The sequence below is a fragment of the Flintibacter faecis genome (genome assembly GCF_014287875.1).
Lineage (GTDB): Bacteria > Bacillota > Clostridia > Oscillospirales > Oscillospiraceae > Lawsonibacter > Lawsonibacter faecis_A.
The window spans coordinates 115344-172127 of sequence record NZ_JACOPN010000007.1 but is presented as its reverse complement, the minus strand read 5'-3'; the positions used below and the strand labels follow the sequence as shown (position 1 = coordinate 172127).

General features: G+C 61.1%; 53 protein-coding genes, 1 pseudogene and 1 other annotated feature (2 of these 55 running past the window's edge). Of the genes and pseudogenes, 34 read left to right on the top strand and 20 right to left on the bottom strand.

Annotated features, from left to right (window positions below; genetic code table 11):
• From H8S55_RS10915 to H8S55_RS10905, 3 genes are all read left to right on the top strand, one after another.
• Positions 1-84: the 3' end of a BCCT family transporter gene (locus H8S55_RS10915; RefSeq protein WP_186878996.1), read on the top strand. 1500 nt of this gene lie to the left of the window's left edge; only the last 84 of its 1584 coding nucleotides appear in the window; its start codon lies off the left edge, out of view; the stop codon is at positions 82-84.
• An 87-nt stretch (positions 85-171) separates the two neighbouring features.
• Positions 172-1707: an HAL/PAL/TAL family ammonia-lyase gene (locus H8S55_RS10910; RefSeq protein WP_366467863.1), complete on the top strand. Its 1536-nt coding sequence runs from the start codon at positions 172-174 to the stop codon at positions 1705-1707.
• Between the two features lies 1 nt (position 1708).
• The gene (locus tag H8S55_RS10905) at positions 1709-1954 is read left to right on the top strand and encodes a hypothetical protein (protein ID WP_147563869.1); all 246 of its coding nucleotides are present in this window, start codon (positions 1709-1711) and stop codon (positions 1952-1954) included.
• Between the two features lie 68 nt (positions 1955-2022).
• On the opposite strand, the gene H8S55_RS10900 is transcribed toward H8S55_RS10905, so the two are convergent.
• On the bottom strand, positions 2023-2355 hold the full coding sequence (locus tag H8S55_RS10900) for an arsenate reductase family protein (protein ID WP_147563868.1): 333 nt from the start codon (positions 2353-2355) through the stop codon (positions 2023-2025).
• A 112-nt stretch (positions 2356-2467) separates the two neighbouring features.
• Here H8S55_RS10900 and H8S55_RS10895 point away from each other — a divergent pair, with 112 nt between their 5' ends.
• The gene (locus H8S55_RS10895) at positions 2468-3361 is read left to right on the top strand and encodes a hypothetical protein (protein WP_186878995.1); all 894 of its coding nucleotides are present in this window, start codon (positions 2468-2470) and stop codon (positions 3359-3361) included.
• 198 nt (positions 3362-3559) lie between these two features.
• Here the strand turns inward: H8S55_RS10895 and H8S55_RS10890 are convergent, their stop codons facing one another.
• From H8S55_RS10890 to H8S55_RS10870, 5 genes are all read right to left on the bottom strand, one after another.
• A complete protein-coding gene (locus H8S55_RS10890; protein ID WP_186878994.1) occupies positions 3560-4183 on the bottom strand; it encodes a hypothetical protein in 624 nt (207 codons plus the stop codon).
• A 787-nt stretch (positions 4184-4970) separates the two neighbouring features.
• Positions 4971-5846, bottom strand: coding sequence for a hypothetical protein (locus H8S55_RS10885; protein WP_186878993.1), 876 nt, complete (start codon positions 5844-5846; stop codon positions 4971-4973).
• Between the two features lie 51 nt (positions 5847-5897).
• Entirely contained in the window at positions 5898-6191 is a 294-nt protein-coding gene (locus H8S55_RS10880) for a hypothetical protein (protein ID WP_186878992.1), read from the bottom strand.
• Positions 6192-6355: 164 nt separating this feature from the next.
• Positions 6356-6817, bottom strand: coding sequence for a hypothetical protein (locus H8S55_RS10875; protein WP_186878991.1), 462 nt, complete (start codon positions 6815-6817; stop codon positions 6356-6358).
• Between the two features lie 21 nt (positions 6818-6838).
• On the bottom strand, positions 6839-7315 hold the full coding sequence (locus H8S55_RS10870; RefSeq protein WP_186878990.1) for a helix-turn-helix transcriptional regulator: 477 nt from the start codon (positions 7313-7315) through the stop codon (positions 6839-6841).
• A gap of 685 nt (positions 7316-8000) precedes the next feature.
• On the opposite strand from H8S55_RS10870, the gene H8S55_RS10865 reads away from it, so the two are divergent.
• Positions 8001-9659, top strand: coding sequence for a ribonuclease J (locus tag H8S55_RS10865; protein ID WP_186878989.1), 1659 nt, complete (start codon positions 8001-8003; stop codon positions 9657-9659).
• Between the two features lie 455 nt (positions 9660-10114).
• Here H8S55_RS10865 and H8S55_RS10860 read toward each other — a convergent pair whose 3' ends face one another.
• On the bottom strand, positions 10115-11050 hold the full coding sequence (locus tag H8S55_RS10860; protein ID WP_186878988.1) for a LysR family transcriptional regulator: 936 nt from the start codon (positions 11048-11050) through the stop codon (positions 10115-10117).
• Positions 11051-11317: 267 nt separating this feature from the next.
• Between H8S55_RS10860 and H8S55_RS10855 the strand changes: the two genes are divergently transcribed.
• A complete protein-coding gene (locus H8S55_RS10855; protein ID WP_186878987.1) occupies positions 11318-12265 on the top strand; it encodes a D-2-hydroxyacid dehydrogenase in 948 nt (315 codons plus the stop codon).
• 142 nt (positions 12266-12407) lie between these two features.
• Here the strand turns inward: H8S55_RS10855 and proS are convergent, their stop codons facing one another.
• The gene (gene proS / locus H8S55_RS10850) at positions 12408-13853 is read right to left on the bottom strand and encodes a proline--tRNA ligase (RefSeq protein ID WP_186878986.1); all 1446 of its coding nucleotides are present in this window, start codon (positions 13851-13853) and stop codon (positions 12408-12410) included.
• 185 nt (positions 13854-14038) lie between these two features.
• On the opposite strand from proS, the gene H8S55_RS10845 reads away from it, so the two are divergent.
• The 11 genes from H8S55_RS10845 (at position 14039) to H8S55_RS10795 (ending at position 23415) form a co-directional block, all read left to right on the top strand.
• Complete coding sequence (locus H8S55_RS10845) at positions 14039-14554, top strand: transcription repressor NadR (RefSeq protein ID WP_186878985.1); 516 nt, start codon at positions 14039-14041, stop codon at positions 14552-14554.
• A gap of 331 nt (positions 14555-14885) precedes the next feature.
• Positions 14886-15998 carry a PTS sugar transporter subunit IIC gene (locus H8S55_RS10840; protein ID WP_186878984.1) on the top strand — a complete coding sequence of 371 codons (1113 nt, stop codon included), beginning with the start codon at positions 14886-14888 and terminating at the stop codon, positions 15996-15998.
• A gap of 779 nt (positions 15999-16777) precedes the next feature.
• Positions 16778-16942: a 50S ribosomal protein L33 gene (rpmG, locus tag H8S55_RS10835; protein ID WP_147563131.1), complete on the top strand. Its 165-nt coding sequence runs from the start codon at positions 16778-16780 to the stop codon at positions 16940-16942.
• Between the two features lie 39 nt (positions 16943-16981).
• Positions 16982-17269 carry a preprotein translocase subunit SecE gene (gene secE, locus H8S55_RS10830; RefSeq protein ID WP_186878983.1) on the top strand — a complete coding sequence of 96 codons (288 nt, stop codon included), beginning with the start codon at positions 16982-16984 and terminating at the stop codon, positions 17267-17269.
• Between the two features lie 4 nt (positions 17270-17273).
• Positions 17274-17798, top strand: a complete 525-nt coding sequence (gene nusG / locus H8S55_RS10825) for a transcription termination/antitermination protein NusG (RefSeq protein WP_147563129.1) — start codon at positions 17274-17276, stop codon at positions 17796-17798.
• A gap of 148 nt (positions 17799-17946) precedes the next feature.
• Positions 17947-18372 carry a 50S ribosomal protein L11 gene (rplK, locus tag H8S55_RS10820; protein WP_087396349.1) on the top strand — a complete coding sequence of 142 codons (426 nt, stop codon included), beginning with the start codon at positions 17947-17949 and terminating at the stop codon, positions 18370-18372.
• Positions 18373-18385: 13 nt separating this feature from the next.
• On the top strand, positions 18386-19078 hold the full coding sequence (gene rplA / locus H8S55_RS10815) for a 50S ribosomal protein L1 (RefSeq protein ID WP_147563127.1): 693 nt from the start codon (positions 18386-18388) through the stop codon (positions 19076-19078).
• A gap of 93 nt (positions 19079-19171) precedes the next feature.
• Positions 19172-19305, top strand: a sequence feature (ribosomal protein L10 leader region).
• Between the two features lie 13 nt (positions 19306-19318).
• Positions 19319-19849: a 50S ribosomal protein L10 gene (gene rplJ / locus H8S55_RS10810; RefSeq protein WP_186878982.1), complete on the top strand. Its 531-nt coding sequence runs from the start codon at positions 19319-19321 to the stop codon at positions 19847-19849.
• 75 nt (positions 19850-19924) lie between these two features.
• Positions 19925-20302 (top strand): 50S ribosomal protein L7/L12, encoded by a 378-nt coding sequence (rplL, locus tag H8S55_RS10805; RefSeq protein ID WP_147563125.1) that lies wholly within the window; start codon positions 19925-19927, stop codon positions 20300-20302.
• A 167-nt stretch (positions 20303-20469) separates the two neighbouring features.
• Positions 20470-22584: a GGDEF domain-containing protein gene (locus tag H8S55_RS10800; protein ID WP_186878981.1), complete on the top strand. Its 2115-nt coding sequence runs from the start codon at positions 20470-20472 to the stop codon at positions 22582-22584.
• 186 nt (positions 22585-22770) lie between these two features.
• On the top strand, positions 22771-23415 hold the full coding sequence (locus H8S55_RS10795; RefSeq protein ID WP_186878980.1) for a winged helix-turn-helix domain-containing protein: 645 nt from the start codon (positions 22771-22773) through the stop codon (positions 23413-23415).
• A 411-nt stretch (positions 23416-23826) separates the two neighbouring features.
• On the opposite strand, the gene pyrG is transcribed toward H8S55_RS10795, so the two are convergent.
• Together pyrG and H8S55_RS10785 are read right to left on the bottom strand one after the other, a co-directional pair.
• Positions 23827-25437, bottom strand: a complete 1611-nt coding sequence (pyrG, locus tag H8S55_RS10790; RefSeq protein ID WP_147563122.1) for a CTP synthase — start codon at positions 25435-25437, stop codon at positions 23827-23829.
• A 274-nt stretch (positions 25438-25711) separates the two neighbouring features.
• Entirely contained in the window at positions 25712-27199 is a 1488-nt protein-coding gene (locus H8S55_RS10785; protein ID WP_147563121.1) for a DUF1846 domain-containing protein, read from the bottom strand.
• A gap of 214 nt (positions 27200-27413) precedes the next feature.
• Between H8S55_RS10785 and H8S55_RS10780 the strand changes: the two genes are divergently transcribed.
• Positions 27414-28115, top strand: coding sequence for a helix-turn-helix domain-containing protein (locus H8S55_RS10780; RefSeq protein WP_186878979.1), 702 nt, complete (start codon positions 27414-27416; stop codon positions 28113-28115).
• 45 nt (positions 28116-28160) lie between these two features.
• Positions 28161-29969: a translation elongation factor 4 gene (lepA, locus tag H8S55_RS10775; RefSeq protein WP_147563119.1), complete on the top strand. Its 1809-nt coding sequence runs from the start codon at positions 28161-28163 to the stop codon at positions 29967-29969.
• A 659-nt stretch (positions 29970-30628) separates the two neighbouring features.
• On the opposite strand, the gene H8S55_RS10770 is transcribed toward lepA, so the two are convergent.
• The 3 genes from H8S55_RS10770 to H8S55_RS10760 all read right to left on the bottom strand — a co-directional run bounded on the left by H8S55_RS10770 (position 30629) and on the right by H8S55_RS10760 (position 33282).
• The gene (locus tag H8S55_RS10770; RefSeq protein WP_147563118.1) at positions 30629-30817 is read right to left on the bottom strand and encodes a putative holin-like toxin; all 189 of its coding nucleotides are present in this window, start codon (positions 30815-30817) and stop codon (positions 30629-30631) included.
• Positions 30818-30947: 130 nt separating this feature from the next.
• Positions 30948-32495, bottom strand: a complete 1548-nt coding sequence (rny, locus tag H8S55_RS10765) for a ribonuclease Y (RefSeq protein WP_186878978.1) — start codon at positions 32493-32495, stop codon at positions 30948-30950.
• Positions 32496-32799: 304 nt separating this feature from the next.
• On the bottom strand, positions 32800-33282 hold the full coding sequence (locus H8S55_RS10760; protein ID WP_147563141.1) for a deoxycytidylate deaminase: 483 nt from the start codon (positions 33280-33282) through the stop codon (positions 32800-32802).
• 216 nt (positions 33283-33498) lie between these two features.
• Here H8S55_RS10760 and H8S55_RS10755 point away from each other — a divergent pair, with 216 nt between their 5' ends.
• From H8S55_RS10755 to mnmE, 3 genes are all read left to right on the top strand, one after another.
• Positions 33499-33894, top strand: coding sequence for a hypothetical protein (locus tag H8S55_RS10755; protein ID WP_186878977.1), 396 nt, complete (start codon positions 33499-33501; stop codon positions 33892-33894).
• Between the two features lie 186 nt (positions 33895-34080).
• Complete coding sequence (locus H8S55_RS10750) at positions 34081-35472, top strand: NAD(P)/FAD-dependent oxidoreductase (protein WP_186878976.1); 1392 nt, start codon at positions 34081-34083, stop codon at positions 35470-35472.
• Between the two features lie 377 nt (positions 35473-35849).
• Entirely contained in the window at positions 35850-37235 is a 1386-nt protein-coding gene (gene mnmE / locus H8S55_RS10745; RefSeq protein WP_186878975.1) for a tRNA uridine-5-carboxymethylaminomethyl(34) synthesis GTPase MnmE, read from the top strand.
• Positions 37236-37683: 448 nt separating this feature from the next.
• Here mnmE and spoIID read toward each other — a convergent pair whose 3' ends face one another.
• From spoIID to H8S55_RS10730, 3 genes are all read right to left on the bottom strand, one after another.
• Positions 37684-38733 (bottom strand): stage II sporulation protein D, encoded by a 1050-nt coding sequence (gene spoIID / locus H8S55_RS10740; protein ID WP_186878974.1) that lies wholly within the window; start codon positions 38731-38733, stop codon positions 37684-37686.
• A gap of 51 nt (positions 38734-38784) precedes the next feature.
• Positions 38785-39219 carry a CBS domain-containing protein gene (locus tag H8S55_RS10735; RefSeq protein WP_186878973.1) on the bottom strand — a complete coding sequence of 145 codons (435 nt, stop codon included), beginning with the start codon at positions 39217-39219 and terminating at the stop codon, positions 38785-38787.
• A 73-nt stretch (positions 39220-39292) separates the two neighbouring features.
• Positions 39293-40543 (bottom strand): M16 family metallopeptidase, encoded by a 1251-nt coding sequence (locus H8S55_RS10730; protein ID WP_186878972.1) that lies wholly within the window; start codon positions 40541-40543, stop codon positions 39293-39295.
• 166 nt (positions 40544-40709) lie between these two features.
• On the opposite strand from H8S55_RS10730, the gene H8S55_RS14385 reads away from it, so the two are divergent.
• On the top strand, positions 40710-41432 hold the full coding sequence (locus tag H8S55_RS14385; RefSeq protein WP_186878971.1) for a peptidoglycan DD-metalloendopeptidase family protein: 723 nt from the start codon (positions 40710-40712) through the stop codon (positions 41430-41432).
• 84 nt (positions 41433-41516) lie between these two features.
• Positions 41517-42218 (top strand): tRNA (N6-threonylcarbamoyladenosine(37)-N6)-methyltransferase TrmO, encoded by a 702-nt coding sequence (gene tsaA, locus H8S55_RS10720; RefSeq protein WP_436233157.1) that lies wholly within the window; start codon positions 41517-41519, stop codon positions 42216-42218.
• A gap of 127 nt (positions 42219-42345) precedes the next feature.
• On the opposite strand, the gene H8S55_RS10715 is transcribed toward tsaA, so the two are convergent.
• The 3 genes and pseudogenes from H8S55_RS10715 to malQ form a co-directional block, all read right to left on the bottom strand.
• Complete coding sequence (locus H8S55_RS10715; protein ID WP_186878970.1) at positions 42346-44370, bottom strand: efflux RND transporter periplasmic adaptor subunit; 2025 nt, start codon at positions 44368-44370, stop codon at positions 42346-42348.
• 185 nt (positions 44371-44555) lie between these two features.
• Complete coding sequence (locus H8S55_RS10710; protein WP_186878969.1) at positions 44556-46820, bottom strand: glycogen/starch/alpha-glucan phosphorylase; 2265 nt, start codon at positions 46818-46820, stop codon at positions 44556-44558.
• Positions 46821-46826: 6 nt separating this feature from the next.
• Positions 46827-48353: pseudogene (malQ, locus tag H8S55_RS10705) on the bottom strand (4-alpha-glucanotransferase); the annotation flags it as partial.
• 251 nt (positions 48354-48604) lie between these two features.
• On the opposite strand from malQ, the gene H8S55_RS10700 reads away from it, so the two are divergent.
• From H8S55_RS10700 to H8S55_RS10655, 10 genes are all read left to right on the top strand, one after another.
• Positions 48605-49228: a cytidylate kinase-like family protein gene (locus tag H8S55_RS10700; RefSeq protein WP_186878967.1), complete on the top strand. Its 624-nt coding sequence runs from the start codon at positions 48605-48607 to the stop codon at positions 49226-49228.
• Positions 49221-49910 (top strand): gamma-glutamyl-gamma-aminobutyrate hydrolase family protein, encoded by a 690-nt coding sequence (locus H8S55_RS10695; protein ID WP_186878966.1) that lies wholly within the window; start codon positions 49221-49223, stop codon positions 49908-49910. The genes H8S55_RS10700 and H8S55_RS10695 overlap by 8 nt, the downstream gene beginning before the upstream one ends.
• A complete protein-coding gene (locus H8S55_RS10690) occupies positions 49894-50145 on the top strand; it encodes a DUF3791 domain-containing protein (protein ID WP_186878965.1) in 252 nt (83 codons plus the stop codon). Before H8S55_RS10695 ends, H8S55_RS10690 begins: the two co-directional genes overlap by 17 nt.
• Positions 50142-50363 (top strand): DUF3791 domain-containing protein, encoded by a 222-nt coding sequence (locus tag H8S55_RS10685; RefSeq protein WP_186878964.1) that lies wholly within the window; start codon positions 50142-50144, stop codon positions 50361-50363. Before H8S55_RS10690 ends, H8S55_RS10685 begins: the two co-directional genes overlap by 4 nt.
• A 38-nt stretch (positions 50364-50401) precedes the next feature.
• Positions 50402-51724: a M15 family metallopeptidase gene (locus tag H8S55_RS10680; protein WP_186878963.1), complete on the top strand. Its 1323-nt coding sequence runs from the start codon at positions 50402-50404 to the stop codon at positions 51722-51724.
• A 57-nt stretch (positions 51725-51781) separates the two neighbouring features.
• Entirely contained in the window at positions 51782-52993 is a 1212-nt protein-coding gene (locus H8S55_RS10675) for an ion transporter (RefSeq protein ID WP_186878962.1), read from the top strand.
• 274 nt (positions 52994-53267) lie between these two features.
• Positions 53268-53630, top strand: coding sequence for a BlaI/MecI/CopY family transcriptional regulator (locus H8S55_RS10670; protein ID WP_186878961.1), 363 nt, complete (start codon positions 53268-53270; stop codon positions 53628-53630).
• Positions 53631-53634: 4 nt separating this feature from the next.
• The gene (locus H8S55_RS10665) at positions 53635-55791 is read left to right on the top strand and encodes a M56 family metallopeptidase (protein ID WP_186878960.1); all 2157 of its coding nucleotides are present in this window, start codon (positions 53635-53637) and stop codon (positions 55789-55791) included.
• 83 nt (positions 55792-55874) lie between these two features.
• A complete protein-coding gene (locus H8S55_RS10660) occupies positions 55875-56174 on the top strand; it encodes a nucleotidyltransferase family protein (protein WP_186878959.1) in 300 nt (99 codons plus the stop codon).
• The gene (locus tag H8S55_RS10655) at positions 56167-56505 is read left to right on the top strand and encodes a HepT-like ribonuclease domain-containing protein (RefSeq protein ID WP_186878958.1); all 339 of its coding nucleotides are present in this window, start codon (positions 56167-56169) and stop codon (positions 56503-56505) included. Before H8S55_RS10660 ends, H8S55_RS10655 begins: the two co-directional genes overlap by 8 nt.
• A gap of 132 nt (positions 56506-56637) precedes the next feature.
• On the opposite strand, the gene H8S55_RS10650 is transcribed toward H8S55_RS10655, so the two are convergent.
• On the bottom strand, positions 56638-56784 hold the 3' portion of the coding sequence (locus tag H8S55_RS10650) for a hypothetical protein (protein ID WP_186878957.1). 204 nt of this gene lie beyond the right edge of the window; 147 of the gene's 351 nt are visible here — the last part of the coding sequence; its start codon lies beyond the right edge, outside the window; the stop codon is at positions 56638-56640.

Sequence of the window (56784 nt, the reverse complement as noted above, 5' to 3'; positions counted from 1 at the left end):
GTGGCTGCCGCCATCAAGGTATTCTTCCTGGACCCCGAGACCAAGAAGGATATCGTGGACAGCGTGGACCAGATCGAGCAGTAAGTTTGGAGCATTGAAGTTAAGAAGTTGCTGTGCCGCCGCCTGGGAGAATGTGCTCCCGGGCGGGGGAGCACAGTGTGGAGGTACGTTGTGAACACGGAAAAGAAAACCATCGTGCTGGGTGAGCCCGTCACCATGGAGCAGTTTATCGCTGTGTGCCGGGAGGGCGCACAGGTGGAGTTCTCCCACGACTATTGCCGGCGGGTGGACAAGTCCCGCCAGCTGGTGGAGCGCTGGGTGGACGAGGAGAAGGTGATGTACGGTGTCACCACCGGCTTTGGCGCCCTGTGTACCAAGGCCATCAGCAAGGAGGAGACGGCCAAGCTGCAGGAGAACATCATCCTGTCCCACTCCGTCTCCCTGGGCGAGCCCCTGAGCATCGAGCGGGTGCGGGGCATCATGCTGATGATCCTGCAGAACCTGGGCCAGGGCTACAGCGGCGTGCGGCTGGAGCTGCTGGAGCAGTACCGCCAGTTCCTGAACCGGGGTCTGACCCCCTGGGCCCCCGGGGACGGCAGCGTGGGCTATCTGTCCCCCGAGGCCCACATGGCCCTGGTGCTCATCGGCCGGGGCAAGGCCTATTACCAGGGCGAGCTGCTGCCCGGCGACCAGGCCCTGAAAAAGGCCGGTCTGGAGCCCATCACCCTCAGCTCGAAGGAGGGCCTGGCCCTGGTGTCCGGCACCACCTCCGCCACCGCCATGGCCGCTTTGGGCCTTTACGACTTCCAGAAGGCCGCCAAGTCCGCAGACATCGTCGGGGCCATGTCGCTGGAGGCCCTGAAGGGCGTGATGAACGCCTTTGACGCGCGGGTGATGCAGGTGCGCCCCCACGCTGACCAGGGGGACACCGCCGAGAACGTCCGCCGCATCCTGGCCGGTTCCGGCATCATCGAGAAGTACCAGGGCCACCGGGTGCAGGATGCCCTGTCCCTGCGGTGCATCCCCCAGCTCCACGGTGCGGCCAAAAAGACCTTCCGGGATGCCAAAGAGACCATCGAGATCGAGATGAACTCCTGCTGTGACAACCCCATCCTGTGGCCCGAGGAGGGCAGCCAGGACGTGATCTCTGCCTGCAACCCCGACTCCGCCTATGTGGGCATGGAGATGGATTCCGCCTGCATCGCCGCCGTCTCTCTGGCCAAGATGTCTGAGCGGCGGAACAACCGGATCATCGACGAGTCCCTGTCCGGCTACCCCAGCTTCTGCATTGCGAGCCCCGGCCTGAACTCCGGCCTGATGATCCCCCAGTATACCCAGGCGGGCCTCATCAACGAGATGCGCGGCCTGGCCACCCCCGCCACCATCGACAACACCCCCACCTGCTGCAACCAGGAGGACTATGTGGCCATGGGCTATCTGGCCTGCAAGAAGTCCGGCCCCATGGCGGAGAAGCTGGAGTATGTGCTGGCCATCGAGCTGCTGTCCGCCTATCAGGTGCAGCAGTTCGTGGACCCGGAGGTGAAGCGCAGCCCCGCCACCCAGGCCGTGCTGGACGAGATCGCCAAGCATGTGCCCGTGCTGAAGCAGGACGACTTTCTGTATCCCTATATCGTGTATCTGAAGGACTTTATCCACTCCGGCGGTCTGATCCGCACGGTGGAATCTGTGACTGGAGCGTTGAAGTAATATGAAAAAGCAAGTGGAGATCGATCTGAAGAAAATTTTTCTTACGCCCCCCAACACCCGGATGGAGAAGATCACCCTGCTGGTGATGATGGTGGTGGTGTTCGTCATGTTTTTCGGACCCATCTGCTTTTCCGAGATCCACCCGGTGAAGGCCGTTTTGCTGGCCTGTCTGCCCACCCTGTCTATCTCCTGGGGCTGGATCGTGCTGCTCCGCTCGCTGTTTCGGAAATCGGAATTCTGCAAATAAGCTAACCCCCGCCGGACACCCGGCGGGGGGTTCTCTTGCTTCCCCTGGGGGAAGGCGAATAGACTTTTTTATTTCCAACTCTCCCACACGTCCGGGCAATACCCCACCGTGGCCTGGCGGCCGTTGCGGACGATGGGGGTGCGCAGGAGGGTGGGGTCCTCCAGAATGTGCTGGACCTTCGCCTGACTGTCGGCCAGATAGCCCAGCAGGGCGGCGTCCGGGTGCCCCGGGTCCACCAGAGCGTCCAGACCCACGGCGGAGATGACGCTGGTCAGCTCCCCCCGGCTGATGCCGATCTTCTTCAAGTCGATATCCTGAACCTTCACCCGGCGCTCCTTGAAATAGCGCTGGGCTTTTTTCGTGTCAAAGCACTTTTTCACACCAAAGATCTGAATGTTCATCGTCGTCCTCCCGCACCGTCTGGTTTCCCCTATGATACCAGGTTTTTCTCCCCGGGACAAGGCGGTTTTCAGCCATACTAACGTCAGGTTATCCACAGAAGGGGGCGAACATGTGGAAAAATTGGCGCAGCTGGGTTTTGTGCTGGCCCGCCGGGGGAGAGTGGGCCTGGCCCGGACCCCGGACGGGGCGGGGGAGGATCTTGTGAGAGCCTGCGCCGGGGGCGTGGCGGCGGCGGGGGGCCGGGCGGAGCTCTTCCCCAATTTAACCAGCCCGGTGGAGGGGAGCTGGGCGGCCCGGCGGTGGGGCCTGCCCGCCCTGTTGTTTTTTGACACGGAGGGCCCGCCCCGGCTCCACCTGTTCGACCGCCTGGGGCTGCCCTTTGCCCCGGAGGCCCTGGGGCGGTTAAAGGAGGCCCTGTCCCAGCCCCCGGCGGCAGGAGCGGAGGGGGGAGCCTGGACCGTCCGCCATATTCCCGAAGGGCTGTGGGCGGGGGAGACCGCCCGGCAGCTGGCCCTGGGGCGGAGCGGCCCTCCCTGGCGGCATCGGCAGGCGGCGGTGCCCGGAGACCGGGGGGCGGACCGGGACTTGGGCCGGGTGCTCTCCGCCCTGGGCTGGCAGGTGGAGGAGCGGTGGCGGCCCGGCATTCCCGCTTTTTTCACCGCCCGGGGCGGCTTTTGCCTGCTGGCCCAGGACGAGACGGGAGCGCCCATCCCCCCGGAGCGCCTGCTGGCCCTGGTGGCCCTGATCGAGATGGAAAACGGCGGGGGGATCGTCGCCCTGCCCTCGGTCCGGGCCCCGTGGGCGGCCCCGGCAGCGCTGTGCTATGGGGGGCAGGTGCTGGCCCTGGAGCGGGACGGGGAGCGGGCCCGCCGACTGTACGCCGCCCGCCCCTGGCTGTGGTCCGCCCCCGCCGCCGCCGGCCGCATCTGCGCAAGAATGGCCGCCTCGGGGGAGAGATTGAGCACGCTGGCTGGGCTGGTACCGCAGCGGGCGGGAACAAAATGATCGGTTCCCGCCCGCTTGTTAGAACATATTTCAGACTGTCAAAAAAGCCTGTCATTGCGAGGAGGCCCAACGGGCCGACGTGGCAATCCGTTCCTAAAACTCACGAGTATCAGCACATTTCCGACTTTTGGGTTACGGATTCCCACGTCGCTTCGCTCCTCGGAATGACAGAAACGGGTTTATTGACACGCTGCATATTTACTTGGGGGATAAATACGTTACATCCCAGGAAGCGTAAAGAAACAGCCCAAATTCTGCGCAGGATACAAGGAGCGAAACCAACGGGTCCATGGTTGAAAATACGCGAAACAGCAGGCACAGCAGTAAACCAAACCAGATGACGGCTTGCCCCCAAGGGGAGATAGGCCGCTCTCCAGGCGGAGAACAGGAAGCGCGGGGAAAGCGAAGAAGCATCGCAGCAAAAAAACAGACAATGGCTATTTTCCCCACAAACAGGCCAAGCCCCCAAAGCTGATGCCACATCAGATAGAAGATATGGATGTCCAGATACCAGCTTCCGGCTAGGAATACGCCATACAGCAGAAGAAACCATGGGAACCATGACCTGCGCCGCTCAGGTGTTCCATCCGTTCCATAGGAAAAGAGAAAACGAACACCGAGCCAAGGCATGAAAATCGCAAAGGGGAACAATTCTTCTATGGCAAAACCGTAGCCGGAGGTCGAAGTTTTCCAGAGGAAAGCACATGCCTCCAGGATCAAGGAAAGGGAAAGCCAGCGATGGAGAAAGAAAAACGCGCGATGCCAACGAGAATTAGAGTTCATATCCGGTTTCACAGGTGAGAATAGATGTTTTAGCTTCATAAAAAACCGCTCTTTTTCGTTTTTACAGAAAATCATCTACTTCAATATCAGAAAGAGATAGGGACATGATACATTTCGCTTGCCCATCACTTTCAAAAGGATTACTCGTGTTGGGGTCCATGGTGCGCTTTCCATTTCACAAAGGTTACTGTGGTAAGCCCGCACACCACACAGGAGTATCAACCCTGTCATGGCTTCTATATGGGTATTTGCTGAACCCCCAGCCGGCAGCTCCCGGCCAAGACGCTCTGGGCCTAATCACTCTTTACCCTCGCCCAGACGAGCATCGAATCCTGCTGCAGCACTCAGCTGACACCGACCGCAGCTCCACAAAAACACTATACTAATCCATTCTCATACTGCCATAAATAAACGAGGAAATCAACAACATACGTAGAAAAATAACTGTATAACGGTTTACCCGTTTATATATAAACGGGTAAACCGTTATAAAATGTCTGTTTCAAAATGCAGTCTTCAGACCCAAGCGGAAAATGTTTGCATTATAAAAGTTAGCGGGAACCGCCGCTTTGACAGTTCCCGCTAACTTTGTCTTTAATCTGATTTTTCAAAATTCTATTTTGCAACAGTCCATTTTGATTTCTTAATTAAGACTTCTTCCAATTTCCTATTAAATTCACCAAATTTAGAATCAAGAGCATTCCTAACACAAAACAACTATAATACTTTGTCTCTCCATCAAATACAAAAACTGCATAGGCCAGAGCAAAAACATTAATTATTAGCAAGCTTATCCACGCCAATTTACTTACATTTTTCATCCTACTTAGGCCGGCTTCCACGCACTCACTCTTACACTTTTCATGCTCCCATAAAGTAATCTGAACATTTCCAAAGCATAATCGTTATCCCTATTTCTATACGAAGCCGGTACATAGAAAAAGTCGTCTTTATATTCTGTCTTTCCCGCAGTTTTCTCAGTAATTATATAACGATCTCCAGTGAACATAGTATATCGATTGCTGTCCTCATCATCCTGTAGTCTCCAATGGTAAGATGTCTTCTGGCAATTAAGAATAGTACCTTGGGGGATAACAAATGGACCAACCGTAGCTGTAAGACCCAATCCCCAAATAAGCCACTGAACCGCTTGGCTTGCAATTGCGCCTGGAATACTAAATATTAAAGTTACAATCCCTGCTAAAGTCGCAAGATTCTTATATTCGCCATACATATCATACTTTGCATTAGGCTCATATCTACTCATATACCCCAAATGCATCAATCGAGTTACCTCGCTTGTATAACTAATAGGAATACACCTATACTCAATTGCTCCCACATATGTGTAGTCTGGAGCCGCCAGCGTAGCACTCTCTTCTTCATAACTTGCTTTTACAGGAACAAATGTCTGCTCTGTTTTTATCTGTTTATCTTGCTCCATATGAATAGACGTTAGTTTATTCATCTGACGATCTACAAAAACTGTATCTGTTACGTTTCCATTTTCAATCTGTTTAAAGACTACATCCCCATTTTCATAGTCTTCTGCTACTAACGTAATATCTTCTGAAATCTCCAATTCAGTAACATTTTTCTCATTTGTTTTATATGTTGTGAGGTTTGTATCAACTGCAAAAGTAGGCGCTATTATAGATGTAGAAATACTAAAAAATAGTATAATGCTTATCACTCGTTTCATAATATCTGACCTCCATTCTACAATTAATCAGTTTTTTATCAAACCATTTTCTTAATAATTTACATATCCAGAAACATTGATAGTTTCAGAAGAATTGTTTTTTACTGCAAAATAATAACGCCCTCTTTGGCTTACTTTGATGGCCTTATCAAAGCTTCCTGTTGTTGTATTTAGCCCATAGAACAAACCATCTGGTGCAATCAGGCCAAAGTCAACACTTGCAGTCTGCGGAGAATATACAGCATTGATAGCTACCGTCTCTCCAATCTCTAACGGAAACTCCTTGTCTGCTTTTACCGTAGAGTTTCCTGGCACTTCCATATCGAAGTGTCCAGTCGCTCTCATAAAACTAAATGCTCTTTAATCGGGTAGTTCTGCTGCATATGTCGAAACTGTACAACAACTCACTGTCACTACAAGCATCAATAAACTCGTCACTATTTTTCTAAGTTTCAATCATGCACCTCTTTCCTAATTTGGTATTTGTGATATTTTCAAACTAAGTTGTCTTAGTAAGAAACAGTACATGAGACCTGGACAGTCGTGCTGGAATTGTTACGAATCGCAAGATAATACTTATCTGCCTTTGGAACTTTAACGGTGGCCTTAATTCGTCCGTTGCCGGAATTTATATAATAAAAGGTCCCGTCGGACGAGATAAGGCCAAAGTCAACACTGGAGCCGGTGGGGGTGTAGGTGCCGTTGAAGGTGACAGTTTCATTCGCATCTAAAGAAAACGTGGTGCTGGCCCTTTTCATGTTATTGGGAGAAATACTCCAATTGAGGCGGTTGGTGGCTCTGGCCGAATGATTGGTCCAAGCCAAAACGTCAAACTCCAAATCAGAGATTTCGGTCACACTGTTGGTCGGAATGACGATGGTGCATTCTTGAGAAAGTGCCGATGCCGGGATATTTACGCTGTTTAAAAGTAAGACGCACAACAGCGCACTGCAAAGATGTTTTAGCTTCATAAAAAACCTCTCTTTTCGTTTTTACAGAAAATCATCTACTTCAATATCAGAAAGAGAAACTTGCTCGGAATCCAAATCATACAAATCAATGGCCCTGGGTTCCCTTGCCCAAAGTACGAACAATGTTGCCGCAACAGCAATCACAACGACCAAGAGAATGGTAAGCAGATAGATCAGTATGATTGCTTTTCGTTTATTTGGATGGATTATTTTACTGCTTGTATTTGTATGTTCTAATTCCGAGGGCGCTTCTTCTTGTTTCTCGACCTCCTTTTCAGCAACCAGGGCTTGCGGCAGGTCCATGTCATCGTTTAACAGATGATCTACCGGAACCTGATACAGGCGGCTGAGCGCTTTCAGACTGTCCGTGGATGGGAGCACTGCGCCTGTCTCCCAGGTGGAGATGGCCTGGCGGGAGACATTCAGCGCTTCGGCTGCCTGGGCCTGGTTTAATTTTTGGGCTTTTCGCAGAGAGACCAATTTTTCGTTCAGTTTCATGTTTTCACCTGTTGTCACTGCTAGTTTAGCCTGAAGTCTGTGAGAAAGTAAACCACATTCAGCTGACATCTGCGCAAATATAGTTTACATCTGCCTTTTTTTAACGCTTTTTCAACAAAATGGGCCGCTTTTCAGCTTTCACTGCGCCTGCTGGTCCAACTGGATGGCCCAGGGTAGATCACCTCAAATTTACTTTGCTCCTCCTCTGTTTCGATCATTTGCAAATAAATCAGCAAGTTCATCCATCCTCCGGCGGAAAATCTGTCATTATCATATCAGACGTACAGAGAGAAGTCCAGAGATGGAATATCCTGCGTATCTCCCCACAAAGCGACCTTCTTTTCTGAAAGTCATGGTATACTTTTATCGGCGGGTGTGTTATACTGTTAGCATTGATTGACTTGGATTTATGCGCACGGGGGCGGCTGACGCGACCTTTTGCCCCCTCGGCGTTTAAATATTCCGTTTGCCAAAGCCGCGATCACAGGCGGGGACGGCGTGCGGAAAGACAGCGAAAGAGACCAGACCAAAGGGACCCCAGGGCGGCCCTCTCCCCGGCGAGGCAGGGCCGGTGAGACCGGCCGAACAGGGTCTTGCGCCGTGCCAGGAGCACGGCTGTTTTGGCATGGGCTTTTTCGAGATAACAGGAATTTACTGATATAATTTTGATAGTAAAGGAGCTATTATGGCAGAAAAACTGAAAATTATTTCCCTGGGCGGACTGAACGAGATCGGGAAGAACCTGACCGTCTATGAGTACGGCGGCGACATCATCGTGGTGGACTGCGGCATGGGCTTCCCGGATGACGATATGTATGGCATCGACGTGGTCATTCCCGACGTGAGCTATCTCATCAAGAACCAGAGCAAGATCCGGGGCATCTTCATCACCCACGGACACGAGGACCACATCGGGGCCCTGCCCTATGTGCTGCGCTCCATCAACGCCCCCATCTATGCCACCCGCATGAGCATGGGCCTGATCCGCTTGAAGCTGGAGGAGCACCGCCTGCTGTCCAAGACCAAGCTCATCACCTGCGAGGCCGGGGACGTGGTGAAGGCGGGCAAGTTCAGCGTGGAGTTCATCCATGTGAACCACTCCATCGCCGACGCAGTGGCCTTTGCCATCAAGTGCCCCGTGGGCACCTGCGTCCACACCGGCGACTTCAAGATCGACTCCACCCCCATCCAGGGAGGGATGATGGACCTGGCCCGCCTGGGCGAGCTGGGCAAGGAGGGGGTGCTGGCCCTGCTGGCCGACTCCACCAACGTGGAGCGCTCCGGCTTTACCCGCAGCGAGCGCAGCGTGGGCGCCTCCTTCGATGCCCTGTTCCGGGGCTGCCAGGAGCGCATCATCGTCACCACCTTCGCCTCCAACGTGGACCGCATCCAGCAGATCATCGACGTGGCCGCCCGCTATGGCAGAAAGGTGGCCGTCACCGGCCGGTCCATGGAGAACATCATGAAGGTGTCCACCGAGCTGGGCTATATGAATGTGCCGGACGGGGTGCTGATGGACTTGAACCACATCAAATCCCTGCCCAAGCACAAGGTGTGCATCATCACCACCGGCAGCCAGGGCGAGACCATGTCCGCCCTGACCCGCATGGCCTTTAACACCCACCGTCAGGTGGACCTGATGCCCGGGGACCGGGTGATCATCTCCGCCTCCGCCATCCCGGGCAACGAAAACGCCATTGGCAACGTGGTCAACGAGCTCTACCGCAAGGGGGCCGAGGTGATGAACGAGCGGGAGCTGGCCCTCCATGTCTCCGGCCACGCCTGCCAGGAGGAGCTGAAGATCGTCCACGCCCTGGTCAAGCCCAAGTTCTTCATCCCCGTCCACGGCGAGCAGCGGATGCTGCAGATCCACGCCCGTCTGGCCCAGGGCATGGGCATGGACCCCAACCATGTGCTGGTCAGCGACATCGGCCGGGTCATGGAGCTCACCCCCAACTCCGCCCGCCTGGCGGGCACCGTCACCGCCGGTCAGGTCTTTGTGGACGGCTACGGCGTGGGCGACGTGGGCAGCGTGGTCCTGCGGGACCGCCGCCACCTGGCCCAGGACGGCATGATCGTGGTGGTGCTGTCCATGTCCGGGGAGGACGGAGCCCTGGTCTCCGGCCCGGACATCATCACCCGGGGCTTTGTATATGTAAAGGAGTCGGAGGGCCTGATGGAGGAGCTGCGCCAGGTGGCCATGGAGGCCATCCAGAGCGTGGACACCCGCTATGCCACCGACTGGTCCGCCATCAAGAGCACCATCAAGGGCGACCTGTCCAACTACCTGTACAAAAAGACAAAACGCTCCCCCATGATCCTGCCTGTCATCATGGAGGTGTAAAACAAAAACATGGCTCTCCCGAAAAATGGGAGGGCCATGTTTTTTCTTGCTATATTTTGAATAATATGGTATAATGACCATGGCGCATGGATATGCGCTGGCGCTGCCAGTAGCGGTAGGCGGGGGCCCCTCATTCGCAATGTCCCTTGAGGAGGCCGGACTTCTTTGACAAAAGCCTCCTCTTTTCTGAGGGGAGGTGGTACATATGGTAACTTATTCGGATCTGATTTTGATCGGACAGCTCATTGTGGCCGTCTTGAATTTGTTTGTCCATATCTACAATAATAAGAAGAAGTGACCGCCCCAATAAGCCCCCAAGCTTAGCGATCACTTCTTACTTAGTGTAAGGGCTCCCGTCTACCGGCAGCGCCTTCCTCTTGTCTTTATTCTACTGTAAAAAAGAGGATTTGTCAATCCCCCGGCGTGGGCCGGGGGATGCGCTTTCCTATCCTGTCTCAATCGTTTGCCGTGGCCTGCTGGGCGATGGCGATGAAGCGCTCGCCGAAGTGGGACAGGGGGCGGTCCAGGCGATAGCCGGCGATGAGACAGCTGAAGGTGGACGGGTCGGTGAGGGGGAAGAAGTCCACTCCGGCGGAGGAGGCGGAGGCGGCGGGGATGGCCCGCAGGAACAGCTCCGGGCAGATGGTGATGCCCACCCCCGCCTGGGCCATGGCCAGAGTGGTGACGGTGTTCTCCGTCTCCAGAATCAGTTTGGGCTTGAAGTAATACCGGCTGAAATATTGGTCCACGATGCTGCGGGTGCGGTTGCCCCGCTTGATGAGCACAAAGGGCATGGACTGGAATGCTCCGATGTCCGCTCCGTTGGAAAACTGCTCCCGGACCACATCCGCCTGGGCCCCAAAGAGCTGGTTGGTGAATGCCTTCGGCACCACCATCATCAGCCGCTGCTGGGTGAGGGAGACGGTCTCCACCCCGTCGAGCATAATGGGCTGAAAGCAGATGACCAGGTCCACCCTGCCGTGGGACAGCTCGTCCTCCAACTGGTTGGAGTTGCCCTCGTACAGGGAAAAGTCCACCATGGGGAACTCCTCCCGGAAGCGGGGCAGGATGTCAGGCAGCAGAGCCAGACCACAGGTGTGGGAGATGCCCACCCGCAGCACCCCCAGATAGTGGCGGTTGATGTCCCCCACCTTGCTGAGATATTGGCTGTACAGGTCGATGATCTGGGTGGCCGTCTGCACCAGCTGGTCCCCGGCATAGGTGAGGGCCAGCTTGGGGGAGCGGGTAAACAGCTTCACGTTCAGCTCACGCTCCATGTTGCTGATGTGGCTGGACAGGGACTGCTGGGAGATGTAAAGCCGTTCGGCAGCCCGGGTGATGTTCAGCTCCTCGGCCACCATCAGAAAGTATTTCAGGTGTAAAAAATTCACGGATGCCTCCTCATCATGACAAGGGGTGAAGCCGGAAAGTCCCGCAGAGCGGGCCCGGCGGGTATGCTGGAAGGTCTGTTACCAGCATTGTATCACAATCAAAAGCCTGTGGCAACCCACGGGAAAAAGCTGGTGTTCCCAAAAGAATATCCGTGGCATAATAGAGCCATAGATCACTGCGCTGAAAGGGATGTGTTCGCCCGGACGGCGCTGCCTGCACAGAACATAGATGGATCATAATTTTTAATAAGGAAGGATGTTTTCACTATGAAGTGCCTTATCATCGATGTTGTCCACGAGGCCATTGCCCAGGAGCTGGGCAAGTACATGGAGGTCAAGGTCAGCGAGAAGCTGCCCCCCGCCAAGGACGAGCTGAAGGCCATGATCGGGGATGTGGACGTGCTGATCATGCGCGTTGACCCCATGATCGACAAGGAGGTCCTGGATGCCGCCAAGAACCTGAAGGTCATCGGCGTGTGCTCCGTGGGTCTGAACCACATCGACACCAAGTATGCCGAGGAGAAGGGCATCAAGGTGTTCAACGCCCCCGGCCTGAACGGCAACGCCGTGGCCGAGCTGACCATCTGCAAGATGCTGGAGCTGTCCCGCCACACCATCCCCGCTCACCGGGACGTGACTGTGAACCAGAAGTGGGACAAGTACGCCTTCGTGGGCCGCGAGCTGCGGGGCAAGACCCTGGGCGTGCTGGGCTTTGGCCGCATCGGCCAGCGCGTGGGCGAGATCGCCCGGGTGTTCGGCATGAAGGTCGTGGCCTATGACCCCTATCTGCCCGCCGAGATCTTCACCAAGAACGAGGCCACCTCTATGAGCATCGCCCAGGTGTGCGAGGTCGCCGACTTCGTTACCATCCACATGCCCCTGAACGACGAGACCCGCAACCTGTTCAACGCCACCTCCATCGCCGAGATGAAGCCCGACGCCGTTGTGCTGAACATGGCCCGCGGCGGCATCGTCAACGAGAAGGACATGTATGAAGCCCTGAAGGCCGGCAAGATCGGCGGCTATGCCACCGACGTGCTGGAGAACGAGGTCGCCGGCGACGGCCTGACCGAGGACTCCCGCTTCTACTCCCCCCTGTTCGACCTGGACAACTTCGTGGTCTCCCCCCACATCGGCGCTCAGACCGTGGACGCCTCCCGGGACATCGGCCAGCACATCATCGCCAAGGTGAAGGAAGCTCTGAACCTGGGCTGATGTTAGCCGAACTATCCGCATAGATCAAAATGCCCCCGCTCCCAACAGGAGCGGGGGTTTTTGCGCACAAAAAAGCTCGCCGCCCCGGTCGGGCGGCGAGCTTGCGTTTTCACTGTATTTGGCGTTGACGTGTGGGGAGGCTTTAGTACGCCACGCCCCAGTAGATCATGTGCTTGGCGGGCTTGCCGCAGCAGACGCACACATCGCCCACCTTGTCCTGCTTCAGGGGCATGCAGCGGGAGGTGACACCGGCCTGCTCCTTCATCTTCAGCTCGCAGTCCAGCTCGCCGCACCACATGGTCTTGGCAAAGCCGCCCTCGGTGTCCATGAACTGCTTCACCTCGTCCAGGGTGTGGCACACCTTGGTGTGGTCCTCCAGATTCTTCTTGGCCCGCTCGTACAGGCCGTTGTGGACGGAGTCCAGCAGCTCCTGGACGCGGGTCTCCAGCTCGTCCAGGCTGACGAAGACCTTCTCGCCGGAGTCCCGGCGGCAGATGCAGCACTGGTTCTTCTCCATGTCCTTGGGGCCGATCTCCACCCGCAGGGGCACGCCCTTCATCTCGTACTGGGCGGCCTTCCAGCCCATGGACTGGTCGCTGTCGTCCATCTGGGCCCGGACACCGGCGGCCTTCAGGCGCTCCAGCAGGGCGGCGGCGGCGTCCAGCACGCCGGGCTTGTGCATGGCCACGGGGATGACCATGGCCTGGATGGGGGCGATGCGGGGGGGCAGGACCAGACCGCTGTTGTCGCCGTGGGTCATGATGATGCCGCCGATCATGCGGGTGGACACGCCCCAGCTGGTCTGGTGGGGGTGGTGGAGCTGGTTGTCCTTGCCGGTGAAGGTGATGTCAAACGCACGGGCAAAGCCGTCGCCGAAATAGTGGCTGGTGCCGGACTGGAGGGCCTTGCGGTCGTGCATCATGCACTCCACGGTATAGGTCTCCTCGGCACCGTTGAACTTCTCCTTATCCGTCTTGCGGCCCCGGACCACGGGCATGGCCAGCACGTTCTCCAGGAAATCGGCATAGACGTTCAGCATCCGCATGGTCTCTTCCCGGGCCTCCTCGGCGGTGGCGTGCATGGTGTGGCCCTCCTGCCACAGGAATTCCCGGTGGCGCAGGAAGGGGCGGCTGGTCTTCTCCCAGCGCAGGACGGAGCACCACTGGTTATACAGCTTGGGCAGGTCCCGGTGGGAGTGGATGACGTTTTTATAGTGCTCGCAGAACAGGGTCTCACTGGTGGGACGGATGCAGTAGCGCTCCTCCAGCTTCTCGCTGCCGCCCATGGTGACCCAGGCGCACTCGGGGGCAAAGCCCTCCACATGGTCCTTCTCCTTCTGGAGCAGGGACTCGGGGATGAGCATGGGCAGATATACGTTCTCGTGCCCGGTCTCCTTGAACTTCTGGTCCAGGGCGTGCTGGATGTTCTCCCAGATGGCGTAGCCATAGGGGCGATAGATGAACATACCCTTGATGGAGGAGTAGTCGATGAGCTCTGCCTTCTTGCACACGTCGGTGTACCACTGGGCAAAGTCCACCTCCATGTCGGTGATCTGCTCCACCTGCTTCTTGTTGGAGTTCTGAGCCATAGTATTTCAGTCCTTTATAAATAAGAATCATCGAAAAAACTCGTGTCCTTTATTGTATGGAATCAGGTGGAAAAAGTCAAGCGCCTGGGGCAAGTTCGGCGGGGATTTTCCCTCTTGTTTGAAGGGGAGAGGCGTGGTATACTTCGGTCATGACATCTCATTTGACACGAAAAGGGGGAGCGCATATGGACGCGCAGGAGAGAAGGCAGGCCATCGCACGGCGGCTGGAGGGGGCCAGCGGGCCGGTGAGTGCCGCCGTTTTGGCCCGGGAGCACTCCGTCAGCCGCCAGATCATCGTGGGGGACATCGCCCTGCTGCGGGCGGGGGGGATGGACATTGCCGCCACCCCCAGGGGCTATGTGCTGCCCGCCCCCGCCGCCGGACTGGTGCGCACCCTGGCCTGCCGCCACCGGGCCGACCAGATGGAGGAGGAGCTCAACGCCATGGTGGACCAGGGCTGCACCGTGCTGGACGTGATCGTGGAGCACCCCATCTATGGCCAGCTCACCGGCCAACTGCAAATTTCCAACCGGTATGACGTGGGCCAGTTTGTCCAGCGCTGCCGCCGCCAGGAGGCCGCCCCCCTGTCCCAACTCACCGAGGGCATCCACCTCCACACCGTCGCCTGCCCCAGCCAGGAGGCCTATGACCGGGTGAAGGAGAGCTTGAGTAAGCTGGGGTTTTTGCTGGAGGAGAAGTAAACCCCTGGGGCAGCCCTCTCAGTCGCGGCTGCGCCGCGCCAGCTCTCCCACAGGGAGAGCCAAGTAGGGGCGGATGTCCCCATCCGCCCGATAGCCAAGGGCCGCTGGGGACAGCGGCCCCTACTGTCATTGCGAGAAGCGAAGCGACGCGGCAATCCGTTCCCAACGTCTCCCTTGCCTCCCCCTGTGGGGGAGGTGCCCAGTGCGCACACTGGGCGGAGAGGGCCTCGCCCCCAAAATAAAACGCTTGACAAATTTTCATAGGCGTGTAAAATGTGGTAGACATGTGTCTTGACACGTGTCTACCATGTTTTGAAATGAGTGTGTGTAAATGGAGAAGCTGAAAGCCTTTCTGAAGCGAAAAAACATTGTCATCTCCGCCAAGCGCTATGGCATCGACGCCCTGGGGGCTATGGCCCAGGGTCTGTTCTGCTCCCTGCTCATCGGGACCATCATCAACACCATTGGCACCCAGTTCCACATCCCCTTCCTGACCCAAGTGGTGGCCACCCTGGGCAGCGGGGACCACACCATCAGCTATACCGTGGGCGGCCTGGCCTCGGCCATGAGCGGCCCGGCCATGGCGGTGGCCATCGGCTATGCCCTGCAGGCCCCGCCCCTGGTGCTGTTCTCCCTGGCCACGGTGGGCTTTGCCTCCAACACCCTGGGTGGAGCGGGAGGCCCTCTGGCTGTGCTGTTCATCGCCATCATCGCCGCCGAGCTGGGCAAGGCGGTGTCTAAGGAGACCAAAGTGGACATCCTGGTCACCCCCCTGGTGACCATCTTCGCCGGTGTGGCCCTGGCGGCCTGGTGGGCCCCGGCCATCGGCAAGGCGGCCGCACAGGTGGGCGCGCTGATCCGCTGGGCCACCGAGCTGCAGCCCTTCTGGATGGGCATCATCGTCTCCGTGGTCATCGGCATTGCCCTGACCCTGCCCATCTCCTCCGCCGCCATCTGCGCCGCCCTGACCCTCACGGGCCTGGCCGGGGGTGCGGCGGTGGCCGGCTGCTGCGCCAACATGGTGGGTTTTGCGGTGCTGTCCTTTAAGGAGAACGGCTGGGGCGGCCTGGTGAGCCAGGGCATCGGCACCTCCATGCTCCAGATGCCCAACATCGTGAAGAACCCCCGCATCTGGCTGCCCGCTATCCTCACCTCCGCCATCACCGGGCCCATGGCCACCTGCCTGTTCCACCTGCAGATGAACGACCCCGCCGGCGGTGTGGCCTCCGGCATGGGCACCTGCGGCCTGGTGGGCCAGATCGGCGTGTATGCCGGCTGGGTCAACGACGTGGCCACCGGCGTGAAGGCCGCCATCACCCCCATGGACTGGGTGGGCATGGCCCTCATCTGCTTCATCCTGCCCGCCGTGCTGTGCTGGCTGTTCGGGCAGCTGTTCCGCAAGATGGGCTGGATCGGCGAGGGGGATCTGACCCTGCCGCAGTAACGGCCCTCTCCGCCCAGTGTGCGCACTGGGTACCTCCCTTTGACAAGGGAGGCTGCCCTCTCAGTCACGGCTGACGCCGTGCCAGCTCCCCCACAGGGGGAGCCAAGGCGGTCAAAAAACCTGTCATTGCGAGGAGGGGCATCGCCCCGACGTGGCAATCCGTAACCCCCGTCCCTTGGCCCCCTTGTTAAAGGGAGGCTGCTGGACGGGGTTACTGTGGGTGCATACGCCCCCGGCGGGCCGCTGAGGACAGCGGCCCCTACGGACAAGGTTCGTCAGATTCCGTAGGGGCGGATGTCCCCATCCGCCCGGAAAGCTTTGTGCGCCGACGACGGGCGGCTGATAGCCGCCCCTACAGGAGACCGGTGGAGCAGGTGTAGGGGCGGATATCATCCGCCCGGAATCCCCTGCCCCTTGGCTCCCACCCTGGGGGAGCTGGTACGGCGCAGCCGTGACTGAGAGGGCTGCCCGCAAAAAAATCAAAAAAACCCTTGACGGGCAGGGGCTTGGCGTGGTATAGTTGCTATACCTGTGAAAGGGGCTTTTTTGTTGTGCGCATTTTTACGGTGTTTGACGCATGACCCCCTCCCGCATTGGACGGACACAGGGAGGCAGATCGCCGGAGCCCACCGTATCGCGCTGACGTGATTTTTTGCGTTTGTTTCGCTGGGTCCGGCCAAAGAGCCGGACCCGGCGTTTTGCTTTTTCAGGCGGCGTTCGTGTGCGGTCCAAACGAAGCGGTTCCCCGGGACCGCCACACCAAAAGGAGGTGCCGACAAATGGCAAAGGCAGGCGCGCGCATCAAGATCACCCTTCGGTGCTCTGAGTGCAAGCAGAGAAACTACAACACCATGAAGAACAAGAAGAATACCCCCGACCGTCTTGAGCTGAACAAGTATTGCCCCTTCTGCAGAAAGCACACTGTCCACAATGAGACCAAGTAATTGCGTCTTTCAGGATGTAAGGAAAGAAGGGTAACGCAAATGGCTGAGAACGAAAAGCTGGAGCAGGCTGCCCAGGCCGGTTCCGACAAGGTGAAGAAGGACAAGAAGGCCGACAAAAAGGCCAAGCCCAGTCTGTTCGCCCGGGTCGGCAGATGGCTGAAGGATATGAAGAGCGAGCTGAAGAAGGTCCAGTGGCCCACCCGCAAGCAGACCATCAACAACACGCTGATCGTCATCGCCTGCGTCATCGTGGTCGGCGTGTTCATCTGGATCTTTGACTATATCGCCGGCAGCGCCATCGACGTGCTCCTCACTCTCCTGAGGTAACGGAATGGCTGACAATGCGAATTGGTATGTGGTCCACACCTATTCCGGCTATGAGAATACGGTGAAGGCGACCATCGAGAAGTACGTGGAAAACCGCGGGATGCAGGACCTCATCCACGAGATCAGCATTCCCCTGGAGACCGTGACCGAGATCACGGACAACGGCCCCAAGGAAGTGGAGCGCAAGGTGTTCCCCGGCTATGTGCTGGTGAAGATGGTCATGAACGACGAGACCTGGCATGTGGTGCGGAACATCCGCGGCGTCACTGGATTTTTGGGCGAGGGCAACAAGGCCATCCCCCTGTCCGAGGCCGATGTGGCCGCCCTTGGCGTGGAAAAGCGCGAGGTGGTGGTCAGCTATCAGGAGGGCGACACCGTTCGGATCACCGACGGCGCGCTGGAGTCCTTCCTGGGCACGGTGGAGGAGATCGACCTGGACCGCAGCAAGGTCCGCGTGGTGGTGTCCATGTTTGGACGCGAGACCCCCGTGGAGCTGGAGCTGGACCAGGTGGAACCCGCCAACGACTGATTTTCCCGGCAGTCCCCTTTTTAAGAGGGGACAGGCGCGGCAGCCGTAAATGCCCCGCCGAAACGTGGGAGGGACGCCGGAAACGTCCCGCCAAACTGGGCAGAGAACGCCCAACCCAACCACATTTTTTCAATGGAGGTGCTCTTTCGTGGCACAGAAAGTAACTGGATATGTAAAGCTTCAGATCCCCGCCGGCAAGGCGACTCCCGCCCCCCCTGTTGGTCCTGCCCTGGGTCAGCACGGCGTGAACATTGCCGCTTTTACCAAGGAGTTTAACGAGCGCACCAAGAACGACGTGGGCATGATCATCCCCGTCATCATCACCGTGTACGCCGACCGCTCCTTCACCTTTGTGACCAAGACCCCCCCCGCGGCCGTTCTCATCAAGAAGGCCTGCAACATCGAGTCTGGCTCTGGTGTGCCCAACAAGACCAAGGTCGCCACCATCAGCAAGGAAGATGTGCGCAAGATCGCTGAGACCAAGATGCCCGACCTGAACGCCGCCAGCGTCGAGGCCGCCATGAGCATGATCGCCGGTACTGCCCGCTCCATGGGCGTTGTCGTGGGCGAGTAAGGAGGGGTAGAGAATGTTTAGAGGCAAGAAGTATCAGGATAGCGCCAAGAAGATCGACAAGAACGCGCAGTATGATGCCAACGAGGCCATGGGCCTGGTCGTTGAGACCGCTACCGCTAAGTTCGACGAGACCGTCGAGCTGCACGTGAAGCTGGGTGTTGACTCCCGCCACGCTGACCAGCAGGTCCGCGGCGCCATCGTCCTGCCCCACGGCACCGGCAAGACCCAGCGCGTGCTGGTGTTCGCCAAGGCCGCCAAGGCCGACGAGGCCCGTGCCGCCGGCGCTGACTATGTGGGCGAGATGGACCTGGTGGAGAAGATCCAGAAGGAGAACTGGTTCGACTTCGACGTGGTCGTGGCTACCCCCGACATGATGGGCGTTGTGGGCCGTCTGGGTAAGGTCCTGGGCCCCAAGGGCCTGATGCCCTCCCCCAAGGCCGGCACCGTGACCATGGACGTGACCAAGGCCGTCCACGAGATCAAGGCCGGTAAGGTGGAGTATCGTCTGGACAAGACCAACATCATCCACTGCCCCATCGGCAAGGTGTCCTTCGGTGCCGAGAAGCTGGCTGAGAACTTTAACGCCATCATGGGCGCGATCATCAAGGCCAAGCCCTCCGCTTCCAAGGGCCAGTATGTGAGAAGCTGCACCGTGGCCGCCACCATGGGCCCCGGCATCAAGATCAACGGCGCTAAGCTGGTCTGAGCTTGACAAAGGCAGCGTTCCTGACATCAGTCGGGAGCACAAATTTGTTTCTCTCACCGGGACAGGTTTTGCTTGACAAAGCCTGTCCCGGATGATAGAATATTCTAGCGTTCAAAGACAGCAGGTGCCCCAGTCGGGCGTAATCCCTGCCGAGAGTGCATTCAACGACATAGTTTGAATGGTACTGTCCTCCTGTCTTTTGACGCGGAGGATTTTTATTTTGTTGGAGGTGAATCCAAAATGCCTAACGCAAAGGTTCTTTCCGAGAAGCAGGCCGTGGTGGCCGCGCTGACCGAGCAGCTGAAGAACGCTTCCAGCGGCGTGCTGGTGGACTATAAGGGTATCACCGTGGCCGAGGACACCGCCCTTCGTACCGAGCTGCGCCAGAACGAGGTGCAGTACGGCGTGGTGAAGAACACCCTGGTCCGTTTTGCGCTGAACAACGTGGGCCTGGAGGGTCTGGATGACGTGCTCAACGGCACCACTTCTCTGGCCACCAGCGCCGGCGATCCCATCGCCCCCATGCGTGTCGTCAATAAGTACGTCAAGCAGCTCAACGGTAAGTTTGAGATCAAGGGCGGCTTTATGGACGGCAAGGTGATCTCCCTGGAGGAGATCCAGGCTCTGGCCGAGCTGCCCTCTAAGGAGGTCCTGCAGGCTCAGGCTCTGGGCATGATGCTGGCTCCCATTACCAGCCTGGCTATCGTCCTGAAGGCCATCGCCGAGAAGAATGGCGAGCCCGCCGAGGCCGAGGCCTCCGCTGCCGAGTAAATTTTCCCGGCACACGGCGCTTAAAAAAGCGCACATTTAAATTTTAAAAAAACCAATTTTAGGAGGTATTTCACCATGGCTAGCGAGAAGATTACCGCTATGATCGAGGAAGTGAAGGCCCTGACCGTTCTGGAGCTGTCCGAGCTGGTTAAGGCTCTGGAGGAGGAGTTCGGCGTTTCCGCCGCCGCTATGGCCGCTCCCGCCGCCGGCGGCGCTGCTGCTGAGGCTGCTGAGGAGAAGACCGAGTTTGACGTTGTCCTGGCTGGCTTCGATGCCGCTGCCAAGATCAAGGTCATCAAGGCTGTCCGCGAGATCACCGGCCTGGGCCTGGCTGAGGCCAAGGGCGTGGTCGAGGGCGCTCCCAAGACCCTGAAGGAGGCCGTGTCCAAGGACGAGGCCGAGGAGATGAAGAAGAAGCTGGAAGAGGCCGGCGCCAAGGTCGAGCTGAAGTAAGCTTTTTCCCCCATATGTGCTTAAACCCCCCGAGGAAAATGCCCCGGGGGGTTTCTATATTGGGAATAATCATACAGAATAAATGAAAAACATTGCATACAGCCGAGAGAAATGCTATCATTGCCGTGCGTATGCAAAAATTCTAAGTGCGGCGGAGAACTTAAAGCATGGAACTATATGATGTGTTGGATCAGATCGACCAGGTGATCTATCTCAGTGATTTAGATACCTGCGAAGTCATATTTGTCAATCGCTGCGGGAAGAAGCAGTATGGCCCGGTGACACCCGGGGTAAAATGCTATGAATATCTGCAGGGCGTGGATGCCCCCTGTGCCTTCTGTACCAACCAGCGCCTGCGGGAGGACCCGGACCACCGCTATACCTGGCACCGGAAACTGCCGGGCATAGGTCATCTGCTGCTCCACGACAGCATCGTCACGGTGAATGGCCGCCCCTGCCGCATGGAGCTGGCGGTGAATGTGACCCGCTATGCCCACATCTTTGAGGCGGAGCTGAGTCTGGCCACAGAGCAGAAGCTGGTGGAGTGCATTGACAAGCTGGTGCTGTCTGACGACTTTGATGCCGCCATGGACCAGGTGCTGGAGATCATCCGCCAGCAGTATCAGGCGGCCCGGGCCTATGTGTTCCGCATCGACTGGGATAAGGGGACGGCCACCAACACCTATGAGGTGTGCGCCCCCGGGGTCACGTCGGAGATCCAGAATCTCCAGGCCGTGCCCCTGGAGAACATGCGGGAATGGCTGGAGGTGCTGAAGGAACGGAAGGGCAAGCTGATGACCATCCACAGCATTGAGGCCCTGAAAGATATTCCGGGCCGCCAGGAGGAGTATGCGTGTCTGTCCGCCCAGGGCATCCAGGCGGTGGCCGAGGTGCCCATCTTCTGCAAGGACAAGCTCTATGGCTTTTTGGGCGTGGACGACCCGCAGGGGGGCATGGAGTCCACCGAGCTGCTGACCCACATCGCCTATTTCATCTCTGACGAGGTACAAAAGCGGGAGTTGCACGCCCGGCTGCTGGCCAACAGCTATACCGACACCCTCACCGGTCTGCCCAACCGCCTGTCCTATGACGAGACCATCGACAGCCTGCAGGGCAGAGAACTGCCCACCGGCGTGGGCTATCTGGACATCAACGGCCTGAAATGGGTGAACGACCACCTGGGTCACGCCTATGGCAACCAGGTGATCTTAAAGGCCTGCCAGGTCATGTGCCGGTTCTTTCCCAAGAAGCAGATCTATCGGGTCAGCGGGGACGAATTTGTGATAATCTGCTCCGACATGGGCTACCGCCCCTTTTGGTCTGCCTGCCGGGCCATGGAAAAGGAACTGAAAAACAGCCAGGAGGGCCTGGCCACCTTTGGCTATGCCTGGGGGTCGGAGACAGAGGACTTAAACGAGCTGCTCCACAAAGCGGAGCAGGTGATGTATGCCCAGCGGCGAAAATACGCCATGCGGGGGGACAGCAGCCCCCGCCGCCCGGGCCGCCCGGAGTATCTGGACGGGCTGCTGCGGGAGTTCCGCCAGAGCAAGTTCGTAGTCTATCTCCAGCCCCTGTATGGGGTGGAGCAGGGGGCGGTCATCGGGGCGGAGGCCCTGGTGCGGAGGATCGGTGAGGACGGCAGTGTCTGCGCCCCCTTTGAATTTGTCCACATGATGGAGGAGGAAAACCTGATCTCCGTGGTGGACTATGAGATGCTGGAGCAGTCCTGCCGCCTGCTGAGGGACGTGGGGCAGAGGTGGCCCGGCTTTCAGCTCGCATGCAACATGTCCCGGAACACCCTGGCGGAGCTGGATTACTTAGACCGCATCGACGATATTCTGACGCGCACCGGCGTGGACCACAGCCAGCTTATCTTCGAGGTGACCGAGTCCTCCCGGGGGCTGCAGCTGGAGAGCATTGAGGACCGGCTGAACGCCCTGAAGGCCCGGGGCATCGCCGTGGCCGTGGACGACATGGGCACGGAGTGCTCCTGCCTGGAGATGCTCTATCTGCCCCAGCTGGACCTGGTCAAGATCGACCGGAGCCTGATCTCCAAAGCCGACCACGGCCCCCGGGAACAGGCGGTCATCGGCTCCCTCATCGACCTGTGCCACAAGCTGGGCCTGGGCTGTGTCGCCGAGGGCATCGAGACAAAGGAACAGGGCCAGCTGCTGAAAAGCCTGGGCTGTGACCGCCTGCAGGGCTATTACTTCGGCCGCCCCATGCCCCCCGAGGAGTTCTTCTCCCGGTTTGGGCCGGGGATGCAGGAGCACCGGATATGATCATTTTGTGATCCATATGACCCCCGCCTGTGATGGAACAGGCGGGGGTTTTCCACATTCTGCGCCGGGATCGTGGGAAGTTTTCAGAAAGTTTAGATTTTATGGTTTCGCCGTTTATCCTTTTGCATTACAATAGGGGCAGAACGAGAAAACACGGCCCTGCAAGGGGCGAGACGGTGGGATACGATGCAGAAGAAGCTGTTTTTCTTTCATACCTTTGCCCTGGTCACGGCCATGGCCATCACCCAGGCGGTGACCGGGGACTATGACCTGATTTTGCTGGATCTGATGCTGCCCGGGTGCAGCGGCTATGACGTGTGCCGGGTCATCCGGGACAAGACCGACGTGCCCATTTTGATGGTCACCGCCCGGACGGAGTCGGTGGACAAGATCCGGGGCCTGGGGCTGGGGGCGGACGACTATGTGGCCAAGCCCTTTGACCCGGCGGAGCTGGTGGCCCGGGTGAAGGCCCACCTGGCCCGGTATCAGCGCCTGACCCAGGGCGGTCAAAGGGCGGAAAACGGCCAGGTCATCCGGGTGGCCGATGTGGAGATCTATCCCCAGAGCTGGAAGGTGTATAAGGCCGGGCGGGAGCTCAAAATGCCCAACCGGGAGTTTGAGCTTTTAAAGTTCCTGGCCGAGCATCCCAACATCGTCTTTTCCAAGGACCGCTTGTTCGAGACCATCTGGGGCTTTGACTATGTGGGCGACAGCGCCACTGTCACCGTCCACGTGGGCCGCATCCGGGACAAGATCGAGGACGACCCCTCCAAGCCCCGCATCATCGAGACCGTGTGGGGCGCAGGGTATCGGCTGAATGCAAAGGGGTAAAAAATAAGCCTTCCCCTGGGGGAAGGTGCCCCAGTGCGCACACTGGGGCGGATGAGGGGAACGCCGAAGGGCAGTGAGTTCTCGCGTTAGAACGAGTAGAGCCTTCCCCCTCCCAGGGGGAAGGTGGTCCCGAAGGGACCGGATAAGGGTGGGTATCGTGGGTGCGGTGGTCATCGTGGGCGGACCTCCGTGTCCGCCCGTCGACAACGGATGCACCCACGTGGTCCCCCTCATCCGTCATGGCTGCGCCATGCCACCTTCTCCCCTGCGGGGCGAAGGCTAGACCTGTTCTGACGGGAATGCTCGGATATCGCAACCCTTCCCCTCATCCGTCACGGCTGCGCCGCGCCACCTTCCCCCAGGGGAAGGCTAAAAAAGCTCCGCCACGTCGGCGGAGCTTTTTGCTGTCTATTACTGTTCGCCGTGGTACCGCTTGGCGGCGGCGATGAAGTCCCGGAACAGGGGGTGGGCCTTGTTGGGGCGGCTCTTCAGCTCGGGGTGGAACTGGACGCCCACGAACCAGGGGTGGTCGGGCAGCTCCACGATCTCCACCAGGCGCTCGTCGGGGGAGAGGCCGGCCAGCTTCAACCCGGCCTGGGTCAGCTCCTGGCGGTAGTCGTTGTTGAACTCATAGCGGTGGCGGTGGCGCTCGGCGATCTCGTCTGCGCCATAGGCCCGATAGGTAAAGCTGTCATGGTCGGTGATGCAGCAGGGATAGGCCCCCAGGCGCATGGTGCCGCCCTTGTCCGTCACGCCCCGCTGGTCGGGCATCAGGTCGATGACCGGGTGGGTGGTGGTCTGAGACAGCTCGCTGGAGTGGGCGTCGGCCATGCCGCACACATGGCGGGCAAACTCCACCACGGCCATCTGCATCCCCAGGCAGATGCCCAGGAAGGGGACTTGATTCTCCCGGGCAAAGCGCACGGCGGAGATCTTGCCCTCGATGCCCCGGTCGCCAAAGCCGCCGGGAACCAGCACGCCGTCTGCCCCCGCCAGCAGCTGGGCGGCGTTCTCGTCGGTGACGGTCTCGGAGTCCACCCAGCGGATCTTCACCTTCTGCTGGTTTTCAATGCCGCCGTGGGTCAGGGCCTCCACCACGGAGAGATAGGCGTCGTGGAGGGCCACATACTTGCCCACCAGGGCGATCTCCACCGTGCCGGTGGGGTGCTTGGCCCGATGGACCATGGTGGCCCACTCGGTGAGGTCGGGCATGTGGCAGATGAGCCCCAGGCGGCGGACCACCACGTCGGCCAGCCCCTCCCGCTCCAGCATCAGGGGGACCTCATACAGGATGTCCGCCGTCAGGTTGGGGATGGCGTTCTCCACGGGGATGTTGCAGAAGAGGGAGATCTTCTCCAGGATGTCCCGGGGCACGGGGGAATCGCTGCGGCAGATGATCACGTCGGGCTGGATGCCCAGGGACAGCAGCTCCTTGGCCGAGTGCTGGGTGGGCTTGCTCTTCAGCTCGCCGGTGCCGGGGATGGACACGATGAGGGAGACGTGGAGGAACATCACGTTCTGGCGGCCCCGCTCGGCGGCCACCTGGCGGATGGACTCCAAAAAGGGCTGAGACTCGATGTCGCCCACGGTGCCGCCGATCTCCACGATGGCCACGTCGGTGTCGGGGGTGTCCAGGGAGTAGATGTTCCGCTTGATCTCGTTGGTGATGTGGGGGATGATCTGCACGGTGCCCCCCAGATAGTCCCCCCGGCGCTCCCGGTTGAGCACGTTCCAATAGACCTTGCCGGAGGAGACGGAGGAGTTGAAGGTCAGGTTCTCGTCGATGAACCGCTCGTAGTGGCCCAGGTCCAGGTCGGTCTCCGCCCCGTCGTCGGTGACGAACACCTCCCCGTGCTGATAGGGGCTCATGGTGCCGGGGTCCACGTTGAGATAGGGGTCCAGCTTCTGGACCTTGACCCGCAGGCCCCGCTGCTTCAGCAGACGGCCCAGGCTGGCCGCCGTAATGCCCTTGCCCAAGCCGGACACCACACCGCCGGTGACGAAAATATACTTGACTGCCATATAGATTCCTCCGTTTTAGAATTGGAATAATAAAATTAGAGACCGTATGAAAGCCTTCTCCTGGGAGAAGGTGGCGCAGCACAGCTGCGACGGATGAGGGGAACGCTGCCGATGAGCAAGCATTTTCGACGGAAGAGCGGAAAGCCCTTTGGCGTTCCCCTCATCCGCCCCCTTCGGGGGCACCTTCCCCCAGGGGAAGGCAAAACATTACCCCCCCAAAAAAGGGGAGGGGCACCCCTGGGAGAACCTTCTCCCAACGGGCGCCCCATTGCGCTTATCTGTGATAGAGTTTGTTGGTCTGATACTGGGGCTCGCAGGTGAGCTGCAGTCCCAGCTTGCGGTAGGTGATCTCGTCCGCCGGAGACAGGATGACGGAGCAGTGGGCCTGGCAGCCCTTTAAATCGGCCAGGGCCCGCAGGGCCTCGGCGGCCTTGGGCTCCGCGTTGGCGGAGGAGGCCAGGGCGATGAGCACCTCGTCGCTGTGCAGGCGGGGGTTGTTGGAGCCCAGGTATTTCACCTTCACCGTCTGGATGGGCTCGATGGCCGACTGGGCGATGAGGTGGACCCCGTGTCCCCCGGCCCCGGAGAGTTTTTTCAGGGCGTTGAGCAGGGCGGCGGCGGAGCAGCCCATCAGGTCAGAGGTCTTGCCGCACACCAGGCTGCCGTCGGGCAGTTCGATGGCCATGGCGGGCTCGCCGGTCTCCCGGGCCACCCGGTTGGCCTCGGTGACCACGGGGCGGATGTCGGCGGTAACGCCGGCCTGCTGCATGAGCAGCTCCAGCTTATAGACGGCGCTGTCGCTGCCCTTGCCCTGGCGGCGCTCGCACAGGGCGTCGTAATACCGGCGGATGATCTCCTGCCGGGCGGCCTGCTGACAGGCCTGGTCGTCCACGATGCAGTTGCCCGCCATGTTTACCCCCATGTCGGTGGGGGACTGATAGGGGCAGCGGCCCAGGATCTGCTGGAACATGGCGGACAGGACGGGGAAGACCTCCACGTCCCGGTTATAGTTCACCGTGGTCTCCCCATAGGCCTGGAGGTGGAAGGGGTCGATCATGTTCACGTCGTCCAGGTCGGCGGTGGCCGCCTCGTAGGCCAGGTTCACCGGGTGCTTCAGGGGCAGGTTCCAGATGGGGAAGGTCTCGAACTTGGCGTAGCCCGCCACCACGCCCCGCTTGTGGTCGTGGTAGAGTTGGCTCAAGCAGGTGGCCATTTTGCCGCTGCCCGGGCCGGGGGCGGTGACCACCACCAGGGGGCGGCTGGTCTCCAGATACTCGTTTTTGCCAAAGCCCTCGTCGCTGACGATCTTGGAGATGTTGTGGGGATAGCCCTCGATGGGATAGTGGCGGCAGACCTTGATGCCCAGGCCCTCCAGCCGGGCCTGGAACAGGTCGGCGGCGGGCTGGCCGGTATAGCGGGTGACCACCACGCCGCCCACCGGCAGGCCCCGGCTGCGGAAGATGTCGATGAGCCGCAGCACGTCGCTGTCATAGGTGATGCCCAGGTCGCCCCGGACCTTGTTCTTCTCGATGTCTCCGGCGTTGATGGCGATGATGATCTCCGCCTTGTCCTTCAGCTGCTCCAGCATGCGGATCTTACTGTCAGGCTCGAACCCGGGCAGCACCCGGGAGGCGTGGTAGTCGTCAAACAGCTTTCCGCCGAACTCCAGATACAGCTTTCCGCCGAACTTAGAGATGCGGTCCCGGATGTGCTGAGACTGCATTTGCAGGTACTGTTGGTTGTCAAAGCCGACTTTTGCCAAGGCGATCTCCCCCTCTTAACAAAAAACTACACAATCATCAAATATTTTACCCCGCCTGGAGAACAGCGTCAAGAGGTTTTCCGCCGGGCGGCGGCCAAAGTCCGGCGGAATTTCCGGGAAAATTTCGATGATTTTTCTGTTTTCCTCTTTACTGTTGGTAATGCTTTCAGGTATACTATACCAAGTGTATTGCAAACTTTTGAGGTGACTGCTTGTGAATGAAGAATTTTCCCGCACCCTGTCCCTGCTGCGGCAGGAGAAGGGGGTCAGTCAGCGCGCCGCCGCGGGGGTGCTGGGCATCTCCCAGGCGCTGCTGTCTCACTATGAAAACGGCATCCGGGAGCCGGGTCTGTCCTTTGTGGTAAAGGCCTGCGACTACTACGGGGTGTCCGCCGACTTTTTGCTGGGCCGCACCCTCAGCCGCCAGGGCACCACCATCGCCCCGGAGGAGCTGTATGACCTGAGCGACGAGAAGGACAACTCCGTGCGGGGGGGCGTGCTGGCCCTGCTGTCCAAAAAGCTGCTGGTGAACTCGGTGGGCGCTCTGTTCGACCTGCTGGCCAAAACGGGCAGCCGGGATGCCATCCGTACCGCCTCCAACTATCTGTCCACCGCCCTGTATGTGGTCTATCGCCACCTATATCAGGCCAACCCGGACAACAACCCGGACTTTTTCTCTGTCTCCCCCCAGCAATTCCACGCCGGTCTGGCCGATGCGGACATGAAGTGCTCCCTGGCCGAGCTGGAGGATGCCCTGGCCGCCCGGGTGAAGGAGAAGGGCCCAATGCCGTCTATGTCCAACAATGACCTGGTGAAGAGCTGCCCCACCCTCTACCCCTCCCTGCTCCAGGTGGTCCACAGCGCCGGAGAGCGGGTGGCCGCCCTGCTGCCCCCCCGACAGAGCGGCAAAAAGTAAGACCGCAAGATATGCGGAGCCTGTTTTAACTTCTGGAGGATATCTATGACCGAACGAGATAAGATCAGAAATTTCAGCATCATCGCCCACATCGACCACGGCAAGTCCACCCTGTCCGACCGGCTGATCGAGCAGTGCCACGCCGTGGAGCAGCGGCAGATGGAGTCCCAGCTGCTGGACAACATGGACCTGGAGCGGGAGCGGGGCATCACCATCAAGGCCCGGGCCGTCCGCCTGGAATATAAGGCCCAGGACGGGGAGACCTATCACCTGAACCTCATCGACACCCCGGGCCATGTGGACTTTAACTATGAGGTGTCCCGGTCCCTGGCCGCCTGCGAGGGCGCGGTGCTCATCGTGGATGCCAGCCAGGGCATCGAGGCCCAGACTCTGGCCAACACCTATCTGGCCATGGAGCACGACCTGGAGATCCTGCCTGTGCTCAACAAGATCGACCTGCCCGCCGCCGACCCCCAGCGGGTGAAGGACGAGATCGAGAACATTTTAGCCCTGCCCGCCCAGGACGCCCCAGAGATCTCCGCCAAGCAGGGCATCAACATCCCCGCCGTGCTGGAGGACATCGTGCAGAACATCCCCGCCCCGGAGGGGGACCCCAGCGCCCCATTAGAAGCCCTGATCTTCGACAGCCAGTATGACCCCTATCAGGGTGTCATCGTCTATTTCCGGGTGATGAACGGCACCATCCAAAAGGGCATGAACGTGAAGATGATGGCCTCCGGCGCTGCGTATCAGGTGCTGGACTGCGGCTATCTGCGGCCCTTGGGCATGGAGTCCTCCGGCCAGCTCACCGCTGGAGAGGTGGGCTGGTTCACCGCCTCCATCAAAAACGTGAAGGACACCCGGGTGGGCGACACCATCACCGGCGTGGAGGACCCGGCGGCCCAGCCCCTGCCCGGCTATCGCCCCGCCCAGGCCATGGTCTATTGCGGCATCTACACCGAGGACGGCAGCAAATACCCCGACCTGCGGGACGCTTTGGAGAAGCTGCAGCTGAACGACGCGTCGTTGTCCTTTGAGCCGGAGTCCTCCGTGGCCCTGGGCTTCGGCTTCCGATGCGGCTTTTTGGGGATGCTCCACATGGAGATCATCCAGGAGCGGCTGGAGCGGGAGTTTGACCTGGACCTGGTGACCACCCTGCCCTCTGTCATCTACGAGGTGACCAAGACCGACGGCGAGGTGGTTCGGGTGGACAACCCCCACAACTACCCCGACCCCGGTGCCATCTCCGAGGCACGGGAGCCCTTTGCCAAGGTGACCATCATCGCCCCGCCCGACTATGTGGGCAATATCATGCCCATGTGCCAGGACCGCCGGGGCGTGTTCAAGGACATGCAGTATCTGGACACCAACCTGGTGGAGCTGCACTACTCCATGCCCATCGGGGAGATCATCTATGACTTCTTCGATGCCCTGAAGGCCAATACCAAGGGCTATGCCAGCCTGGATTACGAGCTGGAGGGCTATCAGCCCAGCCAGCTGGTGAAGGTGGACCTGCTGCTCAACGGCGAGCAGGTGGATGCCCTGTCCTTCATCGTCCACAAGGACAAGGCCTATGCCCGGGCCCGGCGCATCTGCGAAAAGCTGAAGGAGAACATCCCCCGCCAGCTGTTCGAGGTGCCCGTCCAGGCCGCCATCGGCGGCAAGGTCATCGCCCGGGAGACGGTGAAGGCCATGCGCAAGGACGTGCTGGCCAAGTGCTATGGCGGCGACATCAGCCGAAAGAAAAAGCTGCTGGAGAAGCAGAAAGAGGGCAAGAAGAAAATGCGCTCTCTGGGGTCCGTCCAGCTGCCCACCGAGGCATTTATGGCGGTGCTCAAACTGGACGAGGAGTAACTGCATTTTCTTTTGGCCCTCTGGGGCCCCATCGCAGATGGGGCGGTGCGATAAGCACCGTAAATTCGCAGCGCAGCGGAGAATTTGCGCAGGGCGAATTCACTTCGTCCGAGCATTGAAAAAAGAGGGACCCCGCCCGGCAGGGCCGGGTGGGAGCGGCAAAAAGAAAATGCGCTCTCTGGGCTCTGTCCAGCTGCCCACCGAGGCATTCATGGCGGTGCTCAAACTGGACGAGGAGTAACTGCATTTTCTTTTGGCCCTCTGGGGCCCCATCGCAGATGGGGCGGTGCGATAAGCACCGTAAATTCGCAGCGCAGCGGAGAATTTGCGCAGGGCGAATTCACTTCGCCCGAGCATTGAAAAAAGAGGGAGCCCGCCCGGCAGGGCCGGGTGGGAGCGGCAAAAAGAAAATGCGCTCTCTGGGCTCTGTCCAGCTGCCCACCGAGGCATTTATGGCGGTGCTCAAACTGGACGAGGAGTGAGACCTATAACCCCCTCAGTCGCCTGGGGCGGCTGAGGGGGTTAGAAAAGAAGATACCCTGCCGGGGGATTGACAATTTTCCAAATCATGTTATACTGAGCACAAAGAGGGGCGCTGCCGGTAGACGGGAGTCCCCGCGATTACAAGAAGTAACCGTTAGCCGGGAAAGCTTTGGCGGTTACTTCTTTTTATTGATCTGGAGGACCAGAGAAATGATGCTGACGATCAAAATGCCGAGCTGGAACAGGTCGGAATAAGTGACCATGACATCACCCCCCTCCGATGTAGTGGAGGAGGTACAAAGAAGAGCGGCCTCCTCCCGAAGAAGGGGCCTCCCGCCTACCGTGTACTGGCAGCGCCAGCGCATACCCATGCGCCATGAGAATTATAGCATAATATGTATGGATTGGCAAGAAAATCCTTTTGGAAAAGGTGCCTTGCAAGATTAAAAAATTCCCGGATGCTGGGGAAGCATCCGGGAATCTTTTTTGTCGATATTACTTGGCGTATTCGATGGCCTTGGTCTCGCGGAGAAGGTGGACCTTGATCTGGCCGGGGTACTCCAGCTCGTCCTCGATCTTCTTGGCGATGTCCCGGGCCAGCAGGACCATCTGGTCCTCGCTGATGACCTCGGGCTTGACCATGATGCGCACCTCGCGGCCGGCCTGGATGGCGAAGGACTTCTCCACGCCGGGGAAGGAGGAGGTGATCTCCTCCAGCATCTCCAGCCGCTTGATATAGTTTTCCACGTTCTCCCGCCGGGCACCGGGACGGGCGGCGGAGATGGCATCGGCGGCCTGGACCAGGCAGGCCACGATGGTCCGGGGCTCCACATCGTTGTGGTGGGCCTGGATGGCGTGGATGATGTTCTCGCTCTCATGGTACTTCCGGGCCAGCTCCACGCCGATCTGGACGTGGGAGCCCTCCACCTCGTGGTCCACCGACTTGCCCAGGTCGTGGAGCAGGCCGGCCCGCTTGGCCTCGGCCACATTGGCACCGATCTCGGCGGCCAGCAGCCCGGCGATGTGGGAGACCTCGATGGAGTGGTTGAGCACGTTTTGGCCATAGCTGGTGCGGTAGCGCATCCGGCCCAGCAGCTTGACCAGCTCCGGGTGCAGGCCGTGGACGTTGGTCTCGAAGATGGCGCGCTCGCCCTCGGACTTGATGACGGCATCCACCTCGCGCTTGGCCTTCTCCACCATCTCCTCGATGCGGGCGGGGTGGATGCGGCCGTCCAGGATGAGCTTCTCCAGGGCCAGCCGGGCGATCTCCCGGCGGACGGGGTCGAAGCAGGAGACGGTGATGGCCTCGGGCGTGTCGTCGATGATCAGGTCCACGCCGGTAAGGGTCTCCAGGGTGCGGATGTTCCGGCCCTCACGGCCAATGATCCGGCCCTTCATCTCGTCGTTGGGCAGGGGGACCACAGACACGGTGGCCTCGGCCACATGGTCGGCGGCATAGCGCTGGATGGCCAGGGAGATGATCTCCCGGGCCTTGGTATCCGCCTCGTCCTTAAAGCGGGCCTCGATCTCTTTGATCTTCATGGCGGACTCGTGGGTCACGTCCTGCTCCAGCTGCTGGAGCAGATAGTTCTTGGCCTCGTCGGCGGTGAAACCGGAGATGCGCTCCAGCATCTCCAGCTGGTTCTGCTTGGCCTGCTCGGCCTCGGCCTGGGTACTCTCCAGCTTGGCCAGGCGGGCGGTGAGCTGCTCTTCTTTTTTCTCGATATTGTCGGTCTTGCGGTCCAGGGTCTCTTCCTTCTGCTGAAGGCGGTGCTCCTGGCGCTGCAGGTCGGCCCGGCGCTCCTTCACCTCGCGCTCGTGCTCGTTGCGGGCCTTGAGGATCTCCTCCTTTGCTTCCACCATGGCCTCGCGCTTTTTGCTCTCGGCGCTTTTATACGCCTCGTTGATGATGCGCTTGGCCTCGTCCTCTGCCGAGCCGATCTCCCGCTCGGCAGATTTCTTCCGCTGCTGGATGCCAACAGGGACCCCCACCGCCAGACCGATCACGATACCGATGATCGCTCCGATAAGATAGGGAAACATCGCGTTATTTACACCTCCAGAAAAATTTAGCTGGGGCGGACCGCCCCAGCGCCCGTGTGTGGACAACATCCCCCACGGGGCTTGTACATAAAAATGAGCCGCAAGCGACGATGCGCCCCCGCGGCCGCTGAAAAACATCCCCAGGTTTTTCATCTTTTGTCCTAATATATATTTTAAGGGCACGGGGCATTTCTGTCAAGGACAATTCCCGGGTAAAGCCGCCGCCAGAGCGGAAAAAACCGGGCAGTTTTCCCCCAAAAACCACCCGGTTCGTTCTGTATTCAAAAACAATGGCGCTGCCCGCTCAGACCTGCCGGGGCAGGGAGTCGTCCTCCTGGATCCAGTCCTCCACCTGGACCACGGAGTATTCCCGCTGGGTGTTGCGGATGACCACCCGGGCCACGCCCGCGTTGATGATGACCCGGCGGCACATGGAGCAGGAGGTGGCATCGTGGAGGAGGCTGCCGTCCTTGGCCTCCCGCCCGGCCAGATAGAGGGTGGAGCCCAGGGTGTCCCGCCGGGCGGCGGAGATGATGGCGTTCATCTCCGCGTGGACGGAGCGGCACAGCTCGTACCGCTGGCCGGAGGGGACGTTCATGGCCTCCCGGGCGCAATAGCCCAGGTCCATGCAGTTTTTTCGGCCCCGGGGCGCGCCGTTATAGCCGGTGGAGACGATCTCGTCGTTCTTGACGATGATGGCCCCATAGCACCGGCGCAGGCAGGTGGAGCGCTCCAGCACCGTTTCGGCGATGTCCAGATAGTAATTCTCTTTGTCGATGCGGTCCATTCGCTTTATCATGAAAAATACTCCTTTCCCGGAACGAATTTTTGATTGAGACCAGTATAGCCCATCTTTCTCCCAGGCGCAACGGGGAGATGGGGGTGAATTTACATTTTGTTTACGAATGTCTCCTTGACGCATTCCGGGGAACGCGCTATCATTATTCTAGTATTTCGGCAGGCGTATCTCGCCTGCCGCTCTTCACTAGAGGGGGCCCTTTTTATGATCCGAAACGCCATCCGGCGATTTATGTATGGCCGATATGGAAACGACCAGCTGAACCTGTTTTTGATCGTTTTATATCTGGCGCTCTATCTGCTCTTTGCCGCCACCCGCTTTGTGCCCCTTTACTGGCTGACGGTGGTGCTGATTCTCGCGGCCCTGTTCCGTACCCTGTCCCGGAACCTGACCCGCCGCCGGGAGGAGAACGACAGGTTTCTGTGTCTCGTCGACCCCGCCGTGCGCTGGCTGCGGCTGCACCGTACCATCCGCCGGGACAAGGAGCACCGATATTTCAAGTGCCCCAACTGCGGCCAGATGCTGCGGGTGCCCCGGGGAAAGGGCAAGATCACCGTCACTTGCCGGGGCTGCGGGGCCAGCTTTCAGGAAAACAGCTGAATTTCCGATCATTTTACAAAGAACCGCCGTGCGGCGCTTGGAAAAGCGGGGCACGGCGGCTCTTTTCTGCCTGCGGGGCTTCCTTTTTGCGGGAACTTGTGCTATGCTTAACCTGTGTTGTTGTGGGCATTCGTCCCAAACGGCGCACCGTGTTTCCAAATGAGATTTGAGGAGGAGTTCCCTTACATGAGCCCCAATTATGATGTTGTCATCCTGGGCTGCGGCGAGGCCGGTATCTTCGCCGCCTACGAGCTGACCCACCTGCACCCCGGATTGAAGGTCCTGGCCCTGGACCAGGGTCAGGATATCTATCACCGCAGCTGCCCCATTGTGGCGGGCAAGGTGAAGGAGTGCATCCACTGCCCCGTGTGCCACACCATGTGCGGCTTCGGCGGCGCGGGTGCCTTTTCCGATGGCAAGTTCAACTTTACCACCCAGTTCGGCGGCTGGCTCACCGATTTTATTGAGCCCAAGGAAGTGATGGACCTCATCGACTATGTGGACTCCATCAATGTGGCCCACGGGGCCACCACCCAGTGCTTCTCCACCGCCACCCCCGAGGCCAAGGCCCTGGAGCGCCGGGCCCTGGCATACGATCTGCACCTGCTTCAGGCCCGGTGCAAGCACCTGGGCACTGAGAACAACCTGCGCATCCTCACCAACATCTATGAGGGGCTGCGGGACAAGCTGGAGTTCCGCTTTAACACCGAGGTGACCCACATCGCCCAGGCCGACGGGGGCTATCGCCTGACCACCGCCAGCGGGGAAGAAATTTCCTGCCGCTACCTCATCGCCGCCCCCGGCCGCTCCGGTGCGGAGTGGTTCTCCAACCAGTGCAAGGAGCTGGGTCTGGAGCTGCTGAACAACCAGGTGGACATCGGCGTGCGGGTGGAGCTGCCCGCCAGCGTGTTCGAGCACATCACCGATGTGGTCTATGAGTCCAAGCTGGTCTACCGCACCAAGCAGTATGGCGACCAGGTGCGCACCTTCTGCATGAACCCCTATGGCCACGTGGTGGCCGAGAACGTGGAGGGCATCAACACGGTGAACGGCCACTCCTATGCCGACCCCGCCCTCCGCTCGGAGAATACCAACTTCGCCCTGCTGGTGAGCAACCGCTTCACCAAGCCCTTTAACGAGCCCTACCGCTACGGCAAGCATGTGGCCTCCCTGTCCAACATGCTGGCCGGGGGCGTGCTGGTCCAGCGCTTTGGCGACCTGGTGGGGGGCCGCCGCACCAACGAGCACCGGATGAGCAAGTCCTTCGTCCGGCCCACCCTCACCGCCGCCGTCCCCGGCGACCTGTCCCTGACCCTGCCCAAGCGCCAGCTGGACAACATCATCGAGATGATCTATCAGCTGGACAAGATCGCCCCGGGCACGGCTAACTACGACACCCTGCTCTACGGGGCGGAGGTGAAGTTCTACTCTGCCCGCCTGCAGCTCTCCGCCGAGCTGGAGACCGCCCTGCCCGGCTTCTTCGCCGCCGGTGACGGCGCAGGCGTCACCCGTGGCCTGGCCCAGGCCGGAGCCTCCGGCGTTCAGGCCGCCCGGGCGGTGGTCCGCCGCATGGGCTGACCGGGATAAGTCCCTTCGGCGCGCCGCCCCGTCCATCCCCGGCGGGGCGGCGCATCTGCATTTTTTCCGTCATTTTCGACGGGCGGGTTTCTCTCCTTCAGAACGCGCCCCGGTTTTGTTTCCGGGGGCTATGCAACTTTACCATCGTCCCCGGCGGAAAAATGTTCAGGTGAAATGCGCCCTGTTTGCAACGGTTATCCACATTTTCCACAGGGTTTTCCACAGCACGTTATGTCAACGGAAATACAACTTTACCCGCTCTTAACCGTTTCATTACATTTGTCAAGGGTGAAAATTCGACAAACTTTGACTGGCCCCTTTTTTGCAGGACGGTCCCGGCCCGCCGTCGAAATTCTCCCTTGAGATCGGAGGTCATTATGTCTCTGCCCGCTGATACCATCGCCGCCATCTCCACCCCCCCGGGCCCCGGGGCCATCGGCATTCTGCGCCTGTCCGGCCCCCGGGCCGTGGAGGTGGCCCAGGCCAGCTTCCGCCCCTTGAACAAAATGCCCCTCAGCCAGCACCGCCCCCACGAGCTGGTGTACGGCGACCTGCTGGACCGGGATGGCCAGCCCATCGACCGGGTGCTGTGTACCTTCAGCCGGGGCCCGGTGAGCTACACCGGGGAGGACACGGCAGAATTTCAGTGCCACGGCTCCCCCATGGTGCTGTCCCTGGGGCTGGAGGCCCTGTTCTCCCGGGGGGCCCGCCAGGCCCGGGCCGGGGAATTTACCCGCCGGGCCTTTCTCAACGGCAAGCTGGACCTGGCCCAGGCCGAGGCGGTGGGCGACCTGCTGGAGGCCCGCAGCCGGGAGGGAGCCCGCCACGCCGCCGGTCAGCTCACCGGGGCCCTGTCCCGGCGCATTGCCGGGGTCTACTCCGCCCTGGTGGATATCATGGCCCACTTCCACGCCGTGCTGGACTACCCTGACGAGGACATCGACCCCTTCCGCATGGAGGAACTGAGCGGGCAGCTGTCCCGGCAGGAGGCCGCCCTCCGCGCCCTGGCGGGGAGCTATCGCCGGGGGCAGTATATCCGGGACGGGGTGCCCTGCGCCATCGTGGGCCGCCCCAATGCGGGCAAGTCCTCCCTGCTCAACGCCCTGGTGGGCTTTGACCGGGCCATCGTCACCAACATCCCCGGCACCACCCGGGACACGGTGGAGGAGCGGGCAGAGCTGGGGGGCGTGACCTTGCGGCTCATCGACACCGCCGGCCTGCGGGACTCGGACGACCCCATCGAGCAGCTGGGGGTGGAGCGCAGCCGGGCCGCCATGGAGGAGGCCGCCCTGGTGCTGCTGGTGGTGGACGGCACAGAGAAGGCCACCCGGGAGGACGCCGCCCTGGCCCGGGCCATCGCCGGGACGGGCAAGCCCTGGGTCCTGGTCCGCTCCAAGGGGGACCTCGCCGGGGAGAACGCCGACGATCTGGCCGCCCTGGCTGAGGGTGCGCCCCTGGTCTCCCTCAGCGCCAGAACGGGGGAGGGCCTGGACGAGCTGGGCCGGGCGGTGGAAGAGCTGTTCCCCCAGGGGAGCGAGGACAAGGCCGGGGAGCTCATCACCAACGCCCGCCAGGCCGAGGCGGCGGGCCGTGCCCTGGACTGCGTGGTCCGGGCGGGTCAGGCTCTGACCGACGGAGTGACCCCCGACGCCCTCCTTACCGACGTGGAGGAGGCCCTGGAGGCCCTGGGCGAGCTCACCGGCCAGTCCGTCCGGGAGGACGTGACCGACCGCATCTTCTCCAAATTCTGCGTGGGGAAATAACATGTAAACGGGCGGGCCGCCTGGCCCGCCCGCTTTTTCGCCTTCCCCTGGGGGAAGGTGACCCGCAGGGCCGGATGAGGGTGAGTATCGTGGATGCGGTGGTCATCGTGGGCGGACACAGAGGTCCGCCCCTACAGACGACCTACGTGACACGCCGTAGGGGCCGACCTCCGTGTCGGCCCGTCGTTGACATGTGCGCCCCCGTGGTCCCCCTCATCCGTCATGGCTGCGCCATGCCACCTTCCCCCCTGCGGGGGGAAGGCCAGGCTGTCGAAAAAGTCCTTCCAGCCGAAGGATTCGGAGGGAGGGATAGTTGGAAAGGGAACCGTCAGGGTTCCCTTTCCTTGAAATCAACAACATTTTAACGCAGTTAAAATGTTTGCAGCTTGGCAAAAAAGCGGCGAAGCCACTTTTTCGACAAGCTGGGCTTTATTTTTATCACGATGCTTCACCACAATTCCTCCACCGCCGTTCCGGTATAATACCAGGTTAGGATCTCCCGAAAGCCCTTCCCCTCTTTGGCCAGGGCGTTGGCCCCATACTGGCTCATACCCACCCCGTGGCCATAGCCGGTGACGGAGAAGGTGAACTTGCTCCCGTCCCAGGATACGGTGAAGGCCGCCGAGCGCAGGGAGAACAGGCCGCGCACCTGGCTTCCGGTGAGGGTTATGCCTCCCAGGGGGATAGAGCGCACCGTGCCACCCGCGTCCCGGTCTGCCGGGCCGAACCAGCCCGATGGGTCCCCGGATAGGTCGGCCCCGGGATAGGCATCCAGCACCGCCCGGTGTACCTCCTGGGCCGTCTTGTCCACCTGGGTGTGGTAGTTGGGCACCTCCTCCCCCTCGGGGCTGTCCACCCCGGTGAGATAGTCCACCCGGCTGCCCCACACCGCCGCCGCATCCACGGTCCGCCCGGGGGAGGAGGAGAAGAACAGAGCCTGGATGGGTTCCCCGCCATAGGTCACCCCCAGGCCGTCGGTGTCCGCCACGGCCCGGGCGATCTTCTCGCTGTAGCTCTGGGCGTTCAGCCCCCACCGGGCCTGGGCATCCGAGCGTTCGATGTAGGCCTGACAGCAGGTGCTGTCGGCGCAGATGTCCGCGTCCGGGTGCTTGTGCCCGGCGCTCTTTTGCAGCACGGCGGTGTAGGTCCGGGCGGCGCAGGTCTGGGCCTTCAGCGCCTCCTCCTCAAAGGAGGCGGGCATCTCCGCCGCCACCACGCCCCACAGATAGTCGGCCATGGTCAGCTCCTCCACCGTGCCGTCCTTCTTCAGCAGCCGCACCGTCCGCCCCCCGTCCCGTTTTCCTGTTGGGACAGCGGTCGTTGTGCCAGACGGGGCGCTCTCCCCGCTGACGGCGGACTGTCCGTCCCCCTTGGCCTCCGGCCCCGGCACCAGCAGACCGGGCAGCAGAAACAGCAGCCCCGTCACCGCCAGGGCCGCCGCCGCCCCCCGGACGGCGCTCCCGGCCCCGCCCCCTGTCTTCTTTCGTTCCGCTCCCATGGCCATACCCTCCCTGTCCAGATGGTACAGGGTATGCGGGGGCGGGGCGGGCTATTCCCCGCCCCAGAGGATGTTCTCAGAAATTTCACTTAGGGCCTGGGCGGCCTCCATGTCGTAGCGGTGGCTGCGGGCCAGGTCGGCCAGGGAGAGCATCCCCACCAGCCGCCCCTCCTCCACCACGGGCAGGCGGCGGACCTGCTGCTTTGACATGAGCCGGGCGGCCTGGCGGCAGTCGGCGTGGGGGGAGACGGCGGTGCAGCTGCGGGTCATGATGTCCCGCACCATGGTCTGGGCCGGGTCCTCCTCCGCCGCCACGCACCGCAGCACGATGTCCCGGTCCGTCACCATCCCCCGCAGCCGTCCGTCTCCGGCGCACACGGGCAGGGCCCCCAGATTGTGGCGGCTGAGCAGCCGGGCGGCCAGGGCGGCGGTGGCCGTGGGCTCCACCCACACCACGCCGGGGTTCATCAGTTCCTTTACTTCCATAAAAAATCACCCCTCCGGTTTGGAACGTCTTCTGCGTTCAGTGTGCCCGGAGGGGCGCTTTTTTATGCGGGTCTCATCGGCCAAGCCAGGCGGAATAGTCGGCGGCGGTCTTTACCCGGCCCACGGCGGACAGGGAGGCCAGGTCCATCTGGAAGATATTTTGCGCCAGGTCCCGGAGCTGCTGCCGGGTGACGGCATCGTATTGGGCGAGCAGCTCGTCCATCTCCCGCACCCGGCCATACAGCAGGACGGAGGCCCCCAGCTGGCTCATGCGGCTTTGGATGGACTCAGAGCCCATGAGCAGGTTGGCCTTGGCCTGCTCCCGCACCCGGTCCAGCTCCTCCTGGGTGGGGCCGTGGTCGGCCAGCTCGCACACCAGATTCCGCATGGCATCCAGGGCCTGGCCCTCCTGCTCCCGATTCAGGGCGGCGTACACCCCCAAAAAGCCGGCATCGGCGTGGTCGGACACATAGGAGTATACGGTATAGCACAGACCCCGCTTTTCCCGCAGCTCCTGGAACAGGCGGGAGGAGCAGCCCCCGCCCAGCAGGGCGTTGAGCAGCAGCAGCTGGGGCCGCCGGGCATCCAGATAGGTGAGAGAGGGGAAGGCCAGGATCAGGTGGTTTTGCTCGATGGCCTTCTTCCGGGCGGTGACGGCGGGGCGATAGGCCGCAGGCTTGGTCTGGGCCACGGGGCCGGGCTCCAGCTGGGCCAGGCAGTCCTTTAGGCGGTCCACCTGCCCCTGGGTAAAGCTGCCCGCCAGGGCGGCCACCAGGGCCCCGGGGCGGTAGTGCTCCCGCTGCCATTGGGCCAGCCACTCCCCGGTCATGGGGGTCAGGGTGGCCTGGGTGCCCAGAATGGGCCGGGCCAGGGGGCTGCCCTTGTACACGGCGGCGGCCAGCCGCTCGGACACCAGGTCCTCCGGGCTGTCCTCGTACATGCCGATCTCCTCCAGCACCACGCCCCGCTCGGTCTCCACGTCCCCCTGGTCAAAGCGGGAGTGGAACAGCATGTCGGACAGGATATCCAGGCTGATGTCCAGGTGTTTGTCCAGACTGCGGGCGTAAAAACAGGTGTGCTCCTTGGTGGTATAGGCGTTCACCTGGCCGCCGATGGCGTCCATATCCCGGGCCAGCTGGGCGGTGGAGCGCCGCTGGGTGCCCTTGAAGAGCATGTGCTCGATAAAGTGGGCCGCGCCGTTCTCCCGCTGGCGCTCGTGGCGGGAGCCCACCCCCACAAAAAAGCCCAGAGCGGCGGAGCGGGCCCCGGGGACCTCCTCCGTGAGCAGCCGCGCGCCGTTGGGCAGAGTGATCTGCTGATACATGATAAAAACCTCCAATGGGGCCATTCACAGGCCCGTCCAGGTCAGCATAGCACAAATGCGGGGCTCCGTCCAGAACAGGGGGAGCTTTCGGCGGCGAAAAAGTTTTCCAAGGGGGTATAGTTCGCCCGGTGGGCGGACAAACTTTCACCACGGAGGTGGTTTTCCCGTGAAAAAACGAAGCAGGCTGGAACAGCTGGGCGACTTTGTGCTGGGGAAGGGCTTTTACATCGTCCTTTTGCTGTGCGTCGCCACCATTGGCGTTTCGGGCTATGCCCTGATCCACAATTTTACCGCCAAACCGGCGGCATCCTCCCCGGCAGGGGGGAGCGCGTCGGTGGTCCTGCCCGATCTGCCCGAGATACCGGAAGAGCCTGCACCGGTGGTCAAGCCGGATACCCAGGCCAGGCAGCCGGACCCGGCTCCCGCTCCCGCAGCTGGTTCAGACGACCCGGAACCCGCGGCCAGGGGACAGGAGCCGGTGGTGTACACCCGCCCGGTGAAGGGGGAGGTGCTGCGGCCCTTCAGTGTGGAGGCGCTGACCCTGGACCCGACGTTAGGGGACTGGCGCACCCACGGCGGGGTGGACCTGGCCGCCGCCATTGGGACCGAGGTGCTGGCCATGGGCCCGGGCACAGTGGCTGAAATCAAACAGGACGGCCTGATGGGTACCACGGTGGTGGTGGACCAGGGGGACGGCCTGCGCACGACCTATGCAAATCTGGCTGCCAAGCCCACGGTGAAGGAGGGGGACACGGTGCGCACCGGGGATATTCTGGGCGCGGTGGGGGACACCGCCATCGCCGAGAGCGGCCTGGCCCCCCACCTCCATCTGGAGACCCGCATGGACGGCCAGCCCATGGACCCGGCCAGCTTTTTGGACCAGGCGTGAATACCCGGGCGGACGGCCGCTCTTGACAGTTCCACGTCCGGCGGGATATGATTCCGGTATCAGAAGAATGCAGGAGGATATCCCATGGACATGGAGACAGAGACGGCACAGGTAAAGGTCATCGCCCACATCCGCAGCGATTTTTCTACAAAATTCGGGATTCCAAGGCAGAGCGGCCTGGTGGACGAGCTGACGGCCCGGATCGTATTTACCCCGCCCTATCGCAGCCAGGCGGCCCTGCGGGGGCTGGAGGGCTTTTCCCACCTGTGGATCATCTGGGAGTTTTCAAAAGCCCGGCGGGAGGACTGGTCCCCCACGGTGCGGCCCCCCCGGCTGGGGGGCAACCAGCGGCTGGGGGTGTTCGCCACCCGGTCCCCCTTCCGGCCCAATCCCATCGGGCTGAGCTGTGTGCGTCTGGCGGGTATCGACCTGCACACCCCGGAGGGGCCGGTGATCACCGTGGCGGGGGCCGACCTGATGGACGGCACCCCCATCTATGACATCAAGCCCTATCTGCCCTATGCCGACTGCCGCCCGGAGGCGCTGGGGGGCTTTGCCCCCGCCCCCGCCGGGGCCCGGCTGGCGGTGGACATCCCCCCGGAGCTGCTGGAGCGGGTGCCGGAGGACAAGCGAGCCGCCCTGGCCGGGGTGCTCAGTCAGGACCCCCGCCCCTCCTATCAGCACGACCCGGAGCGGGTGTATGGCATGGCCTTTGCCGGGATGGAGGTGCGCTTTCAGGTGCAGGGCGACCGGCTGCGGGTGGTCAGCGTGGAGCGGGAGCCTTGAAACAAGAAAAAATGATCCACAAAAGCCGAGGCTTTTGTGGATCATTTTTTTAGAATTGGGGGGACGGATCGCCACGTCGGGCTTCGCCCACCTCGCAATGACAGAATTTGATCGCCGGTGATATGACTTATTTCTTGGTAGCCACTAAGATGCGGATGCGGCCGCCGGCGGAGGCCCCCTGGTTGTCGTACCAGCCCACGAGGGAGTAGTCCGTGCTGTTGACGGCGGACAGGGTGGTGGGGTAATAGCCCTGCTGGCTGCCGTCCCGCAGGAGGACGGTCACGTCCTCGGCCAGGGCGTATTTGCTACTGCCCGCTGTGGCGGTGAGACTGGTGAGGCCGGTGAGGTTCACCGAGGACAGCTGGCGCATCCCCTTCAGGGAGCCGTTGTCCGAGAAGGTCAGCCGGGCCCCGCCCACCTTCACGCTGTAGGTCTGCTGGCCGCTGACCGAGTGGCTCTGGCCGTTCTGGAGATAGGTGTAGCTGCCGGAGAGGCTGTTGCCGTCTGTCTTGCTGGTGGCCTGGGTGACGAAGGCGTAGGTATAGGTGTCCCCGGTGGCCTCGTCCAGAATGAGGCAGTCGATGCTTCCGGTGCTGTCCAGGGAATAGAACAGCACGTCGTCGTCGGTGAGGGAATACCCCGCCAGGCGGGAGGGGTAGATGCGGGCATAGCCGCCGTCGCCGTCCGTGTCCAGGATCTCCACATTGTCGGCAAAGCTGTATCCGGCGAAGCGGGTGCCGGCGGAGTTCACCGTGCCGGACAGGCTGCGCCTGGGGATGGCGGACAGGGTCGTGCCCGACTGGGTGACGGCGACGGACACCAGCTTGCCCACGGACTGGGCCCCGCCGCTGTGATAGAAGGTGCGCACGGTGCCGTCGCTGCAGGCCACCTGGGTCTGGGCCTGGGCGGAAGTGGTGGAGGAGCTGGAGGTGGACGAGGAGGAGGCCGCCTTGGTGCTGGCGATCACCACGCCGTAGTAAGTGGTCTCGCTGTTCTGGGCGGAGACCACGTCCACAATGTCCCCGTCCATACCCAGCAGCACCGTGACCACGTCGCCCTGGCTGAACTGGCCCTGACTGGACAGCTTATAGCTGGCGGTGGAGCTGCCGATGGAGTAGGTCACGCCCGCCACGGTGGCGGAGGTGGGGGCCGTTTTGCTGGGGGAGAGGTCGGTGAGGGTGCCGGTGGCCCGGTCGGTGTACACCCACACGGTGCGCAGGCCGGAGTTGTAGTAGTACACGTCATACTGCTTCACCTGGCTCTGGCCGGACAGAGCGCCGTCCACATAGACGGCGGTGGGGGTGAAGGGGAGGGTGAGCCCGCCGCCGTTGTCGGCCACATAGGGGCCCTTGGTGTCGGCGCTGACCACGGCGGCGGTGGCGCTCTGGTCGGTGGACAGGCCGCCGGGGTTGGTCACGGCGATGGTGACGGTGCGCACCTGCACGTTGCCGGAGCGGACCTCGGTGTTGCCGTTCACTTTGGTGATGGTGCCGGACAGGGTCTCGAAGGTGCTGTCCAGGGTGACGGCGGCGCTCTGGCCCAGGGAGAAACCCGCTGCGTCATCGGCGGGGAAGGGGACCTTCAGCTCCATGGTGGCGGAGTCCCGGATGGTGGCCACCGTCTGGCCGGCCTGGATCTCGTCCCCCACCTCCACGTCCACCGACCACACCTGACCGGCGGCGGTGGCGGCCACGTTCAGGTCGGCCTGGTCCTCCAGCTGGCTGCTGTAGCTGCGCTGGGCCTGCTGAAGGGAGATCTCCGACTGCTCCAGGGAGCTGTCTGCGTCGGAGGAGTCCAGGGTGTACAGCACCGTGCCCTCCTCCACCTGGTCGCCCTCCTCAAAGTTGGCGGTGAGGATGGTGTCCTCCAGCAGGGTGGTGACGTTGTAGGAGTCGGCGGCCTCTAACGTGCCGCTGCCGGTGATGGCGGCGGTCACGTCCCGGCGGGTCACCTGGGCGGTGGTATAGCCGCCGTCGCCTGTTTTGGCGGCCTGGGCTCCGCCGCCCAGCAGGGTGCGGCCGCCCAGACCGATGACCAGGGCCGCCGCTGCGGCCAGAGCGAGGAGCTTTTTCAGGGACGGGCGCTTCTTTTTTGCGGCGCTGGGTTCCCCTGCGGCAGAGGGGGCGGACCGCTTGAGAAGGGGCAGTTTCATGTTGGGACCATCCTTTCCGTTTGAAACGAGTGATATCGTCCCCTATTGTAGCGGCAGACTTTAAACGAACCACGGCCAAAATCGAAACATTTTCAAAACAGCGGCAAAACTTTTTCCGGCGGAGAACAGAAAAACTCCCGCCGCCCCGGAAAAACCGGGGGAGCGGGAGAGATTTTTGGGAAAACTCAGTTCAGATGCCAGATGTCCTCGTTGTACTGACGGATGGTGCGGTCGGAGGAGAAGTAGCCGGATCTTGCGATGTTCACAAGCATCTTTTCGGCCCAGGCGGTGCGGCACTCATAGTCCCGGAGCGCCTCGGCCTTGGTACGGATATAGTCCTCCACGTCCAGCAGGGCCATAAACCAGTCCTTGCTCTTCATGTCGTGCCACAGGGTGGACAGGCTGGCCGGGTCGCCGATGGCCAGCAGCTCCGGCGAGACCAAAAAGTCCACCAGCCGTTCCACCTGGGGCCGGTGATAACAGGCGCGGGGATCATAGCTCCGGTCCCGGTACAGGGCGATGACCTGGTCGCTGGAGGCCCCGAAGGTGTAGATGTTCTCCTCCCCCACCAGCCCGGCGATCTCTACATTGGCCCCGTCCATGGTGCCCAGGGTCACGGCCCCGTTGGCCATGAACTTCATGTTTCCGGTGCCGCTGGCCTCTTTGGAGGCCAGGGAGATCTGCTCGGAGAGGTCGCAGGCGGGGATGAGGGCCTCGGCCCAGGTGACGTTATAGTTTTCCACCATGGCCACCCGCAGCCAGGGCCGGACCTGGGGGTCCTGCTCGATGAGCTTCTGCAGGCACAGGATCAGGTGGATGATGTGCTTGGCCATCACATAGGCGGGGGCGGCCTTGCCGCCGAAGAGCACCGTCACCGGGCGCTGGGGCAAACGGCCGGCCTTGATCTCCAGATACTGATGGATGACGGCCAGGGCGTTCATCTGCTGGCGCTTATACTCGTGGAAGCGCTTGATCTGCACGTCGAACACCGAGGAGGGGTCCAGGTCCAGCCCCTGCTCGGACCACAGCAGGCGGCACAGGCGGTCCTTGTTCTGCTGCTTCACCTCCAGCAGACGGGAGAGCACCGCCGGGTCGTGCTGAAATTGCAGCAGCCCCTCCAGCTTTTGGGCATCCCGCCGCCAGTCCGGGCCGATGCAGTCGTCGATGAGGGAGACCAGGGGCTGGTCGCAGGTCTCCAGCCACCGGCGGAAGGTGACGCCGTTGGTCTTGTTGGAGAACTTTTGGGGATAGATGTCGCAGAAGGGCTTCAGCTCGGTGTGTTTCAGGATGTCGGTGTGCAGCTGGGCCACGCCGTTGACAGAGAAGCCGTAGTGGATGTCCAGGTGGGCCATGTGGACCCGGTCCTCCCCGTCCAGAATGGCCACCCTGGGATCGGGGTGGGCGGCCTTGGCCCGCTGGTCCAGACGGCGGAGGATGGGCACCAGCTGGGGAGCGGCGGTCTGGATATAGGACATGGGCCAGGTCTCCAGGGCCTCGGCCAGAATGGTGTGGTTGGTGTAGGCGCAGGCCGCCGTCACCTGGTCCGCCGCCCGGTCAAAGGTCAGGCCACGGTCCATGAGCAGCCGCACCAGCTCCGGGATGACCATGGAGGGGTGGGTGTCGTTGATCTGGATGACCACATGGTCGGCCAGGGTGTCCGGGGCAAAGCCCCGCTCCTCCAGCTCCGCCAGAATGAGCTGGGCCCCGGCGGACACCAGGAAATACTGCTGATACACCCGCAGCAGCCGCCCTGCCCGGTCGCTGTCATCGGGGTAGAGGAAGGAGGTCAGGTTGTGGGCGATGTCCCCCTTGTCAAAGTCGATGCCCACCCAGGGGGCGTGGGCGGGGTCGGCCAGGTCGAACAGATGCAGGCGGTTTGCACAGCCGCTGCCCGCCCCGGGGATGGCGATGTCATACATGACAGCCGTCACCTGGGTGTTTCCCAGGGAGACGGGGAAGGCGCGCCGGGTGGGGATGAGCCAGCCGTCGGGCTGGAGCCAGGGGTCCGGCTCCTCCGTCTGCTTGCACCGGGAGAACACCTGGCGGAACAGGCCGAAGTGATAGTTCAGGCCCACGCCGTCTCCGGGCAGTCCCAGGGCGGCGATGGAGTCCAGAAAGCAGGCGGCCAGGCGGCCCAGACCGCCGTTGCCCAAGGAGGGCTCCGGCTCCATGGACTCCAGCACCCCCAGGTCCCGGCCCATTCCGGCCAGATAGTCCTTCACCGGCTGATACAGCCCCAGGGCCAGCAGCTGGTTGGACAGCAGCTTGCCCAGCAAAAACTCCGCCGAGAAGTAATAGAGCTTCCGCTCCCCCGTGGGAGCGGGGCGCTCCCCGGCCCGCTGCCGGGCCAGGATGAGCAGGGCCTGATACAGCTGCCGGTCGTCGCACTGGTCGGGGGCCCGGCCAAAGTGCTGTTGGGTCAGCTGGAAAATTTCTTCACTTAGTTGCATGTCAGTTCACTCCTCGTTCTTTGCTGCGCCGCCCCGGGGCAGACGCTGATAGGCGGCGGCCTCCCGGTACAGCCGCCGGGCCAGGCCGGCGCTCATCGCCTCCGGCAGTGCCCGCCACTGCCAGTTGCCCCCCAGGGTGGAGGGGGTGTTCATCCGGGCGCGGCGGTCAAGGCCAAGCAGGTCCTGCATCTGCACCACGGTCAGCTGGGCGGGGCTGGCCCAGAGAGAACGCAGCACGCCCCAGTGCAGCCCCTCCCGGCGGGACAGGCGGAGGTAGTGCCGGGCGAACTTCGCCTGCTCCGGGGTCAGGCTGTCCAGCCAGCCCAGAATGGTGTCGTTGTCGTGGGTGCCGGGATAGGCCACGCTGTGGACGGGGTAGTTGTGGGGCAGGTATTCGCTGTCCTCCCCCGGGTCGCCAAAGCCGAACTCCAGCACCTTCATGCCGGGAAAGCCCGTGTCCGCCAGCAGCTGGTACACCTCCGGGGTGAGAAAGCCCAGGTCCTCGGCAATGATGGGCCGGGGGCCCAGGCTGCGGCGGAGGGCCCGGAAGAAGTCCATCCCAGGCCCGGGCAGCCACTGGCCGTTCCGGGCGGTCTTCTCCCCGTAGGGGATGGCGTAATAGGATTCAAAGCCCCGGAAGTGGTCCAGCCGCAGCACGTCGTAAATTTTGAACTGAAAGGCCACCCGGTCCAGCCACCAGGCGTAGCCGTCCTGTTTCATCCGGTCCCACCGGAACAGAGGGTTGCCCCACAGCTGGCCGTCGGCGGAGTAGTCGTCCGGGGGCACCCCGGCCACCAGGGTGGGGCGGCCCTGGTCGTCCAGCAGGAACTGCTCCGGGGCGGCCCACACGTCGGCGCTGTCCCCGGCGACATAGATGGGCAGGTCGCCCACGATGGAGATGCCCTTTCCGTTGACATAGGACTTGAATTCCTGCCACTGGCCAAAGAAGAGGTACTGCACCCCCTGCCAGAAGCGGATGTCGTCCTCCAGCTCTTTTTTCGCCCGGGCCATGGCCCGGGGGCGGCGGAGGCGGATGTCCTCCGGCCACTCCAGCCAGGGGGTGCCGCCGTACCGCTCTTTCAGGGCCATAAACAGGGCATAGTCATCCAGCCAGGCCTGGTGGAGCAGACAGAACCGGTCAAAGGCCGCCGGGGAGCGGGAGAGCAGCCGGTCGCAGGCACGCCGCAGCACAGGCAGCCGCAGGCGGTAGAGGGTCTGATAGTCCACCCGCTCCGGGTCGTCCCCCCAGGGGAGGGAGGCGTACTCCTCCCGCTCCAGCAGCCCCTGCTGCTCCAGCTCGTCCAGGTCGATGAGATAGGGGTTGCCCGCCCGGGAGGAGAAGGACTGATAGGGGGAGTCCCCATATCCCGTGGGGCCGATGGGCAGGATCTGCCAATGGCTCTGCCCGCTCCGGGCCAAAAAGTCCGCAAATTCCCGGGCCTGCCGCCCCAGGGTGCCCACCCCGTAGGGGGAGGGGAGGGAGAAAATGGGCATCAGAACGCCCGAGCTCCGCACAGACATGGATACCGCCGCCTTTCCAAAGCGCTTGCAGCGCGCCTGACTGGATCTGTTTCTATGGGTTTATCATACCCGCTCTGCCGCCGTGATGCAAGGGCTGGAGGGATTTTATGAACTGTTCCGAAAATCACCGCCCTTCGGCCACGAAAAATTACCCGAAATGCCGGAAAAAGGGACAGATTTTCGTTGTCATTTTTCAAGCGGTCCGCTATAATATATGAAAACCGGGCTGCGCCCGGCAACTGGTATCAGCAGGAGGAAATCGCATGAGCAACTATGTCATCTCTATCAGCCGGGAATTTGGCAGCGGCGGCCGTCTGATCGGAAAGCAGCTGGCGGCCCGCCTGGGCATCCCCTGCTATGACCGGACCCTGATCTTGAAGACGGCGGAGAAGAGCGGCCTGTCCCCGGACTTTATCGCCCGGGCGGAGGAGCGGGCCCGCAGCCGCTTTCACATGTCCATCGCCCCCATCGGCATCGGGGCCCCCACCATGTCCAGCCACGGCATCCCCGTCAGCCACCAGGCATTCTTTGCCCAGTCCGATGTGATAAGGGAGCTGGCCGACCAAGGTCCCTGCGTCATCGTGGGGCGGTGCAGCGACTATGTGCTGGGGGACCGGGACAACTGCCTGAAGGTGTTCATCCACGCCGACCTGGCCAGCCGGGTGCGCCGGTGTGTGGAGGAGTATCACATTCCCCAGGACGACATGGAGCGCCGGGTGGTGCAGATGGACCGGGGCCGGGCCAACTATTATAACTACTACACCGGCCACAGCTGGGGCGAGATGCGCCGGTATGACCTGACCATCAACTCCACCACCGTGGGGGTGGAGGGGGCCGTGGACCTGATCGCAGACATGGTCCGCCACCGGGAGGCCCAGCATGTCTGAGCCAAGGCCCCGCATCCAGCTCTCCTGTGAGCGGGGGGCCTCTGCCGCCTATGCCGATGCGGTGACGGCGGCGGGGGGCATCCCCTGCCCGGGCCATTCCCCGGAACCGGACCTGTCCTGTGCGGGGCTGGTGCTGTGCGGCGGCGGGGACCTGGACCCCGAGCTGTTCGGCTGGCCCCAGGCGGGGGGCGATCCCCCGGACCGGGAGCGGGACGTGGCGGAGCTGGCGCTCTTCCGGGCCTTCCATCAGGCGGGACGGCCCATTCTGGGCATCTGCCGGGGGATGCAGGTCATTGCCGCCGCTTTAGGAGGCGGGCTGATCCAGGACCTGCCCCCGGAACAGGGCATCTTCCACAGGGGGACCCGGCGGGACGATGCCCGGCACCCGGTGCGCACCCGGGAAGGGTCATGGCTGGCGGGGCTGTATGGCTCCATTCTCCACACCAACAGCTTTCACCACCAGGCGGTGGCCGATCCGGGCTTCGGCATGGTCATCACCGCATGGAGCGAGGGGGGCGTGGCCGAGGCCATGGAGCATGAGCGCCTGCCCATCCTGGGGGTGCAGTTCCACCCCGAGCGCATGGCCTATACCCGCCGCCGCCCCGACTGCGACGGCGGCGAAGCCATTTGGGAATATTTTTTGGAGCGGTGCCGGGAGGTGGCCCATGGAGAACACAGATAAAATCGGTGGCCCCATCAGGAACGCCAGGGAGCTGGAGTTTGCTGTCTTCTGTGTGGAGAGTGTGGCCGCCCGCTTGGGCGTGAGCGGTCAGCAGGTCTATCGGGCCTTCACCGAACGGAGCGACATTCTAAACGGCTATATCGTGCCCGAGTACGAGATGCTCCACACCCAGAGCAAGGACTATATCGTCAACGACATCCTGGAGCTGATGCGGGAAAGAGATGTGACTGTATGAAGGCAAACCCCATTCTCCTGCAAAAGAAATATGCTCGGGTCATCGCCTGCTTTGCAAAAAAGACGGGGATCTCCCTCGGCGGGGCGATGGACCTGTTTTATCGCTCCCAGCTATACTGCCTGATGCGGGACGGCGTGTCCGATCTGCACTGCATGAGCGATGACTATTTGGCGGACGAGCTGTCTGCCGAGTATCAAACGAAAGCGCATCACTCCTAACCCATCTCTCTTTGTAACCCCCTGGAGGTCTTTTCAGCATGTCCACATATTCTAAGCGTATTCTGGCCGGGGCGTTGTCCCTGGCCCTGTGTTTGTCCCCGGCGGCGCTGGCCGCCAAAACGGAGGAGCCGCCCCTGGTGGCGGCGGTGGAGGGGCTGTCCCCTCTGCTCTATGAGCCGGACCCGGCCGCTGGTTATCACGCCGCCCTGGCGGAGCTGGCGGGATTGGGCTATTCTGAGCAGCAGGCGGAGCAGCTGTGGGCCCGGCTGGGGGAGCGGGCCATGGGGCTGGCACCCCGGCTGCTGGATTGTCTGGCGCTGGAAAACAGCCGCTTGGACCGGGAGGCCCGCTATCTGGCCTATGTCCAGGCCCACCCGGAGGCGGAGACGGCAGAGATCGTCACCCAGGTCAACCTGGATCTGGACCTCACCCCCTATGACGATGCCCGGCCCATCGATGACCCGGCGGACCCCCTGGTGCTGGTGAACAAGTACCACGGCCTGTCTGAGACCTATGTGCCGGAGCTGGAGAAGCTGGGCGGGCGCTATGGCGTGGGCAGCATGGTCCCCGAAGCGGCGGCGGCCTTTCGGGCCATGGCCGACGCGGCCAAGCAGGACGGTATCTCCCTGCGCAGCGTGTCCGCCTACCGCTCCTATCAGACCCAGCAGGGGCTGTATCAACATTATGTGTCCATAGACGGCAAGGCCAATGCCGAGCGGTACTCCGCCCGCCCCGGCTACTCCGAGCACCAGACCGGCCTGGCCCTGGACATCAACACCGCCAGCATCAGCGCCCACTTCGAGAACACGGCGGAATATGCCTGGCTCCGGGCCAACTGTGCCCGGTTCGGCTTTCTGCTGCGCTATCCCCGGGAGAAGGAGTCCATCACCGGCTATCGCTATGAGCCCTGGCACTACCGCTATGTGGGACAGGACATCGCCCGGACCTGCATGGACCGGGGGCTGACCTATGAGGAGTATCTGGCCGCCCAGACCCAGCCGGGGGAGAATCAGGCCCCCGCCCTGTTCTGGCAGGGACAGGCCCTGGACCTGGGGGACAGAGTGACCCGGCTGTCCGGCGTGACCTATGTGGATGCAGCCGCTCTGGCCGCCGCCCTGGGCTGGACGGGGGAGACGGGGGAGGACGGGGTGCTCCGCCTGTCTGACGGCCTGCACAAGATCGAGCTGCCCGTGGGCCGCCGGGCCCTGCTGGACGGAATGCTGGTGCGCCTGTCCGGCCCCACGGTGGAGCGCAGCGGCGGGCGCTGTCTGCCCCTGAGCGACCTGTGCCCCCTGCTGGGGGTACAGGCCACGGTGACGGACCAGGGGGTGGAGCTGGCCCCCAGGCAGGCCGCCCTGTAACACCAAAGGCTCCGCAGTCCGTGCAAATCGGCGGCGGGGCGTCTGGAGGAGAGAGAAATGGAGACTGAGTGGGACTATCGGCGTAAGCGCCTGTTCGAGATCATCGAGATCGGGCTGCCCGGCGACGTAGCCAGCCAGGTGTATGACGCCTTTAACATTCTGTCTATCGTGATCAATCTGGTGGTCAGCGTGATGAATACCTTCGACGATCTCCATGCCAGATTCGGCCCCTGGCTGGTGACGATAGAGGCGGTCACGGTGGCCTTCTTCGCCGCAGACTTTGCCATGCGGCTGTGGACGGCCAAGTTTCTGCGGCCCAGCCTGACGGAACCCCGTGCGGTGCTGCGGTATATCTTCTCCTTCAGCGGCCTGGTGGATCTGCTGTCCTTTCTGCCCTATTATCTGCCGGTGTTCTTCCCCAGCGGGGCGGTGGCCTTCCGCATGTTCCGGGTGGCCCGGGTGTTCCGCCTGTTCCGGGTGAACGCCTATTACGACTCCCTGGGTGTTATCACCCAGGTCATCTCCAGCAAGCGGCAGCAGCTATTCTCCTCGGTGTTCATCCTGCTGGTGCTTATGCTGGCCTCCAGCCTGTGCATGTACAGCCTGGAGCACGATGCCCAGCCGGAGGTGTTCTCCAACGCCTTTTCCGGCATCTGGTGGTCGGTGTCCACCCTGCTGACCATCGGCTATGGCGACATCTATCCCGTTACGACGATGGGAAAAATATTCAGCATCTTCATTACGTTTTTGGGCGTGGGCATGGTGGCCATTCCAACGGGTATTATTTCCGCCGGATTTGTGGATCAGTATACCCGCATCAAGCGCATCAGCGAGTATGCCGACGAGGACGAGGTCCACTTCATCCGGGTGGCCCTCACCGAGCACGACAGCTGGTCGGGCAAGACCATCCAGCAGCTGGGCCTGCCCCACGGCGTTATCGTGGTGGCCATCCAGCGGGGGCACGAGGTGGTGGTCCCCCGGGGCAGCGTGAAGCTGATGGACAACGACGTGCTGGTGCTGGGGGCCGAGTCGGTGGGCAGCAGCGACCAGCACCATATCGAGCTGAAGGAACTGGAGCTGCGCCAGCACAATCCCTGGAACGGCCAGCGTATCCGGGACCTGGATATCTCCCGCCAGACCCTGATCGTCATCGTCAAGCGCAAGGGCCGGATGCTCATCCCCAACGGCGATCTGACCCTGCACCAGGGGGACCGGGTCATCCTGTACACCCGCACCCGCATGGCCCACGCAAGCAGCATCTGGCTGTGAGAAAGGAAATGCGCAGGGGCTGCTGTCCCCGGCGGCCTGCCCTCTCAGTCAGCTTCGCTGACAGCTCCCCCATAGGGGGAGCCAAGATGACAGAAACGGGCTTATTGACACGCAAAAAAGTCCTGATTTCGTAAGAAATCAGGACTTTTTTGCACTTTTGCGTCCATTGATTTCAGAGGTACAAAATGCGCTTGACAGGATTGGTCTATTTATGATAGACTTCAAGCACAGGGAAGTCTATCATAAATAGACCAATAAAAAGGGGGACGCATCCATGGACGATTACAAACTGGGCGTTGTTGAGACGCATTTTGCAGAACTCATCTGGCGGCACGAGCCGCTGACCTCCGGCGAGCTGGTGAAGCTGTGCCAGCAGGAGCTGCAATGGAAAAAATCCACGACCTACACGGTTTTGAAGAAACTCTGCCAGCACGGTATTTTTCAGAACGAAAACGGCACGGTCACTTCCCTTCTCTCGCAGGAGGACTATAACGCCGTACAGAGTGAGAAATTTGTGGAGGACACCTTCGACGGCTCTCTCCCCGCTTTTCTGGCGGCGTTCACCACAAGAAAATCCCTTTCAGAGAAGGACATTGCGGAAATTCAGTGCATGATCGACCGCTGCGGAAAGGAGTGAGCCTATGGCCGCCGTCTTTTTGAAGCTCTTGAATTTGAGCATCTCCGCAAGCTGGCTGGTGCTGGCCGTGCTGGTGCTGCGCCTGGGATCAAAGCGTTCGCCCAAGTGGATGAACGTCCTGCTCTGGGGCATCGTCGCACTGCGGCTGGTCCTGCCGTTTTCCATCGAAAGCGCATTGAGCCTGATCCCCAGTGCCGAAACGGTCAGTCCCGCAGCCGTACAGTTTGACCCTGCGCCGACCATCACCAGCGGCGTGAGCGTCATCGACAACGCTGTGAATCCCTCCCTCAGCGAGCACTTTGCCGCCGTGCCGGGAATGAGCGTCAACCCACTCTATGTCTGGACGGAGATCGCAGGCTGGGTGTGGCTCATCGGCTTTGGAGCCATGCTGCTCTATGCGCTGGTGAGCTATCTTCGGCTGCGCCGGCGTGTGAGCGTATCGCTCCCCATTCAGGAAAACATTTATCTTTGCGACGGTATTTCCTCGCCGTTCATCCTCGGTATCGTAAAACCACGCATCTATCTGCCCTCCGGGCTGGACGAGGTGCAGCGGCAGAACGTACTGGCCCATGAGAGGGCACATCTCGCACGGTATGACCACTGGTGGAAGCTGCTGGGCTTCGTGCTGCTAGCCGTCTACTGGTTCAACCCGCTGCTGTGGCTGGCCTATGCGCTGCTCTGCCGTGACATTGAGCTGGCCTGCGATGAGCGGGTGATCCGCACGATGGACGCAAGCGCCGTCAAAACCTATTCCACGGTGCTGCTTGCGTGCAGTATGCCGCACAAGGCGGTCATCTCCTGCCCGCTGGCGTTCGGGGAAGTCGGCGTCAAGGAGCGTGTGCGGAATGCGCTTCACTACAAAAAGCCCGCATTCTGGATCGTCGCGGCGTCAGCCATTGTGTGCATCGCTGTGGCGGTGTGCTTTCTGACAAATCCGGAACACGAAACGATGAAGTGGGCGAAAAATCTGCGCGTGGATGATGTGGTGCGGGTTGAATTGACGATTATGCCGCAGGTGACCGACAAGCAGTATAAAGACTTCAATGCAGACGAAATTGCCCAGGCGGTCGCGCTCATCAACAAAAGCGGCGGCCGGTATGTCCGCAGTATGGAGCCGCTTAACGGCGGCAGCACCGAGCTCTATGTCACCACGACGGACGGTGTGCGGCACACGGTCGTGAACAACGGCAACGTCTACCTCTGCATTGACGGCGACGCCTACCGGAATTTCTACGTCACTTGGCCGTACACCGAGGGAGATTCCCCTCTGCCTGACAGTTTTCAGGTCGGTGATACGCAAGCTGCCGATGCCGACCGCTTCTATGAGGATGATTGGAGCATCTGCATTGTTGGTCCATGGCTGCACAGCGCCGGAACATGCGAGTGGTGGTCTGACAGCAGCGATGCCTACCTTAACGTTGTGAAGCAGGACAGCCTTGCAGATGAGCTGGCCGGTCTGCAAAACGCCGGTCACGCCGTAGAAGAGTTGGACGGATACTACCGCTGCGTCACGCAGGAAGGGTTAAGCAGCACGATCGTCTACCTCTATCCCGTGCCCTCCCATGAATCCTGCTGCTGGGTAGAAACTCATTGGAGCTACGACAATGCAGACGAGTCAGAGGTTGAATTGCAGGCGAAACAGCTTCGCATGATGGCCGAAAGCTTCCGTGTGGAAAATGGGAGCAGTACGATCCTCCCCAGCCGGGATGAGATCGACGATCTGCACGGCGATACGGCACCGGAGAAGTTTAGTATCAGCGGCACCGTCTTTTCCTACGGGGATGAAAGCTGGGATCTTGCGGAGCAAAGTCCCGCCATCACGTCTCTCCTCGACTGCGACGCAGTGGGGCAGTATGTGGTAATCACTGGCCACGGCGGGCCGAAAAACGCCCGTTACTTCATCTTTGATACAGAAAGCCGCAGCTTCTCCAACACTTTCATCGGCACCCACCTCGTCTGGCAGTACGATGATCTTTCCACCGCCGCCTACGTTGATGGCAGCAGCATTCTCTCGATCGAAGGGCGCACACTTGCCGAATTGGACCTTGCGGAAAATGAGTCCGTCTATGACCTTTCCTATTCACAGGATGGCACAGTGCTGACCGCGACCATCGTAAGCAGTGAAGAAACGGAACGAATGGTCCGTCTCACTCTCCCCTAATCATATTACACCACGTTTCAGGAAAATTTTCTTTTATTTGCTCTGATTACATGGTATATTTATGTTATCAAGGGGGTGGTTTTATGGCACCATACAGCATTGAAGAACTCCGTAATATTGTTTCCCCCATCGCGCGGGCCCACGGTGTGGCAAGCGTATCCCTTTTCGGCTCTTACGCCAAAGGCTTGGCGGATGCTGGCAGCGACGTGGATCTCAAAATCGACAAGGGTGCTCTGCGCTCCCTGTTCCAGCTCTGCGGGTTCCGTTTGGCGGTAGAGGATGCCTTAAAGCTGCCGGTGGATCTGGTGACAAGCGACTCCTCCGACAAATCGTTCTTGGACATGATCCAGAAAGACGAGGTGGTGCTCTATCGAAATGCGTGACCGACTTATTTTGCAAAAAATCGTTCTCTATTGCCAGCGCATTGCTGACAATTTAGAGCGCTACCATCACGACTTTTCCGCTTTTGAGCAGGACTATCTCTTTCAGGACGCCTGTTGCATGTGCGTTGTTCAGATCGGCGAGTTGGTTTCGCAGCTCTCTGACGATGTCAAGGCTCAGAATAAGGCAATTCCATGGCGTATCATTAAGGACACCCGGAATTTCTATGTCCACGCCTATGGTGCGATCGATATCCCCTCTGTATGGGACACGCTGTTGCATGATATTCCCGCATTGAAAACCGCCTGTGAAGCGATCCTGACCCACGTTTGATCCAGAACAGGATCGGAGCGGGCAGGTCTGGACGGAAACAACGGAAACTCCGCCGAACGAACGGCAGCAAAAAGCACAAATCGGAGCCGAAACAGCTCCGATTTGTGCTTTTTCATCCTCAAAGGAGGATCGTCATTTCACTTTCTCCACAGAGATCACCGTGCCCTCAAAGGGATCGACCTCGGACAGGGTGCCGGTGTAGGTCACGGTAACGGAATCCCCCTCGGCCACGTCGTCATAGCCCTCGGGCGCAGCGGAGGAGTCGATGGAAAACTGGTA

Excerpts from the sequence above, each read along its gene's own strand:
- H8S55_RS10905 (WP_147563869.1), top strand. The coding sequence starts at position 1,709 with ATGAAAAAGCAAGTGGAGATCGATCTGAAGAAAATTTTTCTTACGCCC.
- H8S55_RS10900 (WP_147563868.1), bottom strand. The coding sequence starts at position 2,355 with ATGAACATTCAGATCTTTGGTGTGAAAAAGTGCTTTGACACGAAAAAA.
- H8S55_RS10890 (WP_186878994.1), bottom strand. The coding sequence starts at position 4,183 with ATGAAGCTAAAACATCTATTCTCACCTGTGAAACCGGATATGAACTCT.
- H8S55_RS10885 (WP_186878993.1), bottom strand. The coding sequence starts at position 5,846 with ATGAAACGAGTGATAAGCATTATACTATTTTTTAGTATTTCTACATCT.
- H8S55_RS10880 (WP_186878992.1), bottom strand. The coding sequence starts at position 6,191 with ATGAGAGCGACTGGACACTTCGATATGGAAGTGCCAGGAAACTCTACG.
- H8S55_RS10875 (WP_186878991.1), bottom strand. The coding sequence starts at position 6,817 with ATGAAGCTAAAACATCTTTGCAGTGCGCTGTTGTGCGTCTTACTTTTA.
- H8S55_RS10870 (WP_186878990.1), bottom strand. The coding sequence starts at position 7,315 with ATGAAACTGAACGAAAAATTGGTCTCTCTGCGAAAAGCCCAAAAATTA.
- H8S55_RS10865 (WP_186878989.1), top strand. The coding sequence starts at position 8,001 with ATGGCAGAAAAACTGAAAATTATTTCCCTGGGCGGACTGAACGAGATC.
- H8S55_RS10855 (WP_186878987.1), top strand. The coding sequence starts at position 11,318 with ATGAAGTGCCTTATCATCGATGTTGTCCACGAGGCCATTGCCCAGGAG.
- proS (WP_186878986.1), bottom strand. The coding sequence starts at position 13,853 with ATGGCTCAGAACTCCAACAAGAAGCAGGTGGAGCAGATCACCGACATG.
- H8S55_RS10845 (WP_186878985.1), top strand. The coding sequence starts at position 14,039 with ATGGACGCGCAGGAGAGAAGGCAGGCCATCGCACGGCGGCTGGAGGGG.
- H8S55_RS10840 (WP_186878984.1), top strand. The coding sequence starts at position 14,886 with ATGGAGAAGCTGAAAGCCTTTCTGAAGCGAAAAAACATTGTCATCTCC.
- rpmG (WP_147563131.1), top strand. The coding sequence starts at position 16,778 with ATGGCAAAGGCAGGCGCGCGCATCAAGATCACCCTTCGGTGCTCTGAG.
- secE (WP_186878983.1), top strand. The coding sequence starts at position 16,982 with ATGGCTGAGAACGAAAAGCTGGAGCAGGCTGCCCAGGCCGGTTCCGAC.
- nusG (WP_147563129.1), top strand. The coding sequence starts at position 17,274 with ATGGCTGACAATGCGAATTGGTATGTGGTCCACACCTATTCCGGCTAT.
- rplA (WP_147563127.1), top strand. The coding sequence starts at position 18,386 with ATGTTTAGAGGCAAGAAGTATCAGGATAGCGCCAAGAAGATCGACAAG.
- rplJ (WP_186878982.1), top strand. The coding sequence starts at position 19,319 with ATGCCTAACGCAAAGGTTCTTTCCGAGAAGCAGGCCGTGGTGGCCGCG.
- rplL (WP_147563125.1), top strand. The coding sequence starts at position 19,925 with ATGGCTAGCGAGAAGATTACCGCTATGATCGAGGAAGTGAAGGCCCTG.
- H8S55_RS10800 (WP_186878981.1), top strand. The coding sequence starts at position 20,470 with ATGGAACTATATGATGTGTTGGATCAGATCGACCAGGTGATCTATCTC.
- H8S55_RS10795 (WP_186878980.1), top strand. The coding sequence starts at position 22,771 with ATGCAGAAGAAGCTGTTTTTCTTTCATACCTTTGCCCTGGTCACGGCC.
- pyrG (WP_147563122.1), bottom strand. The coding sequence starts at position 25,437 with ATGGCAGTCAAGTATATTTTCGTCACCGGCGGTGTGGTGTCCGGCTTG.
- lepA (WP_147563119.1), top strand. The coding sequence starts at position 28,161 with ATGACCGAACGAGATAAGATCAGAAATTTCAGCATCATCGCCCACATC.
- H8S55_RS10770 (WP_147563118.1), bottom strand. The coding sequence starts at position 30,817 with ATGCGCTGGCGCTGCCAGTACACGGTAGGCGGGAGGCCCCTTCTTCGG.
- rny (WP_186878978.1), bottom strand. The coding sequence starts at position 32,495 with ATGTTTCCCTATCTTATCGGAGCGATCATCGGTATCGTGATCGGTCTG.
- H8S55_RS10760 (WP_147563141.1), bottom strand. The coding sequence starts at position 33,282 with ATGGACCGCATCGACAAAGAGAATTACTATCTGGACATCGCCGAAACG.
- H8S55_RS10755 (WP_186878977.1), top strand. The coding sequence starts at position 33,499 with ATGATCCGAAACGCCATCCGGCGATTTATGTATGGCCGATATGGAAAC.
- H8S55_RS10750 (WP_186878976.1), top strand. The coding sequence starts at position 34,081 with ATGAGCCCCAATTATGATGTTGTCATCCTGGGCTGCGGCGAGGCCGGT.
- mnmE (WP_186878975.1), top strand. The coding sequence starts at position 35,850 with ATGTCTCTGCCCGCTGATACCATCGCCGCCATCTCCACCCCCCCGGGC.
- spoIID (WP_186878974.1), bottom strand. The coding sequence starts at position 38,733 with ATGGGAGCGGAACGAAAGAAGACAGGGGGCGGGGCCGGGAGCGCCGTC.
- H8S55_RS10735 (WP_186878973.1), bottom strand. The coding sequence starts at position 39,219 with ATGGAAGTAAAGGAACTGATGAACCCCGGCGTGGTGTGGGTGGAGCCC.
- H8S55_RS10730 (WP_186878972.1), bottom strand. The coding sequence starts at position 40,543 with ATGTATCAGCAGATCACTCTGCCCAACGGCGCGCGGCTGCTCACGGAG.
- tsaA (WP_436233157.1), top strand. The coding sequence starts at position 41,517 with ATGGACATGGAGACAGAGACGGCACAGGTAAAGGTCATCGCCCACATC.
- H8S55_RS10715 (WP_186878970.1), bottom strand. The coding sequence starts at position 44,370 with ATGAAACTGCCCCTTCTCAAGCGGTCCGCCCCCTCTGCCGCAGGGGAA.
- H8S55_RS10710 (WP_186878969.1), bottom strand. The coding sequence starts at position 46,820 with ATGCAACTAAGTGAAGAAATTTTCCAGCTGACCCAACAGCACTTTGGC.
- H8S55_RS10700 (WP_186878967.1), top strand. The coding sequence starts at position 48,605 with ATGAGCAACTATGTCATCTCTATCAGCCGGGAATTTGGCAGCGGCGGC.
- H8S55_RS10695 (WP_186878966.1), top strand. The coding sequence starts at position 49,221 with ATGTCTGAGCCAAGGCCCCGCATCCAGCTCTCCTGTGAGCGGGGGGCC.
- H8S55_RS10690 (WP_186878965.1), top strand. The coding sequence starts at position 49,894 with ATGGAGAACACAGATAAAATCGGTGGCCCCATCAGGAACGCCAGGGAG.
- H8S55_RS10685 (WP_186878964.1), top strand. The coding sequence starts at position 50,142 with ATGAAGGCAAACCCCATTCTCCTGCAAAAGAAATATGCTCGGGTCATC.
- H8S55_RS10680 (WP_186878963.1), top strand. The coding sequence starts at position 50,402 with ATGTCCACATATTCTAAGCGTATTCTGGCCGGGGCGTTGTCCCTGGCC.
- H8S55_RS10675 (WP_186878962.1), top strand. The coding sequence starts at position 51,782 with ATGGAGACTGAGTGGGACTATCGGCGTAAGCGCCTGTTCGAGATCATC.
- H8S55_RS10670 (WP_186878961.1), top strand. The coding sequence starts at position 53,268 with ATGGACGATTACAAACTGGGCGTTGTTGAGACGCATTTTGCAGAACTC.
- H8S55_RS10665 (WP_186878960.1), top strand. The coding sequence starts at position 53,635 with ATGGCCGCCGTCTTTTTGAAGCTCTTGAATTTGAGCATCTCCGCAAGC.
- H8S55_RS10660 (WP_186878959.1), top strand. The coding sequence starts at position 55,875 with ATGGCACCATACAGCATTGAAGAACTCCGTAATATTGTTTCCCCCATC.
- H8S55_RS10655 (WP_186878958.1), top strand. The coding sequence starts at position 56,167 with ATGCGTGACCGACTTATTTTGCAAAAAATCGTTCTCTATTGCCAGCGC.